The organism is Ferrimonas gelatinilytica (assembly GCF_039544205.1).
Lineage (GTDB): Bacteria > Pseudomonadota > Gammaproteobacteria > Enterobacterales > Shewanellaceae > Ferrimonas > Ferrimonas gelatinilytica.
Window position 1 is genome coordinate 1 of record NZ_BAABLF010000026.1, and the last position, 56,149, is coordinate 56,149.

General features: G+C 59.3%; 49 protein-coding genes and 1 pseudogene. 18 read left to right on the plus strand and 32 right to left on the minus strand.

What is annotated here, in order from left to right; genetic code table 11:
* Nucleotides 1-198: 198 nt before the first annotated feature.
* Nucleotides 199-465 carry a hypothetical protein gene (locus ABD997_RS12700; RefSeq protein WP_345317439.1) on the minus strand — a complete coding sequence of 89 codons (267 nt, stop codon included), beginning with the start codon at nucleotides 463-465 and terminating at the stop codon, nucleotides 199-201.
* Nucleotides 466-1,359: 894 nt separating this feature from the next.
* Here ABD997_RS12700 and ABD997_RS12705 point away from each other — a divergent pair.
* A complete protein-coding gene (locus ABD997_RS12705) occupies nucleotides 1,360-1,989 on the plus strand; it encodes a nuclease-related domain-containing protein (protein WP_345317440.1) in 630 nt (209 codons plus the stop codon).
* 7 nt (nucleotides 1,990-1,996) lie between these two features.
* Here ABD997_RS12705 and ABD997_RS12710 read toward each other — a convergent pair whose 3' ends face one another.
* The 4 genes from ABD997_RS12710 to ABD997_RS12725 form a co-directional block, all read right to left on the minus strand.
* On the minus strand, nucleotides 1,997-3,355 hold the full coding sequence (locus ABD997_RS12710; RefSeq protein ID WP_345317442.1) for a tyrosine-type recombinase/integrase: 1,359 nt from the start codon (nucleotides 3,353-3,355) through the stop codon (nucleotides 1,997-1,999).
* 154 nt (nucleotides 3,356-3,509) lie between these two features.
* Nucleotides 3,510-4,586, minus strand: a complete 1,077-nt coding sequence (locus tag ABD997_RS12715; protein WP_345317444.1) for a KTSC domain-containing protein — start codon at nucleotides 4,584-4,586, stop codon at nucleotides 3,510-3,512.
* On the minus strand, nucleotides 4,583-5,401 hold the full coding sequence (locus ABD997_RS12720) for a hypothetical protein (RefSeq protein WP_345317445.1): 819 nt from the start codon (nucleotides 5,399-5,401) through the stop codon (nucleotides 4,583-4,585). The genes ABD997_RS12715 and ABD997_RS12720 overlap by 4 nt, the downstream gene beginning before the upstream one ends.
* 475 nt (nucleotides 5,402-5,876) lie before the next feature.
* The gene (locus ABD997_RS12725) at nucleotides 5,877-6,614 is read right to left on the minus strand and encodes a hypothetical protein (protein WP_345317447.1); all 738 of its coding nucleotides are present in this window, start codon (nucleotides 6,612-6,614) and stop codon (nucleotides 5,877-5,879) included.
* Between the two features lie 316 nt (nucleotides 6,615-6,930).
* Between ABD997_RS12725 and ABD997_RS12730 the strand changes: the two are divergent.
* Nucleotides 6,931-7,152, plus strand: a pseudogene (locus ABD997_RS12730) (RNA-binding S4 domain-containing protein); the annotation flags it as partial.
* A 90-nt stretch (nucleotides 7,153-7,242) separates the two neighbouring features.
* A complete protein-coding gene (locus ABD997_RS12735) occupies nucleotides 7,243-7,587 on the plus strand; it encodes a ribonuclease E inhibitor RraB (protein ID WP_345317448.1) in 345 nt (114 codons plus the stop codon).
* Between the two features lie 69 nt (nucleotides 7,588-7,656).
* On the opposite strand, the gene ABD997_RS12740 is transcribed toward ABD997_RS12735, so the two are convergent.
* Complete coding sequence (locus ABD997_RS12740) at nucleotides 7,657-8,349, minus strand: hypothetical protein (protein WP_345317449.1); 693 nt, start codon at nucleotides 8,347-8,349, stop codon at nucleotides 7,657-7,659.
* Between the two features lie 290 nt (nucleotides 8,350-8,639).
* Between ABD997_RS12740 and ABD997_RS12745 the strand changes: the two genes are divergently transcribed.
* Complete coding sequence (locus ABD997_RS12745; protein WP_345317451.1) at nucleotides 8,640-9,296, plus strand: OmpA family lipoprotein; 657 nt, start codon at nucleotides 8,640-8,642, stop codon at nucleotides 9,294-9,296.
* 257 nt (nucleotides 9,297-9,553) lie between these two features.
* Here ABD997_RS12745 and ABD997_RS12750 read toward each other — a convergent pair whose 3' ends face one another.
* Both ABD997_RS12750 and ABD997_RS12755 read right to left on the minus strand, forming a co-directional pair.
* Complete coding sequence (locus ABD997_RS12750) at nucleotides 9,554-10,396, minus strand: hypothetical protein (RefSeq protein ID WP_345317452.1); 843 nt, start codon at nucleotides 10,394-10,396, stop codon at nucleotides 9,554-9,556.
* A gap of 138 nt (nucleotides 10,397-10,534) precedes the next feature.
* A complete protein-coding gene (locus ABD997_RS12755) occupies nucleotides 10,535-11,866 on the minus strand; it encodes a DEAD/DEAH box helicase (protein ID WP_345317453.1) in 1,332 nt (443 codons plus the stop codon).
* A gap of 301 nt (nucleotides 11,867-12,167) precedes the next feature.
* On the opposite strand from ABD997_RS12755, the gene ABD997_RS12760 reads away from it, so the two are divergent.
* The gene (locus ABD997_RS12760) at nucleotides 12,168-12,383 is read left to right on the plus strand and encodes a TIGR02922 family protein (protein ID WP_345317454.1); all 216 of its coding nucleotides are present in this window, start codon (nucleotides 12,168-12,170) and stop codon (nucleotides 12,381-12,383) included.
* Here ABD997_RS12760 and ABD997_RS12765 read toward each other — a convergent pair.
* Nucleotides 12,380-12,670 carry a glutaredoxin family protein gene (locus ABD997_RS12765; protein WP_345317456.1) on the minus strand — a complete coding sequence of 97 codons (291 nt, stop codon included), beginning with the start codon at nucleotides 12,668-12,670 and terminating at the stop codon, nucleotides 12,380-12,382. The genes ABD997_RS12760 and ABD997_RS12765 overlap by 4 nt on opposite strands.
* 229 nt (nucleotides 12,671-12,899) lie before the next feature.
* Between ABD997_RS12765 and ABD997_RS12770 the strand changes: the two genes are divergently transcribed.
* Nucleotides 12,900-13,796, plus strand: a complete 897-nt coding sequence (locus ABD997_RS12770) for a LysO family transporter (RefSeq protein ID WP_345317458.1) — start codon at nucleotides 12,900-12,902, stop codon at nucleotides 13,794-13,796.
* 79 nt (nucleotides 13,797-13,875) lie between these two features.
* Here the strand turns inward: ABD997_RS12770 and ABD997_RS12775 are convergent, their stop codons facing one another.
* The 3 genes from ABD997_RS12775 to zntR form a co-directional block, all read right to left on the minus strand.
* Entirely contained in the window at nucleotides 13,876-14,181 is a 306-nt protein-coding gene (locus ABD997_RS12775; protein ID WP_345317460.1) for a hypothetical protein, read from the minus strand.
* 266 nt (nucleotides 14,182-14,447) lie between these two features.
* Complete coding sequence (locus tag ABD997_RS12780) at nucleotides 14,448-15,632, minus strand: SO_0444 family Cu/Zn efflux transporter (protein WP_345317461.1); 1,185 nt, start codon at nucleotides 15,630-15,632, stop codon at nucleotides 14,448-14,450.
* A complete protein-coding gene (zntR, locus tag ABD997_RS12785; protein ID WP_345317462.1) occupies nucleotides 15,632-16,033 on the minus strand; it encodes a Zn(2+)-responsive transcriptional regulator in 402 nt (133 codons plus the stop codon). Before zntR ends, ABD997_RS12780 begins: the two co-directional genes overlap by 1 nt.
* Nucleotides 16,034-16,426: 393 nt before the next feature.
* Here zntR and purH point away from each other — a divergent pair, with 393 nt between their 5' ends.
* From purH to ABD997_RS12810, 5 genes are all read left to right on the plus strand, one after another.
* Entirely contained in the window at nucleotides 16,427-18,019 is a 1,593-nt protein-coding gene (gene purH / locus ABD997_RS12790; protein ID WP_345317463.1) for a bifunctional phosphoribosylaminoimidazolecarboxamide formyltransferase/IMP cyclohydrolase, read from the plus strand.
* Between the two features lie 224 nt (nucleotides 18,020-18,243).
* Nucleotides 18,244-19,527 carry a phosphoribosylamine--glycine ligase gene (gene purD / locus ABD997_RS12795; RefSeq protein ID WP_345317465.1) on the plus strand — a complete coding sequence of 428 codons (1,284 nt, stop codon included), beginning with the start codon at nucleotides 18,244-18,246 and terminating at the stop codon, nucleotides 19,525-19,527.
* Between the two features lie 209 nt (nucleotides 19,528-19,736).
* Nucleotides 19,737-20,477, plus strand: coding sequence for a hypothetical protein (locus ABD997_RS12800; protein ID WP_345317466.1), 741 nt, complete (start codon nucleotides 19,737-19,739; stop codon nucleotides 20,475-20,477).
* A 26-nt stretch (nucleotides 20,478-20,503) separates the two neighbouring features.
* Nucleotides 20,504-22,432, plus strand: coding sequence for a hypothetical protein (locus tag ABD997_RS12805; protein ID WP_345317467.1), 1,929 nt, complete (start codon nucleotides 20,504-20,506; stop codon nucleotides 22,430-22,432).
* A gap of 201 nt (nucleotides 22,433-22,633) precedes the next feature.
* A complete protein-coding gene (locus ABD997_RS12810) occupies nucleotides 22,634-23,008 on the plus strand; it encodes a glutaredoxin family protein (protein WP_345317469.1) in 375 nt (124 codons plus the stop codon).
* 156 nt (nucleotides 23,009-23,164) lie between these two features.
* Here the strand turns inward: ABD997_RS12810 and ABD997_RS12815 are convergent, their stop codons facing one another.
* The 3 genes from ABD997_RS12815 to ABD997_RS12825 form a co-directional block, all read right to left on the minus strand.
* The gene (locus tag ABD997_RS12815) at nucleotides 23,165-23,611 is read right to left on the minus strand and encodes a universal stress protein (RefSeq protein ID WP_345317471.1); all 447 of its coding nucleotides are present in this window, start codon (nucleotides 23,609-23,611) and stop codon (nucleotides 23,165-23,167) included.
* A gap of 167 nt (nucleotides 23,612-23,778) precedes the next feature.
* On the minus strand, nucleotides 23,779-24,390 hold the full coding sequence (locus ABD997_RS12820; RefSeq protein ID WP_345317473.1) for an HdeD family acid-resistance protein: 612 nt from the start codon (nucleotides 24,388-24,390) through the stop codon (nucleotides 23,779-23,781).
* 181 nt (nucleotides 24,391-24,571) lie between these two features.
* Nucleotides 24,572-24,946 carry a hypothetical protein gene (locus tag ABD997_RS12825; protein ID WP_345317474.1) on the minus strand — a complete coding sequence of 125 codons (375 nt, stop codon included), beginning with the start codon at nucleotides 24,944-24,946 and terminating at the stop codon, nucleotides 24,572-24,574.
* A gap of 276 nt (nucleotides 24,947-25,222) precedes the next feature.
* On the opposite strand from ABD997_RS12825, the gene ABD997_RS12830 reads away from it, so the two are divergent.
* Together ABD997_RS12830 and ABD997_RS12835 are read left to right on the plus strand one after the other, a co-directional pair.
* Nucleotides 25,223-25,465 carry a VF530 family protein gene (locus ABD997_RS12830; protein ID WP_425557072.1) on the plus strand — a complete coding sequence of 81 codons (243 nt, stop codon included), beginning with the start codon at nucleotides 25,223-25,225 and terminating at the stop codon, nucleotides 25,463-25,465.
* A 10-nt stretch (nucleotides 25,466-25,475) separates the two neighbouring features.
* A complete protein-coding gene (locus ABD997_RS12835) occupies nucleotides 25,476-25,721 on the plus strand; it encodes a DUF2960 family protein (protein ID WP_345317475.1) in 246 nt (81 codons plus the stop codon).
* Nucleotides 25,722-25,736: 15 nt separating this feature from the next.
* Here the strand turns inward: ABD997_RS12835 and ABD997_RS12840 are convergent, their stop codons facing one another.
* From ABD997_RS12840 to ABD997_RS12850, 3 genes are all read right to left on the minus strand, one after another.
* Nucleotides 25,737-25,907 carry a hypothetical protein gene (locus ABD997_RS12840; RefSeq protein WP_345317476.1) on the minus strand — a complete coding sequence of 57 codons (171 nt, stop codon included), beginning with the start codon at nucleotides 25,905-25,907 and terminating at the stop codon, nucleotides 25,737-25,739.
* A gap of 42 nt (nucleotides 25,908-25,949) precedes the next feature.
* Nucleotides 25,950-26,237, minus strand: coding sequence for a hypothetical protein (locus ABD997_RS12845; protein ID WP_345317477.1), 288 nt, complete (start codon nucleotides 26,235-26,237; stop codon nucleotides 25,950-25,952).
* Between the two features lie 112 nt (nucleotides 26,238-26,349).
* Entirely contained in the window at nucleotides 26,350-26,532 is a 183-nt protein-coding gene (locus tag ABD997_RS12850; RefSeq protein ID WP_345317478.1) for a DUF1289 domain-containing protein, read from the minus strand.
* A gap of 141 nt (nucleotides 26,533-26,673) precedes the next feature.
* On the opposite strand from ABD997_RS12850, the gene ABD997_RS12855 reads away from it, so the two are divergent.
* The gene (locus tag ABD997_RS12855) at nucleotides 26,674-27,219 is read left to right on the plus strand and encodes a DUF4136 domain-containing protein (RefSeq protein WP_345317479.1); all 546 of its coding nucleotides are present in this window, start codon (nucleotides 26,674-26,676) and stop codon (nucleotides 27,217-27,219) included.
* Here the strand turns inward: ABD997_RS12855 and ABD997_RS12860 are convergent.
* Both ABD997_RS12860 and ABD997_RS12865 read right to left on the minus strand, forming a co-directional pair.
* Nucleotides 27,216-27,743: a DUF2780 domain-containing protein gene (locus tag ABD997_RS12860; RefSeq protein WP_345317480.1), complete on the minus strand. Its 528-nt coding sequence runs from the start codon at nucleotides 27,741-27,743 to the stop codon at nucleotides 27,216-27,218. The genes ABD997_RS12855 and ABD997_RS12860 overlap by 4 nt on opposite strands.
* A 59-nt stretch (nucleotides 27,744-27,802) precedes the next feature.
* Nucleotides 27,803-30,130: a helicase-related protein gene (locus ABD997_RS12865; RefSeq protein WP_345317481.1), complete on the minus strand. Its 2,328-nt coding sequence runs from the start codon at nucleotides 30,128-30,130 to the stop codon at nucleotides 27,803-27,805.
* 156 nt (nucleotides 30,131-30,286) lie between these two features.
* Here ABD997_RS12865 and ABD997_RS12870 point away from each other — a divergent pair, with 156 nt between their 5' ends.
* Complete coding sequence (locus tag ABD997_RS12870; protein WP_345317482.1) at nucleotides 30,287-30,691, plus strand: YccF domain-containing protein; 405 nt, start codon at nucleotides 30,287-30,289, stop codon at nucleotides 30,689-30,691.
* Nucleotides 30,692-30,854: 163 nt separating this feature from the next.
* Here ABD997_RS12870 and ABD997_RS12875 read toward each other — a convergent pair whose 3' ends face one another.
* The gene (locus ABD997_RS12875) at nucleotides 30,855-33,158 is read right to left on the minus strand and encodes a YgiQ family radical SAM protein (protein ID WP_345317484.1); all 2,304 of its coding nucleotides are present in this window, start codon (nucleotides 33,156-33,158) and stop codon (nucleotides 30,855-30,857) included.
* A 223-nt stretch (nucleotides 33,159-33,381) separates the two neighbouring features.
* On the opposite strand from ABD997_RS12875, the gene ABD997_RS12880 reads away from it, so the two are divergent.
* Nucleotides 33,382-34,251, plus strand: coding sequence for a patatin-like phospholipase family protein (locus tag ABD997_RS12880; RefSeq protein ID WP_345317486.1), 870 nt, complete (start codon nucleotides 33,382-33,384; stop codon nucleotides 34,249-34,251).
* A complete protein-coding gene (locus ABD997_RS12885) occupies nucleotides 34,248-34,817 on the plus strand; it encodes a uracil-DNA glycosylase family protein (RefSeq protein ID WP_345317488.1) in 570 nt (189 codons plus the stop codon). Before ABD997_RS12880 ends, ABD997_RS12885 begins: the two co-directional genes overlap by 4 nt.
* A 117-nt stretch (nucleotides 34,818-34,934) precedes the next feature.
* Here ABD997_RS12885 and hemE read toward each other — a convergent pair whose 3' ends face one another.
* Nucleotides 34,935-35,999 carry a uroporphyrinogen decarboxylase gene (gene hemE, locus ABD997_RS12890; protein ID WP_345317490.1) on the minus strand — a complete coding sequence of 355 codons (1,065 nt, stop codon included), beginning with the start codon at nucleotides 35,997-35,999 and terminating at the stop codon, nucleotides 34,935-34,937.
* A gap of 394 nt (nucleotides 36,000-36,393) precedes the next feature.
* Here hemE and rsd point away from each other — a divergent pair, with 394 nt between their 5' ends.
* Nucleotides 36,394-36,876: a sigma D regulator gene (gene rsd, locus ABD997_RS12895; protein WP_345317491.1), complete on the plus strand. Its 483-nt coding sequence runs from the start codon at nucleotides 36,394-36,396 to the stop codon at nucleotides 36,874-36,876.
* Nucleotides 36,877-36,995: 119 nt separating this feature from the next.
* Here the strand turns inward: rsd and acnB are convergent, their stop codons facing one another.
* The 10 genes from acnB to ampD form a co-directional block, all read right to left on the minus strand.
* Nucleotides 36,996-39,590, minus strand: a complete 2,595-nt coding sequence (gene acnB / locus ABD997_RS12900) for a bifunctional aconitate hydratase 2/2-methylisocitrate dehydratase (protein WP_345317493.1) — start codon at nucleotides 39,588-39,590, stop codon at nucleotides 36,996-36,998.
* Nucleotides 39,591-39,961: 371 nt separating this feature from the next.
* Nucleotides 39,962-41,041, minus strand: coding sequence for a DUF4382 domain-containing protein (locus ABD997_RS12905; RefSeq protein WP_345317495.1), 1,080 nt, complete (start codon nucleotides 41,039-41,041; stop codon nucleotides 39,962-39,964).
* A 553-nt stretch (nucleotides 41,042-41,594) separates the two neighbouring features.
* Nucleotides 41,595-42,605 carry a DUF4382 domain-containing protein gene (locus ABD997_RS12910; protein ID WP_345317497.1) on the minus strand — a complete coding sequence of 337 codons (1,011 nt, stop codon included), beginning with the start codon at nucleotides 42,603-42,605 and terminating at the stop codon, nucleotides 41,595-41,597.
* A gap of 201 nt (nucleotides 42,606-42,806) precedes the next feature.
* Nucleotides 42,807-47,231, minus strand: a complete 4,425-nt coding sequence (locus ABD997_RS12915; protein WP_345317499.1) for an EAL domain-containing protein — start codon at nucleotides 47,229-47,231, stop codon at nucleotides 42,807-42,809.
* A gap of 122 nt (nucleotides 47,232-47,353) precedes the next feature.
* Entirely contained in the window at nucleotides 47,354-48,784 is a 1,431-nt protein-coding gene (gene lpdA / locus ABD997_RS12920; protein ID WP_345317501.1) for a dihydrolipoyl dehydrogenase, read from the minus strand.
* A 182-nt stretch (nucleotides 48,785-48,966) separates the two neighbouring features.
* Nucleotides 48,967-50,862, minus strand: coding sequence for a pyruvate dehydrogenase complex dihydrolipoyllysine-residue acetyltransferase (gene aceF, locus ABD997_RS12925; RefSeq protein WP_345317502.1), 1,896 nt, complete (start codon nucleotides 50,860-50,862; stop codon nucleotides 48,967-48,969).
* Between the two features lie 14 nt (nucleotides 50,863-50,876).
* Entirely contained in the window at nucleotides 50,877-53,543 is a 2,667-nt protein-coding gene (gene aceE / locus ABD997_RS12930) for a pyruvate dehydrogenase (acetyl-transferring), homodimeric type (RefSeq protein WP_345317503.1), read from the minus strand.
* A 55-nt stretch (nucleotides 53,544-53,598) separates the two neighbouring features.
* The gene (gene pdhR, locus ABD997_RS12935; protein ID WP_345317505.1) at nucleotides 53,599-54,357 is read right to left on the minus strand and encodes a pyruvate dehydrogenase complex transcriptional repressor PdhR; all 759 of its coding nucleotides are present in this window, start codon (nucleotides 54,355-54,357) and stop codon (nucleotides 53,599-53,601) included.
* Nucleotides 54,358-54,579: 222 nt separating this feature from the next.
* Nucleotides 54,580-55,437, minus strand: a complete 858-nt coding sequence (gene ampE, locus ABD997_RS12940) for a beta-lactamase regulator AmpE (RefSeq protein WP_345317507.1) — start codon at nucleotides 55,435-55,437, stop codon at nucleotides 54,580-54,582.
* 1 nt (nucleotide 55,438) lies between these two features.
* Entirely contained in the window at nucleotides 55,439-55,993 is a 555-nt protein-coding gene (gene ampD / locus ABD997_RS12945) for a 1,6-anhydro-N-acetylmuramyl-L-alanine amidase AmpD (RefSeq protein WP_345317509.1), read from the minus strand.
* Nucleotides 55,994-56,149 lie beyond the last annotated feature (156 nt).

A 56,149-nucleotide genomic window follows, 5' to 3' on the forward strand; every position in this document is an offset into this window, starting at 1 on the left:
CTCCCTGCTTGTCGATGCTGGCATGCCAATCCGGATAAATGAGGTGGTAAAACGGTGATAACCCGTCGTAGAAGTCTTGCACTTAACTTTCCAAATCTGCCTAACGCCCATTTAAGGGGCTGATAATTGTTTGCTAAAATGTGTAGCGAAGCGAAACCGAGCAAACTGTTAACAGTCCCGCTTTAAATTCTTGTTAGCTTACGACTGCTCATACTCTGAACGTTCTTCTTTCCAATCATCATCGTCTAAATTGAAAAGAACCTGTTTATTAAATAGTTGCATTGGCATCTGTGAAATTTGTATAACACTTTTACCACTTGCGATTTCTGAATCTATAAATCCATCTATAGCTTGATGAAATGCCCATGCAGAAACGCTAAGCCAATGCTCTTTTTCGTGATCGATTTTTTCCTCAACACTCCAATACAATTGATTTAATTGATCTGGATTGTTTTCGTCAATCACAAGCTCATTAGGCCAATACTTTTTTATATTTTCAAATAAAGTCGAACATTTCATATATATGTATTTAGTAAGCTAACAGTGTGTTTATTGCGCCTAGAGGCACCTTTGCGGGCGCAATAACTCCGGCGAAAGTCCGCTCAACGTACCAAGCGATCCCCATTCAATCAATCTCTTAGATGTCGTTTTCGACTGTCCTTTGGGTGAAACAGAGCGGTCATCCGGTGAAAGTTCGCCAACGCCACGAGTGACCGCTTTTGGCGCCATTCCGGACTTTCGAAGTGCAGCATTGTCATCACTACGCCGCGAGACTTGGTCGCTTTAGTAAGGGGCTAGAAACCTGAAGGCTTCCCACAGCACCCGAGTACATCCTTAGAAGTGCTCGATTTAGTCAGCAATCTGCTACATATATGCTACACGGGGTCATTTTTGAGAGGGAAAGTTAGCGACGACTACGGCGCTAACCATCAAAATATGCTGGCCCCTGACGGAGTTGAACCCGCGACTAAGCGATTATGAGCTTTAGGTGCTTGTATCTATCCACTCTCGCTCACCTGCTTAGCCAACTCCGCCATCAAAGCAATTTTCTGCTTCCCCGTTAGCCCCTCCAATCTGCTTTGCAAAAGCGTTTGGAGAAAGTCACCGCACCCAGTTTTGTCGCACCGGGGCAAGGCTGCAAGTAAGCTTAAGTGCTGGCTGTAACCACAAGATACAGATTCCCGAATCCAGTACGCCCCTCGAAACGCCAAACTTTGACATTCGCCTCAACGATTTGGAGTCACCATTGCCCCATTAACCAGGGAGGCGGCATAATCTCGCGCCACCGAACATGAAAGCCCTGATAGGGCGCAGCGGTATCTAGGTTTCAAACCCCAAATTGATTACGAAAGGCGAAGCATGAACTGGTTGTGGATTTTATGCGCAGTTTGCATTGGCTTTGCGGCTGGTAGCGTCAGACGTCGAGCAGTTGCTAGAGAGAACGTTGGCGAAGCTGCGGTCAGAAAACTGTTGCAGCAAAACCTCGATCCGAGAGAATTTCACATTCTCAATAATGTCACCCTTCCGTTTGAGGATGGAACAACCCAAATTGATCACATCGTTGTATCCACCCGGGGTATCTTTGTCATCGAAACCAAGCATTGGCATGGATGGATTTTTGCGTCTGAACAGTCGCGAAAATGGACCCAGGTGCATTATCGCTTGAAGCGCTCGATGCAAAACCCGGTACGACAGAACTTCAAACACCTAAAAGCGGTCATGCAGCTTCTCGACTTCCTGCCATATGATGCATTCACGCCCGTAGTTATATTTACTGGTGAAGCCGAATTTAAAACTGGGAGGCCAAAGGGCGTGTCCAGCCCTGAAGAGCTTCTTCATCACATGAAGAGCACTCCCCCTGCCGTTATGTCAGTCAATCGGATGGCTTTCTCTGTCGGTCGCTTGACCTGCGCACGATACAGTCTCACCGAGAAAACAGACATTGAGCACCAACTTTACCTTGATAGGAAGTTTGGTTCACTTGGCTGAGCCTGTTTCAACCTTCTGATAGGGAGCGACCCAGCTCTGCCATCAAAGCAATTTTCTGCTCCCTCGTCAGCCCCTCTAGCCCACTTTGCAAAGGCGTTTGGAGCGAGTCACGAGTCGTCGTCCCAACGATAGAGTCCGTCACCGCATCCAGTTCCTGTCGCACCTGGGCAAGCTGCAAGTGGGCGTAGGTGCTGGCGGTGATCCCGATATCACTATGACCAAGTAACTTACTCGCCGCTTGCAGGCTTCCGCCACGCATAACGTTCCAGCTGGCAATGGTTCGCCGCAGATCGTGGATGGTAACGTTATCGCTCCGGTTCTTACTGTACAGTCCTGCCCGTTTGGTGATGCGGCTCCAAAAGCCGCTCTCTCCCGATTTATCGACAATATGCCCAGAGCCGGTTCGCTGGCCAGGGAACACATAGGGCTGACCGGCTTCCGCCTCAGCGCTACGGCGCTTGAGGATGGCCATAGCCGTATCCACCAAGGGAACAGCGTGAGGCCGCTTAGCCTTCATCTTGGATGTGGGGATCAGCCAGATGGCGTTAGCATGATCGATCTCTCGCCACTCCATACTGAACACACAGCTTTTACGCTGGCCGGTCAGCAACAGCATCATCACCACATCCTGATAGATGGGTTCCTCCTGCTCCAATGAAGCGATAAGGGCGCGCATCTCATCCTGGTTCAAAATGCGCTCCCGCTTTATCGAGCTGAGCTTTTTGATCCGCCCAAAAGGATTCACCTCCTGCTCGGAGAACATCGACTTAATCAAGGTGAGGCACTTGTTGTGGACCGCCGGGGTGTGATCCTTAAGGAGCAGCTTCATCAGGTTCTGTGCGAAGGGCCGATCGATGTCATTGACTTGCAAGTGGCCGATGCGGTGCTTCAGGTGGGTTGCCCAATTGGACTGGGCATCCTTGAGCGACTTGGGCCGCCGCTCCCCCGCTTTGATCTTGAGCTCGAATTCGGCTTGGTAGATTTCGAACAGCTCCGTCACGGTCAGCGACAGGGCCGCTTGGCGTTGTGCCTCGGCGATCTCATCCCGCTTCCTCTGGTTGGGGTTCACCCCTTCCATCAGCTCCAGGGCCAGCTGCGTTGCCTTCCTTCGGGCGTTCTCGATAGAAATGTTGGGAAAGCGGCCAATGGTCACCTGAACATCTTTGCCATTTAACCGCCTGCGGTAGCGGTAAAACTTTGATCCCGAAGGCATCACCTCCAGAAGCAAACCTGCCACAGACTCACGGTTGCCCTGATCTTTGATACGAAAACGGGCTTTTCGTGGCGAAACTTGCTCCAAACTGCGCTTGGTGAAGGCGATTTCCTGCATTTTTTGACCGAGCCCGATAAATTTTGTGCCGCACATGTGCCGACCATGACACACAAAATGGTGAATTTCAAATCACTTCGGTTAAAGCAGATCTGGCATAAGTCGTTGATTTGTAAATCTTAGTTAAAAATCATCAATGTAGGTTAATGCATAAGATTCCTCCTCTTGGGGAGGCCACCCGAGCACGGGCTCAGTTCAGGCGCTCATATTCAAAGTCAGTTCTGATGTTGTAGTAGAAGTAACGGCCTTTGGACTCCGCTAAATGCAGGCCATCCACCACGGACTTGGGAACGGCATAGTATCGATAGATACTGCCACTGGTGAACTCCACGTCCAATATCTGACTGATCTCCGAGTATCCGAAGCTGTCCAGGGCGGAGGAAGAGACGGCGGTTTGATCATGCATCGGCCACGGGGTCATATTCAGCGCGATCTCGGTAATACGATGCGCGATCGCTTCCGATTGACCCGGTTGCGCCAGGTAGGAGTCATAGAATCCGTGGCCGCTCCAATCATCGAAATTGAAAGACGCCGAATATGTCGGAGGTAAAGCCCCCACCGTAGCCCTTACACCCAGCATGACAAGATCGGTGTTGTTGGTCACATTACCAAGCAACTCCGAGTGGTTATCTCCATCCCATCCCCCAACTCGATAAGAGGGAGTCGCAACCGCCATCTGGCCAAGCATGGGATATTGCGCCAAGGGCCAATACTCACCCAGGAGATATCCCGTCACCTTCTCGCTAAAAAGACCATCACCATAAAAATTACCTTGGGAGTGGGTGACAAGTACTGTTCTGGCACACTGGCTCAGTTGCCCAGACAGTCGACTGGTCATCGCACGATAATCAACATCATCCCCAAGTTGGTAATATTCAGAAACCACTTCGGCCCAAAGAAGAAAAAAGGGTTCGTCCTCGAAGGCCCCAACTCCATCACCATGAATAAAACGCCAGAACAGGTCTTTCCATGAGTACTTACCAGCAACCTCCAACTTCTGAAGGAATACTTGAGTCAGTTGTTCAACGGTACTTTCATCACGGTTACGATAACCAACAACGGGAGCATATTTGGGGATGTGACCTGACAGCATTCTGTTTTGAAGCTTATCGAGTGCTCGGCCATTAAAAAGGAAGTTGCTCGAGTCCGTAAACATCCCATTGATATAAACCAGCTGTAACTTATCAACACTTTCGTCACAGGAAAATTCAGCCAGAGTGTTAGCCGACACTATGCTCAACATAACAACTAGTATCATCTTGTTCATAACATCGACTCCAGTGATGCAATCGAAGATACTGCGAAGCCGCAAGGGTCTTCATCATTGAAGTTGGGGTAATATTCATCCCCGAGCAAATCAAGAAGTATATCTTGATGTCGCCTATCGGCCATGAATCTCTCAAGTGTATTTAAGTACTTGTGTTTAAAGCCTGTGTATTTTGGGTCTTCCTTTTTAATCTGATGTTTACATGAAATTAGATTAACCCTGACATCAAATAATGTACTTACCTTTTCCTTTGACCAAGATGCGGCAACAATTTCATTTGCCTCCAAAGTCAACTGGTAAGATCTACCTGCGTTTAAACCAACCTCTCGAGCTTGGCCGCTGTATGTCATGACAACAAAGACCTCGTAATCATCCCGAATACCGTTTTGATTACTGTCGACGCCCAGCAGGGTGGCATTGGCCGTGGCGTCATCGATCACAGGCAGCTCATAACCTATGGCAGGGTGTTCGAAGGCGACCCATTTCTGGGAGCCAGAGGGGTGATCCGGCGACTGTCGGGCCATCTGACGAGCAAGATAATGCGTGCCCTGATAGATAACGGTGTCACCCAGGGCATAGCGGCGATCCGCTTGCCACTGGGGAGCATCAACCAACTGGGCGCGCACCCAATGAGGATGCTGATGTGGGGCTTGAGCCTGATTGGGACGGCTCGCTACCCAGAGGTGAGACAGATGACGAACAACGACACCGGGCGGGTAACGGGTATCGCTATCCCACTGGGGGAAAGCATCGAAAGGTTGTGCCCACAGCACAGAGGGTGCCCAAAAGAGCACCGCAAAGAGGAGTTTTCTCATAACAATTCCTTTTGTTTTCGCAGGTCCAATACATCCATGTATTGGCGAAACCGAAATGGCCTCTTTCTAACCCTAGACCGAAAATCAGGGGTATCGATAGAGCTTGCAGCGCCGCACAGACCCCACCCCACTCCACTGATACGCCCGGGCTTTAGAGAAACCTTAAGAGTAACGACAGGCCGGACCACTTCGAGTTGAATGCGAAGCAACACTAAGAGTTAGGAAGCGGGTTTAAATAGCGTCAGCGATGAAATAAAAAGAATAAATTTTAAATATAAGGGTGGCGCCGTTTGATAGCGCAATATCTTTGATGGGATGAGTAACGGATTCCGAGTGGCTTGAGAAGACAAGCATGGTTGTGTTCACGTTAGATGCCTAACGTCAACTCTGCCGTATATTGACAACTCAAGACCTACTTGTCCCCACGCCCAACTCCGGTTGCAGGACGCAGGGACAGCGAAGGTTTTAGTTAAGTTTATTGCCCGGAGCGCAGACCCCAAGCAAACTCGCAGTGATAATCGAAGCAGGAGGCGATAGCTACGGCTTGTTTATCCCTGGACATCAACAAACCGATCTTGCCCGACCCGGCTTCCGCACTCATGATGTCGCCACTGAATACACCATGAAATTCTTCATGCCAGGCAAAACTAACCGTCACATTGATGGTGCCATTTCGCAGGGTGCCCTGACATAAGTAATTGTCATCGCATTCGACCGTGAAATTGTCTTCGATGATCTTCCCGTTTTCATCTCCGTAATAGTTTTTCCCACTCCAGGTTCCTTGCAAATCCTCTGCACTAAATGCCCCGATGGCTGCTTCACCACGTTGCAACAACATCAGTTCCAAATTGTATGGGTCGGCGATGACCATGTAGGATTCATCCAGATAGGCGCCAAAAACTTCCTCGCCATCAGATAAAGTAATATTTAAAAGGTCACCATTAGATTCAATCTGTGCGTTGATATCCAGAGATTCCCAGTAGGATAGGTCTTCGCTGTAATATTTAGCGGCGGTAATCGAATTTCCGCTCACCTCCAAGGACATAGGAACAAAAAAGTCCATATCCATCACTACATCAGTACCTGACCAGATTCCATCGAGCACACCTGTGTCAGGATCGGGAATACTCAGGTTGGGATCGGTGTCACTGCCCCCATCGCCACCACAAGCGGTAAGCGCCAGGGCACCAGCAAGCATAATCAGTTTTTTCATCATTTCCTCCTTGAGATGAACAACAGACTTATCAGAAACTCGCATCACTGCATCTCCATCAGACACAGGTTCCGATGAAGATGCAAGTAGCCTTAACCAAATGACTTTTGCTTTCCGCCTACCTAAAAACCAGGTTGCAAAAGATGCCGCCGTTTAAATAAATCCAATACATGCTCTTAAATACGCTGCCTTACCCAAGGAAAGCGCGTTAAACCGAGCATTGTGAAGACTGTGCTCCAATCCGCTCGCTGACTGGGCCAAGGGCTGGCAAAGCCGGTATAATGTGAGCCTATTCGGTCACTAAAACGAGGCAGGCATGGCCACCGAGATTCTCGAACTCCACCCCGGTGATGATTACATCGAGCTGTACAAGGTCCTGAAGCTGGAGGGCTGGGTGGGGTCTGGCAGCGATGCAAAATTGCTGATCGCCGAAGGTCAGGTGCTGGTCAACCACGAGGTGGAAACCCGCAAACGTCGTAAGCTGGTCGCCGGCGACAACGTCATCTTTGCCGACCAGTCGGTCATGATCACCGCCAGCACAAGGCCCGCGGCGCCCAAACCAGAGAAACCGGCAAAGCCCGCCAAGGCCAAAGGCCGCCCCAAGATCACCTTTTGAAGGATCCCATCAATGTCATTTCCAAATAACGCCAATGGCGAGTTGCTTGAGCTGATGCAGGGTGAGGGGATCGACCTCTCTCAACCCAACATGCTGGACTTCTACGTGCTGTTCGGCAGCGAAAAACAGGGGCAGTTGGCTGCCGATGCGGTGAAGCCCGCCTTTGCCCAAGCCGGCCTGTTCCTCAACTTCGATGAAGAAGCTCGGCAGTGGGAACTGCGCCTGCAGTGCGAGATGGTGCCGGAGTACGACGCCATCTGTGCCGTGGAAGCCAAACTCAGTGAGCTGTGTAAGCCTTTCAAGGGCAAGCTGGATGGCTGGGGCATGCTGGAGCCCGAGGACGAAGAGGAGGAGTGAGCCGCTCACTCGACAGGAAACGCCCCCGCCTGCCGGGGGCGTTTTGCCATCTGGCGGCCAGGCCGTAGGCTAAAAAAATCGGTATTGAAACAGCAGGGTGGGCCCCTGGTAGGAAAAGCGTAGATCGATGCCCGAGGCGGCGCGTTCATGGTCCACCGTCAGTCGGTAGTATTGCCAGGCGATGCCGATATCGAACCGATCCGTGATCGCCCGGTTCACCTGGGCACGAAGGTCAATCAGACGTCCCTTGTAATCATCCACCTTCAGTTGAAAGTACTGTGCCGAGAGAACGGCCTCCCAGCGGGGGGTGATCTGCCAATACCCCATCAAGCCCAGATCCGGCAGCGGCGCCGTCAATGTCTCCTCCGCTTCTCTGACGTTGGCAATATCCAGGTTGTCGGACACCAGCGACAGCTCCCCGGACATCTGCGCCTTGATGTCCATCACGTGCATGCCCAGTGTGCCGACAAGGAGCAGATCTTCGCTGCGCCACAGGCTGTAACCGTAAAACAGCTGGTAGATGTCGATATCCAGTCGTGATGACACCCGGGCGTCGCTCTGAGCGCGGTAGGTTTGCCCCTCCCAATCGAACTCGAATCCCCGTATCACCTCCCGGGTCGCCGCACTGCGATGCAGGGTCAAGGCGTTCAGGGCCAGCAGGTGATTGTCATTGAAGCGGTAGGACAGCTCCAACATGGGACTGAACCGGGACTTCTCAAGCCCCAAGTCACTCTCAAAATCGATGCGCCTGCCCCGGTTCAATGCGGGGATCCTGGCCCCAAAGCTTGAATCTACGGATGCCCAGAAACCGCCCACTCGAACACTGAGCCCCGGGTCCACACTTGCGGCAAGCACCGGAAACGCAAACAGAAAAAGCAGTGGTATGAACGCCTTCACCGGCCCGACTCATTACGGTATTGTATGCTCAACTGTAGATTCTTTGGCTGACCTTGCCGCACTGTTTTCAAACCGGCCCGTCCCAGTCAAGAGACTTACCGGGGGCAAACGGTCAGCAGATACCGTAACGCTTTATCCAATTGTGAGGGAAACACATGACCAAACGCCTGATCAGCACCGCCATCATCGCCCTGATGATGACCGGTTGCGCCACCACCGATCCCTATACCGGCGAACAGAAAACCTCCAACGCCACTTCAGGCGCCCTGATCGGTGCCGTGAGTGGTGCCCTGATCGGGGTTGCCAGCTCCTCCAAGAGCGATCGGGGCAAAGGGGCGCTGATCGGTGCCGCCTCCGGGGCTGCCGTGGGCGGTGGCATCGGCTACTACATGGACCAGCAGGAAGCCAAGCTGCGGGCGCAGTTAGCGGGTACCGGTGTTTCCGTCGTTCGTGATGGTGACAACATCCAGCTGATCATGCCCAACAGCCTGACCTTTGATGTCGGCAGCTCCAAGCTAAAACTGCCCGCCATCAACACCCTGCAGGGGGTTGCCATGGTGGTACAGGAGTTCGACCAAACCCAGCTGAACATCACCGGCCATACTGACAGCACCGGCAGTCGCGACCTCAACATGCGTCTGTCCCAGCAGCGGGCCGACTCCGTGGCTGCAGAGCTGCTGCGCCGCCAGGTTTCCTCCACGCGCCTCGCAACCCGTGGCATGGGTCCGGACTATCCCATCGCCTCCAACCAGAACACCGCAGGCCAGGCCCAGAACCGTCGTGTTGAGATTGTCCTGACGCCAATCCGTTAAGCGATCTCTGAAACGACAAACCGCGCCCAGGCGCGGTTTTTTTGTGGCCTTACCAACCCCAAGGCGAATAGCGCACACTGGGCTAAATGGCTGTTCCTAACGATGCTCCACGTTGGTGAAAGCTCAGGCTCCCTGGGCTTTGCTTCGACTCTTAGGAACTAGGGCCTAGAACCGAGTTCCTAAGAGCTTTGTGCTCTACTGCATCAGGTTGCCTTCGCGAATGGTAGGGTGTAGGTCGCACAGTTCGGAGCAGTGATTTAGCGATGAGTCCGCTTGTGTCGCCAAAGTCCGAGCAACACCAGGTAGAGCAGCGCCACCAGCATGGAGACGGCGGTGCCCGCAATAAGCCCCCACGTCGGGTAGGTCAGGGTGACGGTCAAGGTATAGAGGATAAGGCTGCCCATTCCGAAGGGAAAATGGCTTACCACCGCCGCAACCGGCCCGCTGCCGTGGTGCCACTGCAGTACCAGCATCAGGGCAAAGAGCACCAGCGGGAAACCCGCCAGGACACCCGCGGCAGCCGGCGTCAGACAGTGCGCCAGCGCCGTGATCATCACCACCAGCAGGGCGGCGACGACCGCCCGAATCCCCTGTTGCCGGCGACTGAGCCGGGCAGAACCAAAGCGGGACACAGGCTGACGCCTGAGGATCAGGCCAACTCCCAGGGCCAGTGCGGCGGCCACCATGGCTATCGGAAGAACCAGGGGCAGGCCCGGCACCTTGCCATGAGTGCCCCCCACCAGTGACACGCCAAGCAGTTGCAGCAGTTGCAACAGCAGGGCCGCAGCGGCGCCATAGCCGGCCAACGCCCCAATAAGCGGCCAGGGGGCTGATCCCTTGTTGTGCGGTACCAAAATGACAAAAAGGTACGCAAAAACCAGTGCCGCCATCAGGCCAAAGAGCGCGAAGAACGCCGCAGCAGCGGCATACTCCACCCCCTGTTCAATACCGTAAAAAAACAGCACCAGTGCCACGCCCAGCGGTGCACCGGAGAGGAGTCCCGCCCACTCCGGCCCCACCCGCTCGGCGATCCGGGCCAGCCCCAGCACCATGGACGCCGCCAGCAGCACTTTGATCATCAGCAGGGGGGTAATGGCCATTTACGCTCCTTCTCGGCTCCTTGACGCCATCACTGGCCAACGCCAGGTGGCCAACTCTGACCACCTTAACAAAATACACCGGATCAAAAACGCCCCCGGAAACCGGGGGCGCTATCCGTTGAGCGACAGGCTGAAGTTTTACTCCGCCTCACCATCGGGCTTGGGCTTTTTCTTCATTCTCATCGGGGCATCCCCCACCTCGGTCAGCTTGAAGGCAAACTTCTTCTTCACCTTCTTCGGACCCCGCTTATGGGCCTTTTCCTGGGGTTGACTGGCTTTGCTACTAGCACCGATCTTGGCGGCACGCTGCCTCAGGGTGAACCCCTTGAACTTGGCTTCCATCCCCGGAAGCGCCTCGAACGCCAGTGGCTGGTCCAGGAAGCTCTCAAGCTGCTTGAAGCTCGCCCAATCCTTGGGGCCCACCAGGGAGAAGGCATCCCCCTTGGCACCGGCCCGCCCGGTTCGACCGACCCGGTGGACATACTCCTCCGCATGCTTGGGCAGGTCGAAGTTGATGACATGGGAGACCCGAGCAATATCCAGGCCACGACTCGCCACGTCGGTGGTGATCAGTATTGGCGCCTTGCCCGCCGCGAACTCCTGCATGATCTGGTTACGGCCACTCTGGCTGAGCTCACCGGAGAGCGCCAGAGCGGAATAGCCCCATTCGGACACCAGCTGGGCCAGTCGATCGGTATCACTGCGGGTGGCGGTAAAGAGGATCAACTGGGTAAAGTCCTGCTTCTCCAGCAGCGCCTTGAGCTGGGCCTCTTTGTGTTCGAGATGGTCGGAGAACAGGAAGCGGTGATGGATGTCATCGTGGATCTTGGCCTCGGCGTCAATCCGGATCCGCGTCGGCGACTGCAGCAGCTCGGCCCCGAATTCGTTGACCTGGGCATGATCCAGGGTGGCGGAGAACATCAGGGTCTGGCGCTTGCGGTGATCCGCCGCCTTGTGGATCGCCTGCAACTGCTCGGCGAACCCCAGATCCAGCATACGATCCGCCTCATCCAGGATCAGCATCTCCAGACCGTGAAGGTGGAGGTGCCCGTGATCCAGATGGTCCGCCAGTCTGCCGGGGGTGGCGACAACAAAATGGGGGTCCCGAGCCAGCGCCTTGCTCTGCTGGTTGAAATCCTCTCCGCCCAGGATCAGCTCCGATTTGTAGCTGGTGTTGGCCACCACAAGGCGCAGTTGCCCATAGACCTGCTTGGCCAGCTCCCGGGTCGGGGCCAGGATCAGCACCCGGGGATCCCGCTTGGAGAGCGCCTTGTGCTTCATCAGGCGCTGCATCGCCGGCAGCAGGAAGGCCAGGGTTTTGCCGGAGCCGGTGCGCGAACTTGCCAACAGGTCTTTACCTGCAATGGCGGTGGGGATCGCCTTCTGCTGGATCTCGGTGGCCTGAGTAAAGCCCAGGTGTTCGACGGTGGCTAACAGGCGTCGATCTAACATCAGCTCGGAAAAGTGCAAGGAACGGCTCCGCTTAAGGTCAAAAGCGCAATTATAACCCGGGAGGCGGCAGAAACGGGTCAAAAAGCCAATTACCCGCATTGAACTCATCCGCAGCCATAGTTCCGCTGCTTTTCAGTGCCCCTCAACCTCTCCCAGGACACTAACTATCCATCTGATTCCAATATAGAATACCGACGCTTCCTGTCACCTTGATAGGGAAGATGCGCCTACTGTATAAAGGGGCCTGATTGATCGGACGCTTTGCTTGGTGAACCCCAAGGATGGGGCGGCGAGCAGATAAAGACTAAGGAAGGTAAAGATGCAGACCAAGGATGTGAGCGTACTTTATTACGACATGAACTCGCTGGTGCTGAAAAAGGCCCTGTTGAGCGATCTTAAGAAGGGCCCCTCCGGCCGCGTCATTCTGCCGTCGGACTTTCGTCAAGGTAAGGCGATCATCGCGGTGCTCGGCGGCGACGTCGAGGTGCTCAACCTGGTTGGCGAACGCGCCGAGCAGGGGCAGGAGGACGGTTAATCCTCACTCTCCCCCTCGGCCAGTGAGCGCGCGATCCAGGCAGGGTCAAACCCTCTGAGCACCTGGCCCTCAACCAGTAACAGCGGAACGCCATGCCCCCCGAACTGGGCAAACTGTTGTGCTGCTGCCCCATCCTTCTCGATATCCAGCTCTACGAAGGGGATCCCATTGCTCTTCAGATGGCTCCGGGTGCGATCACACACCCCGCACCAGCTGGCGCTGTAAAAGAGCAGCGGGCTGTCGTAGCGCTGGTGGAGCGATTGCGCCAGACGTGCCCCCGCCCCCAACTAGAAGAGGGCATAAGCGATCGCTGCCGCCGCCAGGCTCAACGCCAACAGAACCCCAAGCCAGGTTGGGATCCGGCCTCGCTGGCCGTGAAGATTCATCATCAAATTGCCTCGCAACGGCCTCGGCCGTGGTCAGAAACGGTGGCGTCCATTGGCGCCATCGATTGTTGAGGATAATACCCCATATTGTTAACCTTGCCGCCCTCCCTGACAGCAACTGGACAACGATGTGGAATCCCTGATTATCCTTACTCCCCTGGCACTTGGCTACCTTATCCCTCTGCGCCATGCCGCCACGTTAAGGATGATCGATCGGGCCCTTACCGCCATCGTCTACCTGATCCTGGCGCTGATGGGGATGGGCCTGGCGGGACAGGAGAACCTCGCGACCGAGATGACCCAGGTCGCGCAACTGTGCGCCCTGCTGATCGGCCTGACTTTGGTGGCCAACCTGGCCCTGCTGCCCTGGGTGGACAAACGCTGGCCGTTGGCGCTCTGTGATAAACGCCAACATATCCGCACTCGTACCATGATGCTGGAATCGCTCAAGCTGGCGGGGGTCGTCAGCGGCGGCTTCCTGCTCGGCCTGGTCGTGCAGCTCCCTGCAGATTGGATCAGCAGCGGCAGCAACGCCATCTTGATGGCCCTGCTGCTATTGATCGGCATCCAGATGCGGGCCAGCAACATGACCCTGCGCCAGATCCTGCTCAACCCCCGCGGCCTGGCGATCGCCGCCGTGGTGCTGATCACCAGCCTGCTGGCCGGTGCCGTAACGGCGCTGCTGATGGGCCTGCCCCTTTACCAGGGTCTGGCCCTGGCTTCCGGGGTCGGCTGGTATTCGCTCTCCGGCATCCTGATCGGGGCCAAGCTTGGGCCGACCCTGGGTTCAGTGGCATTCCTGGTGGATCTGGCGCGGGAGCTGATTGCCATCGTACTGATCCCGATCCTGATGCGCCGTACCCCGGCGACCGCCATCGGCTACGGCGGTGCCACTGCAATGGATTTCACCCTGCCAGTGATCCAGAAAAGCGGCGGTCCCCAGACCGTGCCCGTTGCCATCGTATCCGGCTTCCTGCTCTCTCTCGCCGGGCCGATCCTGATCCCCTTTTTCCTCTCCTTCGGCTAACGCCCCCTGTCTCCGATAGGGGGACTGGTGCGGCGCCCCGATATGACCCGAGGCGCCGCTAAAAAAGAGGACGAGTGGGTTAATCCCCCGTCTGGGTTTCCGTTAGCTCCCCATGTTGCCGTTCACAGTGCCAGCCCCAGCTTCTCTGCTGTGCAACAAAGGCTTCGGCCTGCTGCTCGCAATAGCCCTCACTGTTCTGCGCCTGCCACAGGGTCGTCATGCCTTCCCTGTTGCTGTAACGCACTTCGCAGGGCAACGGCGTCCCTTCGGGGTAGACCACCGCAATCTCCCGCACCGCCCCATCATGGGTACAGTGGTAGGATAACTGCTCTGCCGCCTGAGCCGAACTGATCAGCAGCAGCCCCATCAACACCCCTGTTTTCATATCACTCTCCTTTCTGTTGCCCAGATATAAAAAGGCGGCCACAGGGCCGCCCAACTCACGCTTATTCCTGTGTTGTCGCCACAGGGGGGATACCGAACGCCACTAAGTAACTGTTCTGAATTGTGCTAAATCCTACCTTTCGCGAAGACAATCTAGTGCAATCGAGCACCAAGCTCTTAGGAACTAGGCCCTAGTTCCTAAGAGCCGGATCAAAGCCCGAGGCAGCTGGGCTTACACGAAAGTGGAGTCTATTTGGGATCAGCTATTTAGGCCGTTCCGGTCACCCCCGATTGATTACCACCGGAGCGAAGCAGCAGCGCCCGCACCATCAGGATCATCAGCAGCACTCCGCTGAAGTAAACCACCCCATCCGGCAGCAATCGATGCTCATGGCCCACCATCGGCATCACCGAGAAACCAAACTCGGCTACTGCCCAGTCAACGGCAAAGCCAGCCAGCATCGCCGTACCTATCACGCCGCCAAGGTAGGCCCAGAGGGCCCGTTTGCCCAGTTCATTGCGCACCACACCGAGTGTGGCGATGTTGGTGGCCGGCCCCGCCATCATAAACACCAGTACCGCACCGGGGGAAACCCCCGCCAGCAGGAAGCCAGCAGCGATGGGGGTGGAAGCGGAAGCACAGATGTACATCGGCACCGACACCAGCACCATCAGGGTCATCGCCAAGATGCCACTGCCCCACTGAGCCAGGAAGGAGGCGGGGACCAGGGTATTAACGAGGGCGGCAAAGAACAGACCCACAAGCAGCCACTTGGTGGTGTCCCGCACAAGATCATTGGCGGCAAAGCTAACCCCTTCACGCAGTTTCTGCCCCACAGCCTGGGAGTTGGAGGTTTTTGGCTGGGGTTTTTCCTTGGCACAACAAGCACTCACCTTCGGCTGAGGCTCGGCTTTGCTGGCACAGCAGCTGGGCTTGGCGCTCTTGGGATCGACCTGCTGGACAGGCTTCACCTTTGCTGCGGCGCTACCACAGCAGCTTTTTCCCGCCTCGCCAGCGTTCTCTGAGGGCTTGTCCGTGTGCTCGTCATCCCGCCCCACCAGCAAGCCCGCCACGATGGCGGAACTGATGGCCGTGATGGGACGGACCACCGCCATAAAGGGCCCCAACAACACATAGGAGAGGGAAACCGAATCGACCCCGGTCTCCGGGGTGGCGACCAGGAAGGCGGTTGTGGCACTTTTCGAGGCACCACTTCGGCGCAGCCCCACCGCTGCCGGGATCACCCCACAGGAGCACAGCGGAAGTGGCGCTCCCAGCACAGCGGCTTTAAACGTTGGCCAAAAGCCCTCACCACCCAACTGACGTTGCATCCACACCATGGGGATAAAGACCTTGATCAGGCCGGCAATAAGCAGCCCCAGCAACAACCAGGGAGCCGAATCCAGGAACAGCTCCACGAAATTGCCACCCAGCGTCATCAGGGTATTCATTACTGCACCTCCAGTGCATCCAAAATTGAACAGTGTTCCGCACTTTCCGGCCCGCCGCAGCACGCATCGGCTAATCCTTGCAGCGAATCACGGAATTGGCCCAGTTGCGCCAGCTTGGCGTCGATCTGGGTGACTTTGGCCTCCACCAGAGCTTTGACATCCTGACAGGCCCACTGGCTGCGGTTGGCCTCGATGGTAAGCAGTTCACCGATCTCTGCCAGGGTAAACCCGACCGCTTTCGCTTTCAGAATGAAACGCAGCTTCTGGGCATCCGCTTCGCTGTAAAGGCGATAGCCCGACTCGGAGCGGGCCGTGGGGGCCAACAAACCGTGTTTTTCGTAGTAACGCAGCGTATCAGGATTAAGTCGATAGGCCTTCGCCAGGGCACCAATGCGGTACATGGGGAACACTCCAAGATTGATCGGATTGATTATCTGTCGTTGAGTATAAAGCTTGGAGTTAAATCCAATGTCAAAGCTTGTCCCAAGAAGGCGCAGCCCGGTGAGACTGTTCTGTAATATGAACAGTCCATCAAGCCAAGCAACGCTGACCCGAATGCATTTTTTGCGTAGAATACGCGCGCAACAGCAGGGACCCGATTCATCAGCCGCCAGCGTGGTGAACAGAGTGAGGGGTTTTCGCCAAGCCCATGATCACCGCCGGAGTGATCCGTTCAAAGCAGCCGGCTTGGCGAAACGTCTTCAATACGCCCTTGGTTCACGAGTCGAGCGCGGATCCGTCAATCAGATCCGGCATCGTGACGTCGTGAGCCTCACAGAAAGGATCTGTACCCTATGAATGCACCCCGCCCGATCCGTCGTGCCCTGCTTAGCGTCTCCGACAAGAGTGGCATCCTCGAATTTGCCCGCGCCCTCAGCGAGCGTGGCGTCGAACTGCTCTCCACCGGCGGCACTGCGCGTCTTCTCGCCGACGCTGGCCTGCCCGTCACTGAAGTTTCCGATTACACCGGCTTCCCTGAGATGATGGACGGACGGGTGAAAACCCTGCATCCCAAGGTCCACGGCGGGATCCTCGGTCGTCGCGATCAGGACGAGGCGGTCATGGAGCGTCACGGCATCCAGCCCATCGACATGGTGGTCGTGAACCTCTACCCCTTCGCCCAAACCGTGGCCAAAGCCGACTGCACCCTGGAGGACGCCGTAGAGAACATCGATATCGGTGGCCCCACCATGGTGCGCTCAGCCGCCAAGAACCACAAAGATGTCACCATCGTGGTTAACGCCTCGGATTACGACCGTGTGATTGCCGAGATGGACGCCAACGACGGCTCCCTGACGCTGGAAACCCGCTTCGACCTGGCCATCGCCGCCTTCGAGCACACCGCCGCCTACGACGGCATGATCGCCAACCACTTCGGCACCCTGCTGCCCGCTTACGGCTCGGAGGAGACAGTCGAGGGTCAATCCGCCTTCCCCCGCACCTTCAACCAGCAGTTCATCAAGAAGCAGGAGATGCGTTACGGCGAGAACAGCCACCAGCGCGCCGCCTTCTATGTTGAGAAGAACATTCAGGAAGCGTCCGTAGCCACCGCCACCCAACTCCAGGGTAAGGCACTCTCCTACAACAACATCGCCGACACCGATGCGGCGCTGGAGTGCGTGAAGGAGTTCGACGTTCCCGCCTGTGTCATCGTCAAACATGCCAACCCCTGCGGCGTCGCCCTGGGCAACGGCATCCTGGAAGCCTACGACCGTGCCTTCAAGACTGACCCCACCTCCGCCTTCGGCGGCATCATCGCCTTCAACCGTGAACTGGATGGCGACACCGCCAAGGCGATCGTCGAGCGCCAGTTTGTCGAGGTGATCATCGCCCCGAGCATCAGCGAGGCGGCACGTACCGTGGTGGCAGAGAAGAAGAATGTGCGCCTGCTGGCCTGCGGCCAATGGGAGACAAAAACCACCGAATTCGACACCAAGCGAGTCAACGGCGGTCTGCTGGTACAGGACCGCGATCAGGGCATGGTGAGCCTGGATGATGTGAAGGTGGTGTCCAAGCGCCAGCCCACCGAGGCCCAACTGCAGGACCTGATGTTCTGCTGGAAGGTGGCCAAGTACGTCAAGTCCAACGCCATCGTCTACGCCAAGGATGGGATGACCGTGGGGGTCGGTGCGGGCCAGATGAGCCGGGTCTACTCCGCCAAGATCGCCGGCATCAAGGCCGCCGACGAAGGGTTGACTGTCCCGGGCTCCGTCATGGCCTCCGACGCCTTCTTCCCCTTCCGTGACGGCATCGATGCCGCCGCCGAAGCGGGGATCAGCTGCGTTATCCAGCCCGGTGGCTCCATGCGGGACCAGGAGGTGATCGATGCTGCGGATGAGCATGACATGGTGATGGTGTTCACCGGGATGCGCCACTTCAAGCATTAAAACGCTTACTGAACGGGCGATTGGCGTTGTCAAAGCGAAGCTCAAACTTCTCATTTGCATAAGCAAACTCCGGGTTTTCGCTTCGCTTTATCCTAGCCACTCATCCCGTTCAGCTGCGCTCCCCCATGAGGCGCGCCCGATCATATTTGCAAGCGCGATTGGCCCGGCCAGTCGTTCTGCCTAGGAACTAGAACCTAGGAACCAGCCACCTTAAAGGATGGAACATGAAAGTATTAGTCATCGGCTCTGGCGGCCGTGAACATGCCCTGGCCTGGAAGGCCGCTCAGAATCCTGACGTAGAGATGGTCTTCGTGGCGCCGGGCAATGCCGGTACCGCCACCGAGCCCAAGCTGAAAAATGTCGCCGTGTCCGGCAATGCCGACTTGGTGGCCTTCGCCCGGGAACATGGCGTGGCACTGACCATCGTCGGGCCGGAGCAGCCCCTGGTGGACGGGGTGGTGGATGCGTTCGAAGCCGCCGGCCTGACCATCTTCGGCCCCAGCGCCGCCGCTGCCCAACTGGAGGGGTCCAAGGCGTTCACCAAGGACTTCCTGGCCCGCCACCAGATCCCCACCGCCGCCTACCAGAACTTCACCGAGATCGAACCCGCCCTGGCTTACCTGGGGGAGATGGGTGCCCCGATCGTGGTCAAGGCCGATGGCCTGGCTGCCGGAAAAGGAGTCATCGTCGCCATGACCCTGGAGGAGGCGGAAGCCGCGGTCCGGGATATGCTGGCCGGCAACGCCTTTGGCGATGCCGGACACCGCGTGGTGATCGAGGAGTTCCTCGACGGTGAGGAAGCCTCCTTCATCGTCATGGTTGATGGCGATCATATCCTGCCGATGGCGACCTCCCAGGATCACAAGCGCGTCGGCGACGGTGACACCGGCCCCAATACCGGGGGGATGGGCGCCTACTCACCCGCCCCAGTGGTGACCGCCGAGATCCACGATCGCATCATGGCGGAGGTGATCCGCCCCACCGTGGACGGCATGAAAGCGGAAGGCCACCCCTACAAGGGCTTCCTCTACGCCGGCCTGATGATCGACGCCGAAGGCACCCCCAAGGTGATCGAGTACAACTGCCGTTTCGGAGATCCGGAAACTCAGCCGATCATGCTGCGGATGCAATCCGATCTGGTAGAGCTGTGCCTGGCCGCCTGTCACGGCAAGCTGGACCAGCACATCGCCCGGTTCGACCCCCGCGCTGCCGTGGGCGTCGTCCTCGCCTCTGGCGGTTACCCCGCCAACTACGCCAAGGGTTTTGCCATCTCCGGCCTGCGCACGGACTACGCCGAGGGCGAGAAGGTGTTCCATGCCGGCACCAGCGAGCAGAACGGTTCCATCGTCAATACCGGTGGCCGGGTGCTGTGCGCCACGGCACTGGGCAACAGTGTCACCGAGGCACAGCAACGGGCCTACCAGCTGGCGGATGAGATCCACTGGGAGGGGATGTTCACCCGCCGTGACATCGCCTACCGTGCCATCGCCCGGGAGCAGCAGGGGTAAAACCCCCAGCCCTCAACGCCAGTCTGGCCCACCTCAAACTGGCGTTGAGGGCGCTCTTGCTTAAACATCCAGCAATAGTGAAAATCTCTTCATCCCGGCATTAGCTGCAGATGCTAAATGTTTATTTTTTCTAAAGAAATTGCGTTACAATTGACGATTTGAAACCGGATTCATGCCGTGTGGATGGCGCTCGGCGTAGTAGGATTACCATGGAACAGACACATCACCTCTCCCTGCCGATCGGCGGACGAAGCTACCCCATTGAGCTGCAAACCATCACCGGCCGCTACGCCGGCGGTCAGATCAAACAGGGCAACGACTACTACCGCGAAACCCTCTTTCTTGAACAAGCCGATGGCAAAGCGATCAAGATCTACTCCGAGTTCAATAACGAGATCCCCTCGGGTAGCGCCATCACTTTGATTCGCGCCGTCGACAAGCGCAAAGAGGTACTCTACTCGTTCGCCCTCTACATCCACGCCACCGATGACGTGAAGTGGTTGGATAAATCCGATAAGAGCGTGGCGATCCGCCGCCTGCTTACCCTCACCAAGGGCCAAGGCCGCCGCTACTACCTGCGCAACCTCTGGGCGCTGCTGGCCACCGCCTTGCTGGGCTGGCTCGGCCTGTGGCTGGGCGAAGCCGTGGCTGACGGCCATCTGCTCGGCGCCCTCGCCGATGTACCTTATGTCCTGACCTCCCCGGGCGACCTGCTGAGCCATGGCCGGATGAGCTTCATTCATGGCCTGATGGGCGCGGCGGCGGGCTTTATTGGTGCCCGCCTGGTGTGTAAGTGGCCGCTGGATCTGCTGTTCAGCAAAGCCAACGACCAATTGGTGGATGCCTTGATGGAACTGCGGCCCAAGCTGGATCAGGCCAATCTGATGCAGCAGTCAGGCCTTTCTGGTCAGGCTGACGACGGCTACCGCGACATGTTTGAGACCGCATAACGAACTCTCACGACTAGGAAACTAAAATGGCATACGAACACGGGTCGTTAGACCTGGGGATCCGCAACCCTTTCAGATTTGAGGGCACCTTGCGCACCTTGCGCGGCTGCATTGTCGTTGTACTGGGTCTGCTGGCGCTGCTCAAGGTAGCTGACGCCGTTAACGTCTCCCCCCTCGCTGGCTGGATCACCACAGGTATCGGCTTCACCTTGCTGGCCCAGGGTCTGTGGACCGCCGGCAGCGGGCTGATGCAAGTGCTGCGCTTCTTTGTCGGCCGCTCGGTACCGACCTCCCTGGCCTACAACCAGGCTAAGTCGGAGAGCGACAGCGCCGCGCGGGAGCAGCAGGATCTGGCCTACGATGCGGATCAACTGGAACAGATGGTGGTGGGTCGCAAAAACGTCACCTTTGCCGAGCCCCAGGGTCTGATCGCCCGATTGGCACACACCCTGTTTCCCAAGCTCACCTTTGTGCCCTATCCCATCCGAAACCTGGCTCAACGCCTGGCCGGCGCCCTGAGCCAAACCCTGGTCGGGTTGGTCTGTTTCGCCCTGGCCGCGTTCACCACCAGCACAGGGCTGGCTGGCAACATTGGCCCCCTGATGATGCCGGTGTTCACCACGTTGCTGCTGATCTACCTTGCGGCAGTCTGGTTCCGTGCCGGCGCGCCCATCGGTCGAGCAGTAGCCCGCGCCCTGCCCAGCGCCGGCGTCGGCGGTTTGTCCAAAATCCTTGCGGTCTCCATCGCCGGTCCTGTGATGATCGGCTACGGCATCAATCGCTTGCTGCAAATGGAGCCGAAGCTGGGTCAACTGGTCGCCGACTTTAACAGCCCGCTTGATCAGGCCAGCAACGACACGCTCGAAATGCACCAGGTGTGGGACGCCTTCACGACCAGTTACAGCAATGGGCTGTGGCTGGGCCTGCTTAGTGTATTGGCTCTGCTCAGTTGCGCCGCGCTGATGCTGCTGATCGCCCAGCGCAGCAAACAGGCTACCCCGGTCACCGAAGTGGCCGAACTGCGAGACAACTGGCAGGAGTCGGTTCACCCAAGGGAGATCTTCATCAACATTGACTCCATGGTGATGGCCAACCGACGCCATAAAGAGGTCCCCAATCGGGTTTATCGGGCCTTGCAACCGAAACTGCGCGAACAGGCCGACGGTAAAGGCTCCTTCTATGGGGAGATGATCCAGGAAACCCAGCCGGTGGTGAAACCCCAACCCCTTGAGGGCCTGGCCAATCCGGTGCGTATCGCCGCCACCCTGGTAGGACAACTGCTGTTACTGCTGGCCGCTTTGACCCTGTTCCTGGCGGTTACCCCCATCAATCAGGTCATCGCCCTGTTTCAAGCTCCGCTTACCAACGGCAGCGAAGCGCAGGTGCTTGCCTTTTTGACGACGCTGGCCGAACACATCGGTGAACTCGCGACCCTGGGAATGGCCCTGCTGCTGCTGACCGCCTTTGGCCGGCTTCTGGCCAACCACGCGCATCTATTCTGGGGGGAGATCCAGTTCGAGTCCCTGCTGGTCTACTTCAAGTGCGAAGGCACCTTTACCGAGTCGCGGATCTCCACCGGCACCAGTGTCTACGATTCCACCCAATCGGAAAACACTGTGGTGCGCAGTTCCATGACGCCTTGGGTAGTGGTGACGCGCATCGTCAGCTCCACCTTTGCCGGGATCGGCCCGCGCAACCTGGAGTACCCTCGCCACATCCTGGAGATGCGTGCGGATAAGCGGGAACTGAACGGCATCGTTGATGATCTGCGCACCTTCTTGCGGGAGCGCGAGACCATCGCCAGCATCAGCAACGAGAAGGACCTGGCCGCTGCCTCGAAGATCTACCAGATCAACGAACAAACACGCGCCGCTTCCACCGGAGCCGATGCCGGTCAAACGGCCCGCCTGAGCCAAGCTGCAGACAACAAACTGGAGCATCAGGAACCGGCCTGAGCATTGACCCTAAACAGAGAAAAGCCGCGCTCCTCTGAGCGCGGCTTTTTCACTTTATGCTTGCGACTCGAAGCGGCCCTCCGGCGACTTAGGCCCCGACGTTCGTTATTCGGCTGGCACGGTTCCCTTTGCCGCTAGCGGCTCGGTGCCACAAATGCTACCCTGCGCCCACTTTTGGCCAGATTGAGAGGGAGTTCACCCATGTTTATCATCCGCTGGATCCTGGGTCGCCTGGTATTGCTGATCAATGCCCTGACCGCCCCTAAGCCCCCGAAGCGTGCCCCCGAGCAGCAGGCCGAGCTGGACAAGGCCATGGCCCCCTATCGCATCTACCAATATGAAGCCTGCCCCTTCTGCGTCAAGGTGCGCCGGGCACTGCGTCGCAATGGTCTGAATATTGAGCTGCGGGACGCCAAGAGAGAGCCGTACCGCAGCGAGCTGCAATCCGGTGGCGGCCGACTGATGGTGCCGTGCCTACGCATCGAAGATGGGAGCGAAGTTCGCTGGATGTACGAGTCCGGCGACATCATTGCTTACCTGGAGCAGCAGCACCTGTCGGCCAAGGTAAACGGCTAAGCGCCGTTAGCCGAGACCAAAGGAAAGAGCTTACAAAAACGGCCCCGATTGGGGCCGTTTCTATCTCTCAGTCTGTCTTTGTCCTGGGATGCCTTAGCAGCGGACACCTTCGCTTAGAGTCCATGCTTCGAGTCCGTGCTTCGAGGCAGTACAGCTTCAGTCAGACAGGGGCACGATAAGGACATCACAAGCACATTTGTGCATCAGGCGGGCCGCATCGCTGCTGAGGCGATGCCAGAATGAGTGGTGGTGACCCACCACCACCAGATCATATCCCTTGTCCTCAACCAGCTGAGCCACCTCGTCGCTAATGGCACCGAACTTCACCAGGCGCTCCTTGAAGGGGTGATCGACATCGCTTAGCAGGGCATCGAAGTTGGCACTGGTCTCTTCGCCCATATCGCTGATCAGTCCGTGGTAGTCATACCAGTAGATGGGCTGGAACTTGGGATGGGGCTCACTGGGATCGATCAGTTCGTTGCCCACATGGACCACGGAAAGCTCGGCCTCAAACGCCTTAGCCAATTGAATCGCCCGATTCAATACCGCCTTGCTGCTCTCCTCCACATCCACCGCCACCAGGATCTCTTTGTACTGACTCATGGCTTCCCCCTATTCCCGTTAACCTTCACTCACTTAGCCTAGCTCCTCAGACGGGTAAATGGACAGCACCGGCAAAGAGAATCTGCGCGCAAGCCGCTATCCCCGCCGGTGCCACTGGCAATGCCCGCTAGCGTGCAACCCATGCTCTGTCGCGCTCGGAATCAGCGTCAATTCCGTCCCTCGTCCTCGTCCCGCACCTCTTTGGCCTCGGCAAAACGCTGCTCCTCGGCCATGGCATTGAGCTGGGACTCCGCCTTGGCCGCCACGCCCCCGGCGACGTAGAGCATGATCCCCACCAGCAGCAGTTTGATCCCGATCAGGATCCCCACCACGTAACGGCTCGACTCCGGCCACTGCAAAAGGATGATCAGTGCCAGTCCCAGGGTGATCACCCCGTTGAGCAGGGCGAGGCGCCCCTGCGAAGGATCCCGGGTCTGGCGTCCCAACATCAAGGTGCCCAGCCCATCGAGGAAAAAGTAGAGTCCAAGAAACAGGGTCGTGATGGCCAGGCCAACGCCGGGATTTAGCCAGAGATAGAGGCCACCCAGCAGGGTCACCACCCCGAGCAGCGCCCGCATACCGAAGCCGCTCACATGGCGGTACTGGAAGGCAACGCTGAGTTGGGCGATACCGGCAAAGGTCAGGATCAACGCCAGTAGCCACTCCAGGGCCAGGCCGGTAAGCCAGGGCATGGCGATGGCGATCACCCCCAGGGCCATAAAGATGAAACCCGCCTTGCGCCCCAGGCGGGCGCCGGCGGAGAAAAGTGTCAGTGCCATAAATACTCCTCGGTTGAGCAGGAGAGCAACGCGCAGAGGGCTAACGTTGCGATGACCCTGCCGGACTCCCAAAAAAAGTGTGCCTGAGTCGACGAAGGACTCAGGCACACTGTAGTCAACCTGGTACCAAAGGGATCTTTGGTGGCCCGTGGCCATGGCGCAAGCAATCACCGCGGCTGGATCACCCCAGCAGGGTACTGAGCTGCGTATCCAGGTCCGAAGCGAGCGTCAGGCGGTAGCCCTCCTGTGGGTCTTCCAGCAGCAACTGCCACACCGTGCGCTCCTGTGAGGGGCGGGCAACCGCACCATTCGCGAACCCGCCGGGGATGCCGGGCGCCTTTGCCGTTGCGGCGGCCAGGTAGGAGATACGATAGCCGGAGAGATGCACCGCCAGTGGCTCAACCCGTCGAACACAGAGCCGGTTTCTCGGCCCCAGAGTCAACGGGGGAGTGGTCGCCACAGCCTCATCCTGAGGGGAACGCGGTGGTGATACTGATGGGGTATAAAGCGTCATGGTATCCTCCTTGGCGACGGGATAAAGCCAGCCGATGGACATGTTGTCTCCCCCACATTGTGGTTGATCTGCCCAAATCTGCCGGCGGCGATTGATGGTACTTATGGCAGCATCGACAAGCGTTCTACCTGACGGCTCTTTCCCTCTGGACGCAGCCTCACCTACCAAGTTAGTCAAGCCCAACTAGACTTCGGCTAACAAGCCCAAACTCCTGTCACGTCAACGGCAGTGAGCGTCACGCAGGTTGGATACTGGGATGTTTTTGACCCTGCCGGGAGAAACGGGGACAATGCGCGTTTTCAACCGCCAGGCCAGAGAATGACCCAAGCCAACGACCCCCTGCACGGGGTGAAACTGCAAGATATGCTCGAGAGTCTGCACGACACCTACGGCTGGGAAACCTTGGGGCAGTTGATCCCTATCCGCTGCTTCCAGTTCGATCCCAGCATCAAGTCCAGCCTCAAGTTTCTGCGTCGGACCCCCTGGGCCCGCGAGAAAGTGGAAAAGCTTTACCTGATGACGCTGGACGCTCCGCTGACCTGGCCCTACACCCCGATTTAATGGAGCTCCCGTGGCACTCAAACTGAAATACAGCTACCAAGGCGAAACCAAGATCATTGGCTACGCCAACGACAAGCACCACAGCATGTTCGAAGCAGCGGCCATCGCCGAAGGGCTCGATATCCGTCGCTACCAGATGCTAGAGCAACAGGTTCAAGCCAGTACCCGCGACAAGCAGGCACACCGAGATTTCCGCGACAATTTCTTTCGCGATCTTGGCTTCGACGATGTCCAGGTAATCCGAGACGAGGAGTGACACCCGCGGCTCCCGTTAATGCGCCGCCAGATCCGATTTGCGGCGTTTACGGGGCTTACGCTTGCGGGCATGGTTAGCAATGGGGACTAACGGCACCTTAGGCGCTTTACGCCGCCATGGGATGAGGAAAAACAGCACCCCCAGCAACGCCAGAATCGATAAGATCGTCACCACCACTGCCTGCATAGCTCGCTCCTCTGTCCCTTGTCATTCGATATCGCCAGCGTTCTACAGATCCCGCATCAGGGCGCCAAACTCGTCGCGGGCGATCTCTACCATCCATTTTAGTCGCTGGGCATCGCAATCCCGAAGTTGCAGTTGCCACCCGGGCCGACTTTTGCACACCAGCAGCGTACCCTGCTCATTGGGACGAAACTGCAGACTATTGAACTCCGCCATGTAGCAGCGCTGCCCATCACTGCAATCGACCTCCAACAGGCCCGCCGGGTCGACACAAAACTCCGCTTTGGGATGGCCCGGCTCCATCAACTGAAACGATTTTCGTTGCACAATCATACCGCCTCCCAATCCCCCTCAGGGGAGTGGCTCACTTGCTGGGGTAAGTGTGGCTCAGCGGCGACGCCTCTCCCGGGCAGTAATCAAGAATGTGCCCTTTGGCTGATCCAGATCAATCCGGGTTGGACCCCGCAGCGGTTCGGCGACGCTCAGCCAGTTTCGCCCACACAGCCTGACGCTGGGACGCATCCAGGCGCGACCAGCTGGCTATCTCTTCGAGGGTACGATAGCACCCCAGGCATCGCTTCAACTCGTCCAACTGGCACCACCCCACACAGGGGGATCCTTGATCCATTCGAGGCTCCTGGCTCATTGTGCTGACACCCTCCGCCGGCGCAGAAACCCTTAAGGATGGGCTGTCCGGCCACGCCATCTTTGGCAAAATCTTGAGGGTCTGTCAGGCTAGGAAAAGGAACAGTGTAAAGGGATAGGAAAAATGCAGCGAATGAAATGGTTACCCACTTTGGTCATGCTCTGGCTGTTGGCCGGATGCAGCCAGAGCACGCCGGGCAGTATCGACTACAGCAGCAACATCGACTTCAGCCAGATCCAATCCTATCGTCTGGCGGAGCCGGAAGAGGGCCAGGATCCTCTGATGGCCAAGAGGATCGCCGATGCCATCCGAACCCACCTGGACCAGCGCGGATGGCAGTACCAGGAGGGCGCCGCGGCTGCGGTCAGCCTTTACTACCGCAGCCGTTTCGAAGAGCGGGCCAAGCGGGGTGGCCTCAGTATCGGGATCGGCGGCGGCCGGATGGGCAGCAACAGCAGCATCGGCGGCGGTGTTACCGTCCCGGTGGGAGAAGATACCGAGCAGGTGCTGATCCTGCAGCTCGACATGGTCAAAGAGGGTCAGCTCGTCTGGCGGGGAACAGACACCCTGAGTGACACGGGTCGCTACTCTCCGAGTCGCTGGGACAGTGAGATCCCAGCGGTGGTCAACGGACTGCTGGCCCAGTTTCCCCCGGTGAAAGCGCCCTAGACGGAGGGCGCCCAGAGTTGGGTCAGGGTATCGACCAACTCCGCCCCCCCCTGTTGCTGCAAGTAGTCCAAAATCACAGGGACGAAGCTGCTGATACTGGTGACATCCAGCCCCAGGTTGTCAAAAGCCCCCATCACGTTGGCCATTGAGGGGCCTTTGTCGTCACCGAGCAGATCCTCAAGCGTGCCCAGGGTGCCGCCGTCGAACTGGCTGAGATCCACCTTACCGGCCAAAGCGCCGGCCTGGGGGATCAATGAGGTTAACTGGCCCCACTCCTCGCCACTGAGGGAGGCCTGCGCCAACGCCAGTAAGGCGCCCGCACCGCCACTGGCCTGCTGATCACTCACGCCGAGTCGAGAGGTCAGGGTGTCCACCAGGCTGTCTTGACCACTTCCCTGTGTAGCCTTTGAACTGACAGCCTCATCCCCCTCCATGACTGCCGACGACCTCTCCTCCGCCTGGACGGGGCCAATCAGAGCGCCAAGTACCGACATGACACAAAGCAACTTCCACTTTATCTTCATAGGTTTTCCTTAGGTTGATATGGGCAAAGAGCCCTAAGTGCAGAGACAGTTATACAACATTAACGCACATCCACCACCCGGCTGGCCCGTCGGTAGCGCACCTTCCAGCCCTGCCAGGCGGGCAGTTCCCAACGCTTGGGGTCCGCCTTGCGAACGCCGCTGTGATAGGTGACTTCCACCAGCTTTCTGTTGGGCAAATAGGTGACATCCAGCTTGAGCTCTGCCAGCACAAGGTGATGGGGGTAGCGCGCATCAAACTCCTCCCGCTCCCAGTCGGGGACCCCTTCAAACTTGAGATCGTCCGGCTCCAGCAGGTCCAGATCCTCTCTGCCCTCGACGCCCAGTGCCTGCAACCGCTGCAACAACCAGGCTTCGACCTCGGGCACCTCGCCCTCCCCCTGCCCCATTGCCCGGTAGAGCTTCCACGCCTGCAGATCGGCCTTTAACTGCAATCCGGCGGGTGAGAGCAACCGGCCCGCCAGGATCTCACCCACCCAGTAGGCCAACCCCTGCTTCCCCTCCGGTTCCGCCTCCCGACGCCCGATGACCCGCCCGGCATAGACCCGCTCCAGCACCACCGCATCCCGGGCCTCGGCCCGCTGCTCGGCAATTCGCTCCTCGCCCAGCTCCGCCTCCACCAACTGTTTCAGGCGCAGGGGGGAGAGACAGGTGCCCAGGTTGACCGTCTGGCGCACCCCACGTCCCGGCAGACTGAACTGATCCAGTACCAGTGCTGCTTCCGCCTCCTCGGCGAAGCGACTGTCACGGCTCGGCTGCAGTTCTGACCAGCCGTTGCCCAGTGCCTCCCGACGCTTCTGGCGCCGGACGAAAGCCAGCTCCGGCATCGCCAGAAGCATCGCCTGCTGCCACTGGGCATAGGGCAGGTGGGAGCTGGCATCCAGCTGTGGCAGGGCCAGGGCCGCCCGGATCTGACTGGCCATCTGACGGGCTTCCCGACGCAGCGCCGGGTCGATCCCCAGCGCCTCCGGTGGTGCACTGCGTACCAGCTTCACCAGGGTCAGGGCGTCACAGGGAACCGGTTGCCAATCCTGCAACGCCTTCAGTGCCTCTTCCGACTTGGGCGCCTGCCACAACCGCCCGCCTACCGAGAGTGCCGCCGACAGGTCCACCATCGCCTCGGTGCAGGGCTTATCCGGCATGGCGGTGATGAGATGGGCAAACTGGGTATCGATCGGCAGGGGAAACAGGCGCTGGCCGTGTTCCGTTACCCTGCCCTCGGGGTCCAGCGCGGCCATCGCCTGCAATCTTTCCTGTGCCAGCCCCAGGGATTTGGCCGGTAGCGGATCCACGAACGCCAGTCGGGACAGGACCTCCCCGGCACAGGCTGCCGCCAGCATCGGCTCTACCAGCTCCTCCCGCTGCAGCTCCGGCGGAGTCAGGGACTCCAGGGGGGCATGTTGACCCCACAAGCGCAGGCAAGATCCCGGCGCGACCCGACCGGCACGGCCAGCCCGCTGCGCCGCCGAAGCGGCGGAGATCCGCGACAACGCCAGCACGGTTCGGCCGTTACGCTGATGGGTGCGCCGCTCCAAGCCGCTGTCGATCACCAGGGTGACACCGGGAATGGTCAGGGAGGTCTCCGCGACATTGGTGGCCAGGATCACCCGTTGTTGATGCCCGGTCGACAACGCCTGCCGCTGGGTCGCCCTGGGTACCGAGGCGTGCAGAGGGATCACCTGGGCCGGGATCCGACCATTGAGCGCCTGCTCCGCCTCGCGGATCTCCCGGCGCCCCGGCAGGAACACCAGGACATCCCCGGTGGTCTCGGGCAGCCTCTCCTGCAGGGCAGAGACAAGGCGAGGGATGAGATCCCGCTCCGAGGGCAGGCTGCGACTGTCGGCGGCTCGATGACTCACCGACACATCGAATCGGCGCCCCTGTGCGTACAGTCGCTCACCCTCAAGGTACTCTGCCAGGCGGGCGCCATCGACGGTGGCGGAGGTCAGCACCAGGCGGTGAGTCGCCCGCTTTTTCAGCAGGGCCAACAGCAGGTCCGTATCCCAGCGCCGCTCGTGAAACTCATCGATGATCACCGTGGTAAAGGCCGCCAGCCCCGCCTCCGAAAGCCAGCGCAGGGCGATGCCCGGGGTGACAAAGGCGATGCGGGTCTTTGCCGTCACCGTGGACTCAAACCGGATGGCGTAACCCACGTCATCCCGCCCTTGCCCCACGTACTCCGCCAGTGCGGTACAGGCGATACGGCGCGGCTCCACCACCAGCACCGGGCCCTGCTCGGCCGCCCAAACCGGCAACCGGGTGGATTTACCCGACCCGGTGTCCGCCTCCACCACCAGGTGACGCTGCTGCAACCGGCGCAGGAATTCCGCTTTGAGGGAGTCGATGGGGAGCACGGGAGAGGTGGACATAACAGGCTCAAGTTCAGACAGGGTGTGAGCGATCTTATCGATTGAAACAACGCTGGCAAGTCGGGGCCTGGGCACGGGGGAGATTGGCGCACCCAGGATGGCTCAGTTACCATGGGAGTTTCACTGTTAACAACTCAAGGGAGCCTGTCCAAACCTATGGATCTGCTGCGTCTGCTGTTGAATATTTTGTGGTTGCTCACCGGGGGGCTGATGATGGCCCTGGGGTGGGCGCTGTTCGGGCTGGTGATGGCGATCAGCATCATCGGCTTACCCTTTGCCCGCAGCTGCTTCGTCATTGCCCAGCTGAGCCTGATGCCCTTTGGTAAGGATATCGCCAGCCGTCAGCTGGTGCGGGGGGAGGCCGATCTCGGCACGGGCCCCATGGGCGTGCTGGGCAACGTGATCTGGTTCCTGGTCGCGGGGATCTGGCTCTGCCTGGGACACCTGTTCTGCGCCATCGCCCTGCTGCTGACCATCATCGGGATCCCCTTCGCCATCCAGCACGTGAAGCTGGCAATGCTGACCGTCGCCCCCATTGGTCAGACGGTGATAGACAGCTGAGCGGTCATAAGGAATAAGTCGTTGCCGGGCCAACAACCCAGTGACAGAAAAAGGGGCAGCGCCGATTAGCGCTGCCCCTTTTTCTCTGTCGGCCGCTTTGCCCTAGCGCGAACTTCCTCGCAGGTGCATGGCTCGGCGCCTCGATTCATCCACTCCGAGGGTATCAGCCTTTCGGTGAACGTCTCTTTGTCGGTCGGCCACCGGGTTTCGCCGCCGCCGAATCGCTGCGCTTCTTTCCGCTGGATGCGCCGCCGGAAGGCTTGCCGGCACCGGGCTTGCCCCCCTTGCGCCGTGCGGGCTTGGCGTCGCCGCCGCGCCCCTCATCTCGGGCAAACTGGGACAGGCCGGTGTGCTTGCTCAGCGCCGGTTGCGCCCGGCCCCTGCCGGCGCCCTGTCCCCGACCTTTGCGCTCACCCGCCCCGGCGGGTGGGACCAGGCAATTAGCGCTGGTACCGATCAAGCGACTGAGCCCCATGTTGCTCAGCGCCTCACGGATCAACGGCCAGTTGGCGGGGTCGTGATACCGCAGCAGCGCCTTATGCAGCCGCCGCTGTCGCCCCCCTTTGGCAACCGGCACATCTTCGGACTTGTGGGTCACCTTGTGCAGGGAGTTCTTCTGGGTGTGCCACACCGCGGTGGCGTTGGCCAGCGGCGAGGGATAAAAGTTCTGCACCTGATCGAGCTTGAAGTTGTTCTGCTTCAGCCACTGGGCCAGGTGCACCATGTCCTCATCCGTGGTGCCCGGGTGGGCGGAGATAAAATAGGGGATCAGGTACTGCTCCTTGCCCGCCTCTTTCGAGTACTTGTCGAACAGCTGCTTGAAGCGGTGATAGCTGCCCATCCCCGGCTTCATCATGATCGACAGGGGCCCCTCTTCGGTATGCTCCGGAGCGATCTTCAGGTAGCCACCGACATGGTGCTGGGCCAGCTCCCGGACGTAACGAGGGTCCTCCACCGCCAGGTCATAGCGCACTCCGGAGGCGATCAAAATTTTCTTGATCCCCGGGATCTTTCGCGCCGCCTGGTAGAGCTCGATGGTGGGGGTATGGTCGGTGTCCATATGGCCACAGATATCGGGGTAGATGCAGGAGAGACGGCGGCAAGTGGCCTCTGCCTTGGGGCTTTTGCAGCGCAGGTGGTACATGTTGGCGGTGGGCCCGCCCAGATCGGAGATCACTCCGGTAAAGCCCGGCACCTTCTCCTTGATCTCCTCGATCTCATTGAGAATGGACTCCTGGCTGCGACTCTGGATGATCCGCCCCTCGTGTTCGGTGATAGAACAGAAGGAGCAGCCGCCGAAGCACCCCCGCATGATATTGATGGAGGTCTTGATCATGTCGTAGGCGGGGATCTTCTTTCCCTGGTACTTGGGGTGCGGCACCCGGGCGTAGGGCAGTCCAAACACCCCGTCCATCTCCTCGGTGGAGAGGGGGATCGCCGGCGGGTTAAGCCAGATAAAGCGATCACCGTGGCGCTGCATCAGGGCTCGGGCGCAGCCCGGGTTGGTTTCCATATGGAAGATGCGCGAGGTGTGGGCATAAAGCACCTTATCGGCCCGCACCTGGTCATAGGCAGGCAGCAGGATGTACTGCTTCTCCCAGGGCTTGGGCTTACGTCCCGCCCCGGCCGGCTTCACCTCCACCACCTGCGGCTTTTGGTTGACCGGCGCATCCTCGAACTTGCTGCCCAGCTCGCAGCCCATGTCATCGGCGCCGTAGGGATTGGGGATGGGATCGATCTTGCCCGGGGTATCCAGGGTGGTGGAGTCCAGGCCCGACCACTGGGGCAACGCCTCTTTGGTCAAAAACGCGGTGCCGCGGATATCCCGGATGTGGTCAATCGACTCGCCATTGGCCAGCCGATGGGCCACCTCCACAAGGGGGCGCTCGGCGTTGCCGAAGATCAGCATGTCCGCTTTGGCATCGAACAGCACAGAGCGGCGCACCTTGTCGGACCAGTAATCGTAGTGGGCGATACGACGCAGGCTGGCCTCGATACCACCGATGATCACAGGAACCGACTTGTACGCCTCTTTGCAGCGCTGGGTGTAGGCCAGGGTGGCGCGGTCCGGACGCTTGCCGTGAAGGTTATCCGGGGTGTAGGCGTCATCGTGACGCAGACGGCGATCGGCGGTGTAGTGGTTGATCATCGAGTCCATGTTGCCGGCGGTAACGCCGAAAAACAGGTTCGGCTGCCCCAGCGCCATGAAGGCCTCTTTGGAGTGCCAGTCCGGCTGGTCGATGATGCCGACCCGAAACCCCTGCGCCTCCAGCATGCGGCCGATGATCGCCATGCCGAAGCTGGGGTGATCCACGTACGCGTCCCCGGTCACCAGGATGATGTCACAGCTGTCCCAGCCCAGCTTTGCCATCTCCTTGCGGCTGGTAGGCAAAAACGGCGCGGCGCCGAAGCACTCGGCCCAGAACTTGGGGTAGTCGAACAGCTGGGTTTCCGGGGTCTGGATCATCTTACTTCCTCAATCGCCCCCCGGGGAGACAGGCCCGGGGGCGCGGATTGTAGCAGTTTGGCCCCGCCGTCGCGATGTTTAAAATTCACACAATCTCATTGGGGTTTTGCGACTTCGGCCCTCACCGATAGAGTCGCGGCCGAGGATAGGCGTAGAATAAGCAGTCCATGTGTGAACCCTCAAAGCCAGGTTGCACTCATCCCATTTTCCTAAAGGAGAGAGCATGTCCGAATCCATCGGCCCCAACGCCCTGATTGTCGAGGGTGGTGCCATGCGCGGCGTCTTCTCCTGCGGGGTGCTGGATCAGTTTCTGGCCGAGTCATTCTCCCCCTTCGACAGCTTCTGGGGGGTCTCCGCCGGTGCCAGCAACCTGGCCGCCTACCTGGCCCGGATGCCCGGCCGAAACCTTAAGGTATACACCGACTACAGCTGTCGCCGGGCGTTCCTGACCCCCGGACGCTTCCTGCTGGGGCGGGACCTGATGGATCTTGACTGGATGTGGCGAGTGACGCTCGAAGAGCTGGGGCTCGACAAGGAGGCGTTACGGGCGGAGTCGCGCCCCTTCTTCCTTGGCGTCACCCGCCGGGACAGCGGCGAAGCGGAGTACCACACGCCGGATCCGGACGACCTGGCCGACACCATGAAAGCCAGCAGCGCCCTGCCCCTGCTCTATCGCAATGGCGTCCCCTTGAACGGGCAGCGCTACGTCGATGGCGGGGTGGCGGACGCCCTGCCGGTTGCCGAAGCGATTCGCCGTGGCGCCAGACGGGTGATGGTGTTGCGCAGCCGCCCCGCCTCCTACCGGAAGGCCCCGACCCGGGCGCCTCGCCTGCTAAGTCGCCTGCTGCGGGACACGCCGGCGCTGATCCCCCCGATGCTCTCCCGGGCCGAACGCTACAACGCCGCCCTGGACCTGATCCGCCAGCCGCCAAAAGGTGTCCAGATCCTTGAGGTCTGCCCGCCGGAGCACTTTAGGCTGAAAAGATTGACTCGGGATCCGGCCCCACTGCACCAGGGTTATCAACTGGGCCAGGAGGCGGCACAGGACGCCATCCAGCGCTGGCAAGAGTCAGAGGTCGTCATTACCCCATGAAGCCGACCGGTTCGCTGTCGCCATCCCAGTGCCGGCTCTGCGCCGATGTGCTGGAGCCCCGGCCGGTGGTGCAACTGGGTAGGGAAGCACGCCTGTTGATCATCGGCCAGGCCCCCGGCCTCAAGGTGCACCACAGCGGCATCCCCTGGAACGATGCCAGTGGCCGCCGACTGCGACAGTGGCTGGGGATGACGCCGGAGCGCTTCTATGACCCTGAGGCAGTGGCCATCGTCCCCATGGGGCTCTGTTATCCCGGTCGGGGCAGAAGCGGTGACAATCCGCCGGACAGACGCTGTGCGCCCCACTGGCACGCCCGCTTGCTGGCCCAACTGCCCCATATCGAGCTGACCCTGCTGGTCGGCCAGTACGCCCAGCGCTACTACCTGCCGGGTTTCAGTACCCTGACCGAAAGCGTGCGCAACTGGCGTGCGCTTGCTCCGGCTCAGTTTCCCCTGCCCCACCCCTCACCACGCAACACCCTGTGGTTGAAACGCCACCCCTGGTTTGAAACCGAGCTGGTGCCCGAGTTGCAGGGCAGGATCCGGGCCATGGGCCTGGCCGACTGACCCGGCATCGCTGGCGGGATGCCCAGTACCGAGCACAGGAGTCAAACCTTCGCCAGCCACAAAAAAGCCGTCCCCGCCAAATGGCGGGGACGGCTTGAGGAGCGGACAACCGCAGCCTTACTGGTGGTAAGGCTTGGAGAGTCGGTGCACGGCGTTGATGAAGGCACCCGCATGCTCCGGATCCGCATGCTGGTGGATCCCGTGACCCAGGTTGAACACATGCCCTTCGCCATGGCCGAACTCCGCCAGGATCCGGCTGACCTCCTCCTCGATACGAGGCACCGGCGCGTACAGCATGGAGGGGTCCATGTTGCCCTGCAGGGCCACCTTGTCGCCCACCCGCTCACGGGCAGACTTCATGTCCACGGTCCAATCCAGCCCTACCGCATCGCAGCCGGTGGCAGCGATCTGCTCCAGCCACTGGCCGCCGCCCTTGGTAAAGAGCACCACGGGAACCTGGCGGCCATCGTGATGACGGATCAGGTTTTCCACGATCTTGTGCATGTAGCGCAGGGAGAACTCGCGGTAGGCCGGGCCGGACAGGGCGCCGCCCCAGGTATCGAAGATCTGCACCGCCTGGGCACCGGCCTTGATCTGGGCGTTGAGGTAGAGGATCACCGAGTCAGCCAGCTTATCGAGCAGCAGGTGCAGGGTTGCAGGCTCGGCAAAGGCCATCTTCTTGATCTTAGCGAAATCTTTGGAACTGCCACCCTCAACCATGTAGGTCGCCAGGGTCCAGGGACTGCCGGAGAAGCCGATCAGCGGCACTTCACCCTTGAGTTCGCGACGAATGGTGCGTACCGCATCCATCACGTAGCCCAGTTCCTGTTCCGGATCCGGTACCGGCAGTGCCTCGATGGCCGCCTTACTGTCCGCCAGGGTCTGGAAACGCGGGCCTTCGCCGGCTTCAAAGTAGAGCCCAAGCCCCATCGCATCGGGAATGGTAAGAATGTCAGAAAACAGGATGGCGGCATCCAGCGGGAAGCGGCGCAGGGGCTGCAAAGTCACTTCGCAGGCCAACTCCGGATTCTTACACAGGCTCATAAAATCGCCGGCCTCGGCACGAGTGGCCCGATACTCCGGCAGGTAGCGACCGGCCTGGCGCATCATCCACACCGGGGTCACATCAACCGGCTGGCGCAACAAAGCCCGTAAGTAACGATCGTTCTTCAGTTCTGACATTCTGTTTATCCCTAACGCACACTCTGCAACATTTGTGGCGCCATTGTAGCACCGCCGTAGTGGATTTATACGAGTCCAACGTGAAGCAGACCACAGATCTCACCAAAGGACTATTTGATAAGCAGATTCTGTGGGGCTTGCACCCCAGGATCCCCTCTGATATAAAAATTCCGCGCTAGCAAACCAGAAGAAGTTCGTTCCAACGAGCCCAACAGTGCAATTTCAAGCCCCGTCCCTCATGGCGGGGTTTTCTTTTTCTCCCGCCAAACCCAGTGGGGTCGCCGCACCACAACCGGTCGGGCCAGTTGGTCAAAAAAAAACCATTGATCGATGCCCGTTCGCCGGCTTAAATTGAAGAACTAAAGAAGCGGTTAGCTTGCAAGAGGACGCTGCTATGCTGACAAAACTCGAAAGTGCAGTAAACGCGTGGGGTGGTTCCAATCCATTGGTTGACCAGTGGTTGGGCAGCCGAAAGGAACTGCTCATCAACTATTGTCAGCTCGCCGGGCTGCCTCCCTACAACAAAGATATCGCCGCCCTTCCCACCGAATCCGACATCAAGCAGTTCTGCAACCAACTGGTCGACTATGTCTCCGCCGGCCACTTCGAGATCTATGACCAGATCGCCTCCGCCTGCGAAAGAAATGGCCCCCGCTCCAAGGCGCTGGCGGAAGCGGTGCTGCCCAAGATCAGCACCAGCACCGACGTAGCCCTGGACTTCAATGACAAGTACACCAATGGGGTGGATGAAGAGGCGTTGATGCAGCTGGACCAGGAGCTCTCATCCCTGGGCCAGGCGATGGAGGAGCGCTTCGAGTTTGAAGATAAACTGCTGGAGTCTCTCTACAGCAACCACAGTGAAGCGGCCGCCAGTTAGCTGCAACCGATGACCCAGATGAAAAAACGCCCCGCAGATCGCGGGGCGTTCTCTTTTCCTTAAGCGGATAACGCCGAACTAACCGGAAGCGGCCGACGCAAGCCGGCCGCAGGGGACGATCAGGCCGGCTGCTGCAGGATCACCTCGCCCGCGGGCTTGGTGTACTGCTCCATCTTGTGGAAGTTGAGGTAGCGGTAGGTATCTGCGGCCTGGGCGTTGATCGCGTCCGCGTACTCCAGGTACTCCGCCACCGAGGGCAGCTTACCGAGGATGGAGGTAACCGCCGCCAGCTCGGCCGAAGCCAGGTAAACATTGGCACCGGTTCCCAGACGGTTGGGGAAGTTACGGGTGGAGGTGGAGACGACGGAAGCGCCATCGGCTACCCGGGCCTGGTTCCCCATACAGAGGGAGCAACCCGGCAGTTCGGTGCGGGCACCGACACGTCCGTAGATGCCGTAATAGCCCTCTTCCACCAGCTGGTGCTGGTCCATCTTGGTCGGCGGGGAGACCCACAGACGGGTCGGCAGTGCCCCCTTGTGCTTATCCAGCAGCTTACCGGCGGCACGGAAGTGACCGATGTTGGTCATGCAGGAACCGATAAAGACCTCGTCGATCTTGTCGCCAGCCACTTCAGACAGCAAGCGGGCATCGTCAGGATCGTTCGGTGCACAGAGGATCGGCTCCTTGATCTCGTTCATATCGATCTCGATCACTTCGCAGTACTCGGCATCGGCGTCGGCCTGCATCAGCTCAGGGTTGGCCAGCCAGGCTTCCATCGCCTGGATGCGGCGCTCGATGGTACGACGATCGCCGTAGCCTTCGGAGATCATCCACTTGAGCATGACGACGTTGGACTGCAGGTACTCGGAGACGGAGTCTTCCGACATCTTGATGGTACAACCGGCAGCGGAACGCTCGGCAGAGGCATCGGAGAGCTCGAACGCCTGCTCAACGGTCAGCTCCTCGAGACCTTCGATCTCCAGGACGCGGCCGGAGAAGATGTTCTTCTTACCCTTCTTCTCCACCGTCAGAAGGCCCTTCTGAATGGCGTAGTAGGGGATGGCATGAACCAGGTCACGCAGGGTAATCCCCGGCTGCATCTTGCCCTTGAAGCGCACCAGTACCGACTCAGGCATATCCAGCGGCATCACACCGGTCGCGGCGGCGAAAGCCACCAGGCCGGAGCCGGCAGGGAAGGAGATCCCCAGCGGGAAGCGGGTGTGGGAGTCACCCCCAGTACCCACGGTGTCCGGCAGCAGCATGCGGTTGAGCCAGGAGTGGATGATGCCGTCACCCGGACGCAGGGAGACACCGCCGCGGTTCATGATGAAATCCGGCAGGGTCGCGTGGGTATTCACATCCACCGGCTTGGGGTAAGCCGCTGTGTGGCAGAAAGACTGCATGGTGAGGTCGGCAGAGAAGCCCAGGCAAGCCAGATCTTTCAGTTCGTCACGGGTCATGGGACCTGTGGTGTCCTGGGAGCCCACGGTCGTCATCTTCGGCTCGCAGTACTGACCGGGACGCACGCCCGCCACGCCGCAGGCCTTGCCGACCATCTTCTGCGCCAGGGTGTACCCCTTGCCGCTGTCCACCACATCCTGGGGACGACGGAACACGTCGGAGGGCTCCAGACCCAGGGCTTCACGGGCCTTGTCGGTGAGACCACGGCCGATGATCAGCGGGATACGGCCACCGGCACGCACCTCATCGAGCAACACGTCGGTTTTGAGGGAGAACTCGGAGATCACCTCTCCAGCTTCGTTCTTCACCACGCCCTCATAGGGGTAGACGGTGATCACGTCTCCCATGGACATATTATCCACCGGCATCTCGATGGGCAGGGCGCCGGCATCTTCCATGGTGTTGAAGAAGATGGGGGCGATCTTGCCGCCGAAGCAGAAGCCACCGCCACGCTTGTTCGGCACGCCGGGCAGGTCATCGCCCATGAACCACAGCACGGAGTTGGTGGCGGATTTACGGGAGGAGCCGGTTCCGACCACGTCGCCCACGTAGACCAGCGGGTGGCCCTTCTCTTTCAGCGACTCGATGGTGCTGATGGGGCCAACGGTACCCGGGTCATCCGGGGTGATCCCATCCCGGGGAGATTTGAGCATCGCCAGGGCGTGCAGCGGGATATCAGGACGAGACCAGGCATCCGGGGCTGGCGAGAGGTCATCGGTGTTGGTTTCACCGGGGACCTTGAATACGGTCAGGGTGATAGACTCCGCAAGCTTCGGCTTGCTGGTGAACCACTCGGCATCGGCCCAGGACTGGACCACCTGCTTAGCATGGGCGTTACCGCCCTCCGCCAGCTCGACCACGTCGTGGAAGGCGTCAAACATCAGCAGGGTATGGGACAGGGCCTTGACCGCGATGGGCGCCAGGGAGTCCGAGCCCAGTAGGCGGATAAGGGGTTCGATGTTGTAACCGCCCTGCATGGTCCCCAGCAGTTCGGCTGCCCGCTCAGGGGTGATCAAGGGGCTTTGGGTTTCACCTGTGGTGATCGCCGCCAGGAAGCTGGCTTTGACGTAGGCCGCCTCGTCGACACCGGGCGGAATGCGATTTTCCAGCAGGTCAACCAGGGTTTCCTCTTCGCCAGCGGGGGGATTTTTCAGCAGCTCAACCAGCTCACTGGCTTGCTGGGCATCGAGGGGCTTGGGAACGATTCCCTGTGCAGCACGTTCTGCAACGTGTTCACGATAGGCTTCTAACACGATTCACTTCCTTCTCTTCCTGGCAGTCTCACAACAAGCTGCACATCCTGTGAACAGATGTGGCATCGGATCATGCATTACAGGAGAAATCGCGTGGACCGCGTAAACCCTCGCAAAGGCCAGAGCATCCGGCTCCGGACACAGCGCCCCGGCAAGGTCTGACATCCTTCAATTTCCCTGGAAAGCAGTGACGATCTATCTGTGATCTGAACCACATCCTTCGGGGGTGGGGGCAGTATAGCGATCTTGCACACAGTTTTAAATCGACTTGAGAGCTGGAGCAGGTCCGCGGAGACAGGTATAAAAAAACGGACGCCTAAGCGTCCGTTTCTGAATCTCAATCGAAGCGAAAGCTCGCCACGCAGAGAGAGTTACAGGATGGGATCCAGATCCTGTTCAGTCGTCTCGCCGACCACCACGGTCACCGGCACGTAGTGCTGGTAGATGAGAAAACCCTGCTCAGCGGTTTCATGGGTTTCCGGCAGATCCGCATTGGCGGTACAGGTGTAACCGATGGAGTATTCACCTTCGCCTATAAAACCAAACTCGTAGCGGTAGATCAGCTCATCGGTCTGGTTCTCAACCTGGACGATGTTGGCCACCGCGACCGGCTCAACCAACTCGCTGCCCTCGGGGAAACCCGCCTCACCGACAATATCCCCCATGGTGCTGCGATCACGCTCATTGGCGTACAGGTAAGCCGCGTGAGCGAAGGTATCGGCGCCGACCAGAGAGACCATGTCCGCTTCGCAGGCATCACGCTGTGTTAGTGCCAACTCACCACTGATGTTGCCGACGCCGGCGATGTTGATCAGCTGTACGGCGTTAGGTTTGATGAACATCCAGTCCTGACCCTTTGGATCGGTCAGCGCCTTGCGCAGATCGAACTCGACGACAAAGGCATTTTGACCCGTGTTGATGGTCACCATTTGGTCGCCCTTGTCGAAGGACATGCGACCTTGACCGTCGGTATCCGGCTTGTAGCCGTGGCAGGCGCCCTTGCTGTTCACTTTCAGCGGAACGACGATCCCATCGGTTTTCTCAACGAACGAGGACTCTTCACTGCCGTTAGGCAGACCATCTTTTGCATATAGGCACATGCGATAGTCGCCCACTTCCAGTTCACCCTCTGAAACAATCACCTCCATGGCGCTGCCCTGGAACTCCAGCAGATCGATTTGCTGGGGCTGACCGTCGTTGCCCAACTCAATATGGATAGGGTCTCCACCGTTCTGCCCATCTTGGGGGATCAAGATGACATCATTAAAGGCCAGCACCACACGCTTTGCGTCATCCACCGGTGCATCGGAAACACCCAGGCTAAAGGTCCCCATCTGCGGCTCCGGACTCGGGCCGGGGCCGGGGTTCGGGCTGGAGCTGTTATCACTGCCACACCCACTCAGCGCTAGCACAACGCCGGCGGCCAGCACGCTCTTGATAGATTTCATCATTACGACTCCTGAATGAAACGTCCGTAAAACATTGAGCAGCATCATCAACTGTCTAGTCACTAAGAATAGAGCCTTTTCCTCTACCCAAGGAGATAGCCCCAGCAAGAGCGGTCACTTCGGCGCCCCGATGACTCGGCATCTGAAGCGGACTTTCTTTGCCGCCGATGAGTCCATAACATCGCCAGCGGGAGGGCTTGCAGCGGCTCACTGAGTGGCTTACTGGCGTACTCGGCATGGTGAGAGCTGGCAATGAAGCCCTGTACAGCATATGCCATAAGCTGTTCACCACAGGCTTTTCACGCAATGCACTAACCTCTGTCCTCGCCCTCTCAGAACAAGATGTAGATCCTGTAAACAGAGTTAGCATCGGATCATCCCATATTAGGAGAGAACCTGGACCGAGTAAGCCCGTGCAAAGGCCAGATAATCCGGTTGGGCGGCAGCAGAGCAATCTTACGCAAAGCTTTGGGTCGACTTGGGAGATGAGGTGGACCGGCAGGGACTGGCATAAAAAAACGGACGCCGAAGCGTCCGTTTTGCCCATGAATGGGGCTTACTGTACCGCGAAGTTCACCTCGGTAACCTCTTCGAGGTTCACGGTTACATCCGCGGCATCGGCGAAGAAGAAGAAACCACCCTCTTCCGCCATGTCGTTCATATCCGGATCGTCATTCTGAGCCACACAGGTGTAACCCAGGCTGTAGTTGCCGGCCACCACGAAGCCCATCTCGTAGTTACCCTCTTCGTCAACCCGCGCAGCGGTGAAGGGGGCAGACTCAGTGTCCAGGTAACCGTCAGTAGTACGGAAGTCCGCCATGCTCACGGTACCCTCGTCACCGGCAACGCTGGCGCCGGCTGGGAACAGGTAAACGGCGCCACGATTGTTGACATCGGCACCGCCAGCCTCGATCTCACAATCGGCAAACAGCTCGGCTGTAACGTTGCCCTTGATGGCACCGACGTCAGAAACGTTCTCAATGGTGACGACGTCGGTCGGCTTCAGTGTCCAGTAATCTTTGTTGCCTTTGGGGCCCTGCAGCTTGGCCAGGTTGAACTCGGCAACGAAGGCATTGTTACCCACGGCGATATCGAACTTCTTGTTGAGGAAGATGCGCCCCTCCTCCTTCACGTTCTCAGCATCAAAGTCGGTATCTGCAACGCCACAGCTGCCTTGAGAGGTGGACACCAAGCCCTTGGTCACCTCTTCGGCGATGACGAAAGAGGTGTTTGCGGATCCGGTCACATCGTTCTTCATGTAGATGCACATCTGGTAGGGGCCAACAGGCACTTCCTGCCCCGCCACCAACTGTTCAACCTGCTGGCCCTGGAACTCCAGCAGGTTAACCTGCTTCAGTTCACCCTCTTCGGTGACATCGTAAACAAAGGTCTGCTCGCCCTTGAGGACGACGCGGTCAAAGCCAATGGTTACGTTGGTGGCCAGGGCCGGGCTGTCGGAAACGCCCAGGGTGAAGGTACCGGTTTCCGGGCTGGAGCTATCGCTGCCACAGCCACTCAGGGCCAGCACAACGCTGGCGGCCAAAACGCTCTTTACAGATTTCATCATTACGACTCCTAAAGAGAAAAAATATCCCAAAATTGCGCAGCATCTTGGACTGCATTTTTTACGAAGACAAGCATATGACGGCATTTTGCGATTGATGCCCCTTCACAACTTGTCATCCTGACACTCGAAAATATCGACTCCCGAGGCCAAAATGCTTGCCGCCATCGAGTCTGTAAAGAATAGACACGGACGGCACTTTTTCTAGTCACTCCAGGCGCTTGCCAGCGCCTCCCGGGCTGGCGTTACGGGCGAGTGCAGCCACTGGTAACAGGCTTCGGCACTCATAGGTCGCGCCAGAAGAAATCCCTGAACCCGCTGACAGCCCTGCTCTTTGAGGAAAGCCAACTGCGCGTTGTTTTCCACCCCCTCGGCGACCACCGTCATGCCCAGGTTCTGACCCAGTCCGATGATGGTACGAACAATGGCAGCATGAGTCTCATCCTCGGTCATCACCTTGGTAAAGGAGCGATCAATCTTCAGGTGATCCACCTCCAGCTGGCTCAGGTAGGCCAGGCTGGAGTAACCGGTACCAAAATCGTCGATGGCCACCTGCACACCCAGCCGCCGCAACGCCTGCAGTTGGCGACGGGCAAGGCCCATTTGGCGCATCAGCACCCGCTCGGTGATCTCCAGGCAGAGTTGGCGCGGCGCCAATCCGGTCCGACGCAGCACCCCGTCGATGAAACTGACCAGGTCAGACTGGTGAAAATGGGCCGCCGACACATTGACAGAGAGCACCACCTCACGGCCCAGGCTCCAGCGGGAAAACTCTTCACAGGCCCGCTGCAGCGCCCAACGATCCAGCGTGATAATAAAGCCATTGGACTCCGCCAGGTCGATAAAGCGGTCGATGGGCGTGGACTCCGTGCCCGGCTCAAAACAGCGCAGCAGGGCTTCAAACCCGACCACCTTTCGACTCCCGGTATCTGCGATAGGCTGGTAGTACATCTCTAACCGGTTCTGCTGCATCGCCTGACGTAACTGGTAGTCCATCTGAAGCAGGTTGCCCGCCTCGTCACTCTGTCTGCTGACATAGAAGCAGTACTGTCCCCGGCCCTTCTCCTTCGCTCTGTACATGGCCAGATCGGCGTGCTTGATCAGGGTTTCCGGCTGCTTTGCATCCCCCGGCCAACAGGCTATCCCGACACTGGTGGAGAGGTAGAAGACATGCCCGTTGACCTCGAAAGGTTGTGACAGGCTGTCCAGGATCCGCTGCGCCAGCGCCACCAGTTCCGCCCGCTGCTCGTAACAGGAGACCAGAACCAGGAACTCGTCTCCCCCGAATCGGCACAGGCCCCGGCGCGTGCCCTGAAGCGCCTGAAGCCGCCTGGCCGCCTCCACCAGCAGGGAGTCACCGGCGCCGTGGCCATAGGTGTCATTGATCTGCTTGAAGCGATCCAGGTCGAGGAACATCAGCGCTGCCGTTTGGCCCAGCAGCCGGTTGTGTTCCAGCACCTCCCCAAGGTGACGACTGAAGTGGGTGCGGTTGGCTAACCCGGTAAGAGGATCAAAATTGGCCAGACGGGCCAGGTCTCGCTCCGCTCGCTTGCGCTCAGAGATATCGGCGAACATCAGGACGCTGTACCTCTGCCCCTCGGTGATCATGGTGCTGATATTCAAAAACAGCGACAGCGTCTCCCCCTCGGCACTGCGAAGCAGAATCTCACCCTGCCAGGGCGTATCCCTCTGCTGCAGCTCTGACGGCGTAATCTTGGACTTACTGTCCCAAAACTGCTCAAAGGGGACGCCAATCAGGGCGGAGGCCGTCGTTTGTAGCAGGCTGACCGCCGCCGGGTTACATACCTGAACCTGCCAGTCGGGATCCAGGATCAGCGCCCCCTCCGCCGCATGCTCGAACGCCTGGGCAAAGAGCGAATGCTCCTGCTCGATCTGGCGGCTGTGGGTGATGTCTTTGTAGAGTCCCGCCATGGTCAAGGCTTTGCCACTGCTTGGATCCCGGCTGACCGCCTGCCCGAAGGCCCAGATCCAGCGCCACTGACCACTGAAGTCCGCCTGCCGGTACCTTGCCTCGTAGCGATCGCTCTCGCCGTTGATGTGGGACAGCCAGGCCCTGCGCACCGCTTGATGGTCAGCCGGGTGGATCTGCAGATGCCCGAGGGCAAGCTCGGCCTCCTCCGCATCCGGGCCAAACAGACGCTGGCCATCCCGGGCCAGCAGCCGGTTGTCGCTGCTGCGCCAATGCCAGGTATTGGCACCACTGGCAGCCAACGCCAGCTCCAGTTCACGCTGACTTTGGTCCAAGGCTTCCAGGGCCGCTCGACTGGTGGCTTCCCGACGCTGCCAGCGGCGGACAATGGCCCAAAGCAGCAAGAGCAGCAACACGCTGCCGCCCCAGCGCACGCTCGCCAGCTGCCACCAATAGGCTTCTACCGTGAACTGAACCTGGGTCGACAGGGGATCTTTGAGTCCCTGGCGTGTGCCAAACAGCTCCAGACCATAGTGACCGGGCGGCAGGCGGCTGAAGATCAAGTTGCCGTGATGGGGTAGCGGGAGTCGCTCTCCTCTGTGGCCCTCACGGCTGAGGCGGTACTCGAACGCTTTCGGCGTGGGGTCCAGCAGCCGGTTGCTGGCGAACTGCAACGAGACCATGTGGTAGTCCGCTCGCACCGGGATATTACCCGCCTCTGGCTGAAGGATAAGCTCACGCTCTCCTCCGTCGTAGTGGACTGTCACCGATTCAATCAAGGCCTGCTCGGTGCTTTTGGTCGCGGTAAATTGGTCAGGCGCCAGCAGCACCGCACCCCGCACGCTGCCGATGAACACACCGAGTCCCGGTGCATTAAACAGCGCTCCTTCATTGAAACGGCTCACCGCCAGCCCATCAAACTGGTCCAGTCCGATGGTGACATTTCGACGAAGATCGATCCGGTAGAGGTAGCGATCACAGCCCAACAGCAACTGCTGTTGCTGCCAGAGGGTACCAAAGTTGGGGTTATCGCACTGCAGGCCCCAGTGCTTGCCCAGCTCCGTCATCTCACCGGAACGGTCACTGTACTGCCAGAGGCCCCGGCCAAAGCTGCCAAACAGCACCTGGTCTTCGGAGATAGGCAGGATCATGCTGATGGTGTGTTGCCGTGACGCCTCCGGCAGACCGGCCAGTATCGAATGGAACTGCCCCTGGCGGTCCCAATAGCCCAGGAGGTCCTCCCCGCCGATCCAGAGCCTTCCCTGCCTGTCGCGCTGTACGTTTCGGGCACCCAGTACCGGTTGCCCCTCCATCTCGAGCCGCGTTAACCGATCACCGTTCGGCTGCCACAGGTAGGTGAAGGTATCGGTCAGCAGCCAGATCCCATCCCCGTCGGACACCATGGCGTAAACGATGCGCTTGTCAAAATCGGCCAGCCCACCGGGATTCAGTGGCTCTGCCCTGTGGGTTCTCCGGTCGATCTGGTAGAGGCCACGGGTCGTCCCCACCAGTAGGGTATGGGTGCCCTGCGGCAGTAGGGACCAGGCTTCCCCGGTCTGGGTCAGGCCCGGCAGGGAGATCTGACCGTGGCGGCCACTCTTGGGATGAAACCACTGAACCCCGCCGGTAGTGGCCATATACCGTTCATCCTCGTCGGCGTAGAGGTGCCAGACCGTCTCACTGCCCATCTGTGGCCAAAGACTCTGCTGGTACAGTTCGCGAACAAAGGGGGCCAGTGGGCGAAAACCCAGGACCCCCTCATTGCGGCTACCCAGCCAGATCCGCTGGCGGCTGTCCACCAGCATCTGGTCCGCCGAGGCAGTGCGGAACCGGCCTCCCCATGGGGTAGACTGCAGTTGGGGCTCCCTGTCGCCGCTGTGCCAACGCCACAACTTGCCGCGACCGAGCAGCCAAAGGGCTCCAGTTGGGTCTCGCTGGATATCCCACACCTCCTCCTCCAGGATCGGTGAGGCGGTCAGCTTCTGCGTTGCCAGGTCCAGTTGAAACAGGCCACGGCTGCTGGCGATCCAGAGTCCCCCGCTGTCCGATGCCTGCATCCGGTAAAGGGTGCCCGTTGCCGAATCCCAATGTGACTCGACCAGGGCACCAGTGGTGATATTGACCTTCCACAGTTGGTACTGACCCAGCACCCAGAGATCCCCATCGGGATCCCACCAGACCTGGCGCCAGCGCCCTTCGTTCGGGAGGAGACCCACCTGTGTTAAAGAGGAGAGATCCGAGGCCAGTCGATAGAGCCGGCCATCTTCGGTAGCAAACCAGACGTCGCCGTCCGCACTCTGATAAAAATCGCGGGTGTCCGCCCCAGCGCCCAGCTCAGGAAAGCGCTGGGCCAACGGCACCATCCGGTTTTCGTCGACATGGTAAATCACCAGACTGGTACTGGTGCTGATCAGTAAGCGTTGCCCGGAAAGGGGCAGGAGTGCCTGGATCAGGGAGTTATCCAGCAGGCGTTGACCGTTCTGCCGGTCAACCCGCCGGCTGATGCGATCCCCAAGGCGGTAGAGCCCATCCTCCGTGCCCACCCAAAGCAGGCCACTGCCATCCTCGGCCAGTGACCATACTGTCTGATTTTCGAGTCCCTCCTGGACACCAAAGAGGCGATAGGCAGACGCCTCGACCGACAGACTCAGCAGGAGGGCCCATAGCCCGACCCAGGCGCCCCAAAACCGTTTCGTCACAACAATCCATTGTTTTGTCAGTGTTAGGAGGTAACTTACGTCAAAAATCGATCCGTTTCACCCAACAAAAAAGGCGACCCCGAGGGTCGCCTTTCTAACAACACGCGCTCCCTAGGCCGGGATCACTTCTTCTTCTTGGCCTTGGGGTTGGGCAGATCCGTGATGCTGCCCTCGTACACCTCCGCCGCCAAGCCAACGGACTCGTGCAGGGTGGGGTGAGCGTGGATGGTCAGCGCCAGATCTTCCGCATCACAACCCATCTCGATAGCCAGACCGATCTCGCCCAGCAGCTCGCCGGCGTTGGTTCCGACAACCGCACCGCCGATCACCCGGTGGCTCTCCTTGTCGAAGATCAGCTTGGTCATGCCATCGGCACAGTCGGAAGCGATGGCACGGCCGCTGGCCGCCCAGGGGAAGGTGGCAGTCTCGTAGTTAATGCCCTGCGCCTTGGCTTCCTTCTCGGTCAGGCCCACCCAGGCCACTTCCGGATCGGTGTAAGCGATGGAGGGGATTACCTTGGGATCGAAGTAGTGCTTCATGCCCGCAATCACCTCGGCGGCCACGTGCCCTTCATGCACACCTTTGTGTGCCAGCATCGGCTGACCAACGATATCACCGATGGCGTAGATATGAGGTACGTTGGTACGCAGCTGCTTATCCACGTTGATAAAGCCGCGCTCATCGACATTCACGCCGGCGTTTTCTGCCGCAACCAACTTGCCGTTTGGCGCACGACCGATGGCCACCAGGACGGCATCATACCGCTGCGGTTCTGCCGGGGCTTTCTTGCCCTCCATGGAGACGTAGATCCCGTCCTCCTTGGCGTCCACGGCAGTCACCTTGGTTTCCAGCATGAACTTGAACTTCTTGCCCATCTTTTTGGTGAAGGGGCGGATCACATCCTTATCGGCGGCGGGGATAACCTGGTCCAGCATCTCCACCACTTCGACGTCACTGCCCAGAGCGTGGTAAACGGTGCCCATCTCCAGGCCGATGATCCCCCCCCCCATGATCAGCAGACGCTTAGGGATCTCACGCAGTTCCAGCGCATCGGTGGAGTCCCAGATGCGGGGATCTTCATGGGGAATAAACGGCAGTTCGATGGGGCGAGAGCCTGCGGCAATGATGGCGTTGTCGAACTTGACGGTGGTGACCTTACCATCGGCGTCGGTGACGTCGATGCTGTTGGCGCTGGCAAACTGGCCCTTGCCGTTGACGACCTTGACCTTGCGCATCTTGGCCATGCCCCCGAGCCCACCGGTTAACTGGCCGATCACGCCCTCTTTGTAGTCGCGGATCTTATCCAGGTCGATGGTCGGCTCACCGAAGCTGACCCCATGTTTCGACACCATCTTGGCTTCGTCGATCACCTTGGCCATGTGCAGCAGGGCCTTGGAGGGGATGCACCCAACATTCAGACAAACCCCACCCAGGGTGCTGTAACGTTCGATGATGACGGTGTCCAGGCCCAGATCAGCGGCGCGAAACGCTGCGGAGTAGCCTGCCGGTCCGGCGCCGAGTACGACGACCTGAGTCTTGATCTCGTTGCTCATGTTATTCCTCTGATTATTCTGCATTCCTTTCGGGGCATCGGCATTGTACGCCCCCCTTGCCAGGAACAGAAGGCGGATCACAAAGAATCCCCTTCAGGTGACATTAGCTATGTAATTCAAGTAACTAGCCCCAGCCTGATCACATTGTCATCGTCGGCTGGGGCGGTGTTGTCAGCCAGGCCTTACAGGGTCAGCTTACGGATGTCGCTCAGGTATCCCGCCAGGGTACTGCTGAAGCGCGCGCCATCGGCCCCGTCGATCACCCGGTGATCGTAAGAGAGTGAGAGCGGGAGCATCAGACGAGGAATGAACTCCTTGCCATTCCAGACCGGCTTCATCTCCGACTTGGAGACCCCCAGGATAGCCACCTCCGGCGCATTGACGATGGGGGTAAAGGCGGTGCCGCCGATGCCACCCAGGCTGGAGATGGTGAAACAGCCACCCTGCATGTCGCCGGCGGTCAGCTTGCCGCCTCGTGCCTTCTTGGAGATCGCCATCAGCTCTTCGGAGAGCTCGTAGATCCCCTTCTTGTTCACATCGCGAACTACGGGAACCACCAGGCCATTGGGGGTATCCACCGCCACGCCGATGTTGATGTACTTCTTCAGCACGACGCTCTGGCCATCCTCGGAGAGGGAGCTGTTGAACTGGGGCAGGTCCGCCAGGGTTTTGGCCACCGCTTTGAGGATGAACACCAGTGGGGTGATCTTAAAGCCCAGCTCCTGCTTGGCCACCACGACGTTCTGCTCCTTCCGGAAGGCTTCGACGTCGGTGATGTCCGCCTCGTCGAACTGGGTCACGTGGGGGATCATCGCCCAGTTACGGGCCAGGTTGGCACCGGAGATCTTCTTGATCTTGGAGAGCGGCTTAACCTCCACTTCGCCAAACTTGGCGAAGTCCACCTTGGGCCAGGGGATCAGGTCCAGCCCACCGCCATTTTTCCCTGCCGGGGCAACGGCACCGGACTGTACCTGGGCCAGGGCACCCTTCACGTAGCTCTGCACATCCTCTTTGAGGATCCGCTGCTTACGGCCGGTTCCCTTCACCTTGGAGAGATCCACCCCAAACTCGCGGGCCAGACGGCGGATCACCGGTGTGGCATAGGCGTAAGCGCTGTTCTCAATAAAGCCGGTGCCCGCTTCGGTGTGCGCCACCTGCTCGGAGGCTACCGGAGCCGGGTGCGGCATCTTGCCCTCGGGCTTAGCAGCCTCTTCTGATGCGGCAGGCGCGGGAGCGGCAGGTGCTTCACCGGCCACTTCGAAGGTCATGATGGCGCTGCCCGTCGTCACCTTGTCGCCAGCGGCGATATCGATGGACTTCACCACGCCGGCGAAAGGCGCTGGCACCTCCATAGAGGCCTTGTCGCCCTCTACGGTGATCAGCGACTGCTCCTCGGTCACGGTGTCGCCCACCGCCACCAGGACCTCGGTCACTTCCACCTCGTCACCACCGATGTCCGGTACGGACACGGTTTCCACAGAAGCCGCAGAGGGCTGCTCGGCGGGAGCGGGCTTAGCCGGCGCCTCGGCGGTGGCACCACCGGAGACCTCGAAGGTCATGATGGCGCTGCCCGTCGTCACCTTGTCGCCCGCGGCGATATCGATGGACTTCACCACGCCGGCGAAGGGGGCAGGCACTTCCATGGAGGCCTTGTCGCCCTCCACGGTGATCAGCGACTGCTCCTCGGTCACGGTGTCGCCCACCGCCACCAGGATTTCGGTCACCTCCACTTCGTCACCGCCGATGTCCGGTACGGTCACGGTTTCCACGGAAGCCGCCGAGGTTGTAGAAGTGTCTTCTTCAGCCTGGGGGGCGCTCTCGCTTTGCTTATCGCTCTGTGCGCCCTCTTCGGCGTCAAACACCATGATCAGGGAGCCGGTGGAGACGCTGTCCCCAACGGAAACCTTGATCTCCTTGACGATGCCGGCCTCACTGGCGGGAACCTCCATGGAGGCCTTGTCGCCCTCCACGGTGATCAGGGACTGTTCCTGCTCGATCTTGTCGCCAACGGCCACCAGGATCTCGGTCACTTCAACTTCATCGGCACCGATGTCCGGTACATGGATTTCAATAGACATAGTCAGGCAGCCCCTCATGCGTAAAGCGGATTGATCTTATCGGCGTCGATATTGAACTTGGCGATGGCATCGGCCACGACGCTGCTGTCCAGCTCGCCCCGTTGTGCCAGTTCATGCAGTGCCGCCACCACAACGTAGTGGGCGTTTACTTCAAAGTGACGACGCAGGTTGGCACGGCTGTCTGAGCGACCAAAGCCGTCGGTGCCCAGCACCTTGTAGCTGACCGCAGGTACAAAGGCCCGGGCCTGTTCGGCGTAGTTCTTCATGTAATCGGTGGCGGCGATGGCCGGTGCTTCGCCCAGTACCTGAGTCAGGTAGGGGACGCGAGGGGCCTCTGTCGGGTGCAGCATGTTCCAGCGCGCCACGTCCTGACCATCCCGGGTCAGCTCGTTGAAAGAGGTTACGGAGTAGATATCGGAGCCGATGCCGTACTCTTTCGCCAGGATCTCGGCCGCCTCGCGCACCTGCATCATGATGGTACCGGAGGAGAGCAGCTGAACCTTGCCCTTGCTGCCGGCGTGGCTTTCCAGCTTGTAGATCCCCTTGCGGATCCCCTCCTCTGCCCCTTCCGGCATCGCCGGCTGGGCATAGTTCTCGTTCATCAGGGTCAGGTAGTAGAAGATGTTCTCCTGCTCCGGGCCGTACATGCGCTCAATACCATGCTGCAGGATCACCGCCACTTCGTACGCGAAGGTGGGGTCGTAGCTGATGCAGTTAGGCACGGTGTTGGCCAGCACATGGCTGTGGCCATCCTCGTGCTGCAAGCCTTCGCCGTTGAGGGTGGTCCGGCCGGCGGTGGCGCCCAGCAGGAAACCGCGGGCCTGCTGATCCCCCGCCATCCACGCCATGTCGCCCACACGTTGGAAGCCGAACATGGAGTAGTAGATATAGAAGGGGATCATCGGCAGATCGTTAGTGCTGTAGGAGGTCGCCGCAGCCACCCAGGAGCTCATCGCCCCCAGTTCGTTGATCCCCTCCTGCAGTACCTGCCCACTGGTGGACTCCTTGTAGTAGGAGACCACGTCGCGATCCTGCGGGGTGTAGTGCTGCCCCTTGGGGTTGTAGATCCCGATCTGGCGGAACAGCCCCTCCATGCCGAAGGTACGCGCTTCGTCGGCGATGATGGGGACCACGTTTTTACCGATACCTTTATCCTTGAGCAGGATGTTAAGGGCACGGACGAACGCCATGGTGGTGGAGATCTCCCGCTTCTGGGCTTCCAGCAGCCCCTGGAAGCTGGAGAGTACCGGCAGCGTCAGCGGCTGGGTAAAGTTGGGCAGGCGCTGAGGCGTGTAGCCGTGCAGGGCTTCGCGACGGGCATGCAGGTAGCGATGCTCCGGGCTGCCCTCCTCGAGCTTGAGGTAGGGAAGATCTTTGATCTGGTCGTCGCTGACCAGCTCCTGCAGGCCGAGGCGATCACGCAGCTGGTGTACATGGGTCAGGTCCATCTTCTTGACCTGGTGGGCGATGTTCTTGCCCTCCGCGGCTTCGCCCATGCCGTAGCCTTTGACGGTCTTGGCCAGGATCACCGTGGGCTTGCCCTTGGTGTTCTTAGCGTTCATGTAGGCGGCGTAGAGCTTGGAGGGGGAGTGACCACCCCGCTGCAGGGCGAAGATCTCTTCGTCGGTCATGTCCGCGACCAGGGCAGCGGTTTCCGGGTAGCGACCGAAGAAGTTCGCACGAACGTAGGCGCCGTCTTTGGCCTTGTAGGTCTGGTAGTCGCCGTCCACGGTTTCGTTCATCAGCTGCAGCAGCTTGCCGGAGGTATCCTTGGCCAACAGCTTGTCCCAGCCGTTGCCCCAAACCACCTTAACCACGTTCCAGCCGGCACCCTTAAACAGTCCCTCCAGCTCCTGGATGATCTTACCGTTACCCATCACCGGGCCGTCCAGGCGCTGCAGGTTGCAGTTGATCAGGAAACAGAGGTTATCCAGGCCTTCACGGGCGGCGAAGGTGATGGCACCGCGGGATTCCGGCTCGTCCATCTCGCCGTCACCCAGGTAGGCGTAGACACGCTGCTCACTGGTATCCTTGAGGCCGCGGCCGTTGAGGTACTTGAGGAAACGGGCCTGGTAGATGGCGCTGATAGGGCCCAGTCCCATGGAGACGGTGGGGAACTGCCAGAAGGTGGGCATCAGCTTGGGGTGCGGATAGGAGGAGATCCCCTCGCCATCCACCTCCTGGCGGAAGTTGTCCAGCTGCTGTTCGGTCAGGCGTCCCTCCAGGAAGGCACGGGCGTAGATACCGGGGGAGATGTGGCCCTGGTAGTAGACCAGGTCACCGCCATCCTTCTCATTGGGGGCGCGGAACAGGTGGTTGAAACCCACCTCGTAGAACGCCGCGGCGGACTGGTAGGAGGCCATGTGGCCGCCCAGATCCAGATCCTTTTTCGATGCCCGCAGGACGATCATGATGGCGTTCCAGCGGATGATGGAGCGGATCCGGCGCTCCAGGCTCAGGTCACCCGGGTAGGCAGGCTCATTCGCCGGAGCGATGGTATTGAGGTAGTTGGTGTTGATCCCGGTAGGGAGATCGACGCCATCGAGGCGAGCTTTTTCAATCAGTTGCTCAAGCAGAAACTGGGCACGTTCGACGCCATCTTCCTGCATCACCGCAGTCAGGGCCTCAAGCCACTCTTGAGTTTCCTGTTTATCGACGTCGTGACCAAAGGTGTTTGACATGACATTTTTCCTAAATAGTGCTGCCGCCTCGAAAGCGACGATTGGCGCGCTTCGATCAGCTCAGATCGCTGCGCATTCTTCGTAAACTGCGGCGCTGGCGGCTGTCTTCGCGACGCACCTCCAGCGTAACTTCTTCGATGTAAGCCAGGTGGTCATTGGAGGCCTTGCGGGCCGCCTCAGGCTGACGCTGCAAAATGGCATTAACCAGGGCTTCCCGATGGGTATTGGCCACTTCCGAGGACCCCTCCCGACGGTAGAGCAGTTCCAGGTTTTCCGCGACGTTGCGCTGCAGCAAGGGCGCCAGGCTGAGAACCAGGTGCAGCATCGCCACGTTGTGGGAGGCTTCCGCCACCGAACAGTAAAAGTCGACGATCGCCTTGGCTTCCTCTTCGGTGTTGCCCTGGGCCTGCTTGATGGCGTCCACCTTGCGCCGCATCTGGGCATGATCCGCATCCGTGCCGCGCTCGGCGGCGTAAAACGCCATCATCCCCTCCGTCGCATGACGAAACTCAAGCAGGTCGTACTGGGATTCCGGGTTGTTGGCCAACAGTTCCACCAGGGGATCCGACAGGCTGTTCCAGAGCTGCTGTTTGACGTAGGTTCCGCCACCTTGGCGGCGGGTCAGGACACCTTTGGCTTCCAGCTTCTGGATCGCTTCACGCAGGGAGGGACGGGAAACTTCAAACTGAACCGCCAACTCCCGCTCGGGTGGGAGTTTCTGTCCCGGCTTCAGGCTGCCTTCAAGAACCATCTTCTCCAGTTCTTTGACAATGACGTCGGACAGTTTCGGCTGACTAATTCGTTGGTAGGCCATGAGGCAAGCTCTCGAATGTTAACGATTTGTGTTAATTGGTATGACCATTAAAACCTGCGACGGAATGTAGCAGAGCGCACACAACAGGATCAACCATTTTGAGCGCCATCACACTTCAGCAAAGTGTTTGATGGCGCTCAAACGGCATGACTGCGTAGGGGCAAGAGGATTGGTCAGACCAATGCAAAGGGACGGGTAATATAAGAGAGAGAAACCGAAAATTCAGTGCACAATGCCCAAAATGGTCAACACAGAGACCACCACCAGCAGCAGGACCAGGTTGCGCTTGGCCAATTTCAACAGCGCCACCGTGGGTTGAACGCTGATCGGGGCGTCCTCCTCCCCCGGCTCAGGCGTCTCCTCCGCCGCCAGCGCCACCTCGGTGATCAGTTGTCGGGCGGGACAGAGAGGATCGAACAGCCGGGGCAAAAGTACTGCCATCGCCTTGCTGAAGTGGCCGGAGAGGGCAAAGCCCAGTGCCACCAATCGGGCCGGCACCCAGTCCAGCAGGTGCATCAGGGGGACGACCAAGGGACGGCGGATCTGCTCGCGGGCAAAATGATCGTGGTAGCCCCGGACGGTGGAGTAGAAGAGCGCCGCCGCCGGACCGAAGGCAACGAAGTAGAGTGCCACCGCAGCGTAATAGCGGTAGTTCAGCCAGGCGGCAACCTGCCCCATCTGCACACCAAGGGTTTGCGGCGAGTCCGCCGCCTCGCTGGCCGCGTGATCCAGCGTTTCCAGGGTGTGATAGCAGGCCTGGCTGTCGTTGCGATTGGCTGCCATCAGGTAGTGGCGGAAGCGATCCCGCAGCGCACGGTGACCAAACACCAGCAGGCCCACCACGATCCAGAGCAGCAGGTGGGGCAAACCGAAAAGCGTCCCCGTGAGCCACTTTGCCAGCAGGGCCACCACCACCGCCGGCAGTAACAACACGAACAGCATCTTTAGCGGATTCTTCAGGGCCCTGTCATCAAACATCCAGCGCCGATAGCTGGCCATGAAACGCTCAAACTGCAGTCGTTTCCCCAGCAACTGGGTGCGTTCCATTAGCAACACGAAAAGCAAGGTGAACAGGGCCATTCTAAAGCTCCAGCTGACGAAAGAATCTGTCCCAGTCAAAGGCCGGACCGGGATCGGTTTTACGTCCTGGGGCGATGTCGCAGTGTCCCAGGATCCGCGTACGAGTGATCTGAGGATACGCTCTCATCAGGGCCCGAGTCACGCCAATAAGTGACTGATATTGAATATCTTCATAGGGGGTATGGTCACACCCCTCCAGCTCGATACCGATGGAGAAGTCGTTCCAGTTGCGGCGCCCGCCGTACTCGCTGCGCCCCGCATGCCAGGCGCGCCGGTCAAAAGGAACGAACTGGACCAGGCGACCGTCCCTGCGGATCAGAAGATGGGCAGAGACCTCAAGCCCCTCTACCTGTTTGAGCACCGGAAAGTCCGGCTGCACACAGCCAAGAAACAGCTGGCCGATATAGGGCGCGCCAAACAGGCCCGGCGGCAGAGTGATGTTGTGGATCACCAGCGCATCGATCGCCATCCCCTCGGGGCGCGCCCCCTGGAAAGGGGAGAAGCAGTGGTGCGCTCCCGTCAGCCAGCGCCCCTGGGGTTCCAGTTCAAATGTCATCCGTTGTCCTTTGATCAAAACGTTCCTAGTTCCTAGTTCCTAGTTCCTAGTTCCTAGTTGTAGACTTCCAACACGTTGTTCACACCAAGTCGGCTGACTGGTGGTTTTCTATCCAAGCTCCCGTGGGGTCTGACGTGGTTATACCATGACAGGTAA

What these genes read in the sequence shown, in the direction of transcription:
- ABD997_RS12705 (WP_345317440.1), top strand. Translation starts at nt 1,360, where the DNA reads ATGAACTGGTTGTGGATTTTATGCGCAGTTTGCATTGGCTTTGCGGCT.
- ABD997_RS12710 (WP_345317442.1), bottom strand. Translation starts at nt 3,355, where the DNA reads ATGTGCGGCACAAAATTTATCGGGCTCGGTCAAAAAATGCAGGAAATC.
- ABD997_RS12715 (WP_345317444.1), bottom strand. Translation starts at nt 4,586, where the DNA reads ATGAACAAGATGATACTAGTTGTTATGTTGAGCATAGTGTCGGCTAAC.
- ABD997_RS12720 (WP_345317445.1), bottom strand. Translation starts at nt 5,401, where the DNA reads ATGAGAAAACTCCTCTTTGCGGTGCTCTTTTGGGCACCCTCTGTGCTG.
- ABD997_RS12725 (WP_345317447.1), bottom strand. Translation starts at nt 6,614, where the DNA reads ATGAAAAAACTGATTATGCTTGCTGGTGCCCTGGCGCTTACCGCTTGT.
- ABD997_RS12735 (WP_345317448.1), top strand. Translation starts at nt 7,243, where the DNA reads ATGTCATTTCCAAATAACGCCAATGGCGAGTTGCTTGAGCTGATGCAG.
- ABD997_RS12745 (WP_345317451.1), top strand. Translation starts at nt 8,640, where the DNA reads ATGACCAAACGCCTGATCAGCACCGCCATCATCGCCCTGATGATGACC.
- ABD997_RS12750 (WP_345317452.1), bottom strand. Translation starts at nt 10,396, where the DNA reads ATGGCCATTACCCCCCTGCTGATGATCAAAGTGCTGCTGGCGGCGTCC.
- ABD997_RS12760 (WP_345317454.1), top strand. Translation starts at nt 12,168, where the DNA reads ATGCAGACCAAGGATGTGAGCGTACTTTATTACGACATGAACTCGCTG.
- ABD997_RS12775 (WP_345317460.1), bottom strand. Translation starts at nt 14,181, where the DNA reads ATGAAAACAGGGGTGTTGATGGGGCTGCTGCTGATCAGTTCGGCTCAG.
- ABD997_RS12780 (WP_345317461.1), bottom strand. Translation starts at nt 15,632, where the DNA reads ATGAATACCCTGATGACGCTGGGTGGCAATTTCGTGGAGCTGTTCCTG.
- zntR (WP_345317462.1), bottom strand. Translation starts at nt 16,033, where the DNA reads ATGTACCGCATTGGTGCCCTGGCGAAGGCCTATCGACTTAATCCTGAT.
- purH (WP_345317463.1), top strand. Translation starts at nt 16,427, where the DNA reads ATGAATGCACCCCGCCCGATCCGTCGTGCCCTGCTTAGCGTCTCCGAC.
- purD (WP_345317465.1), top strand. Translation starts at nt 18,244, where the DNA reads ATGAAAGTATTAGTCATCGGCTCTGGCGGCCGTGAACATGCCCTGGCC.
- ABD997_RS12800 (WP_345317466.1), top strand. Translation starts at nt 19,737, where the DNA reads ATGGAACAGACACATCACCTCTCCCTGCCGATCGGCGGACGAAGCTAC.
- ABD997_RS12805 (WP_345317467.1), top strand. Translation starts at nt 20,504, where the DNA reads ATGGCATACGAACACGGGTCGTTAGACCTGGGGATCCGCAACCCTTTC.
- ABD997_RS12810 (WP_345317469.1), top strand. Translation starts at nt 22,634, where the DNA reads ATGTTTATCATCCGCTGGATCCTGGGTCGCCTGGTATTGCTGATCAAT.
- ABD997_RS12815 (WP_345317471.1), bottom strand. Translation starts at nt 23,611, where the DNA reads ATGAGTCAGTACAAAGAGATCCTGGTGGCGGTGGATGTGGAGGAGAGC.
- ABD997_RS12820 (WP_345317473.1), bottom strand. Translation starts at nt 24,390, where the DNA reads ATGGCACTGACACTTTTCTCCGCCGGCGCCCGCCTGGGGCGCAAGGCG.
- ABD997_RS12825 (WP_345317474.1), bottom strand. Translation starts at nt 24,946, where the DNA reads ATGTCCATCGGCTGGCTTTATCCCGTCGCCAAGGAGGATACCATGACG.
- ABD997_RS12830 (WP_425557072.1), top strand. Translation starts at nt 25,223, where the DNA reads ATGACCCAAGCCAACGACCCCCTGCACGGGGTGAAACTGCAAGATATG.
- ABD997_RS12840 (WP_345317476.1), bottom strand. Translation starts at nt 25,907, where the DNA reads ATGCAGGCAGTGGTGGTGACGATCTTATCGATTCTGGCGTTGCTGGGG.
- ABD997_RS12845 (WP_345317477.1), bottom strand. Translation starts at nt 26,237, where the DNA reads ATGATTGTGCAACGAAAATCGTTTCAGTTGATGGAGCCGGGCCATCCC.
- ABD997_RS12850 (WP_345317478.1), bottom strand. Translation starts at nt 26,532, where the DNA reads ATGGATCAAGGATCCCCCTGTGTGGGGTGGTGCCAGTTGGACGAGTTG.
- ABD997_RS12855 (WP_345317479.1), top strand. Translation starts at nt 26,674, where the DNA reads ATGCAGCGAATGAAATGGTTACCCACTTTGGTCATGCTCTGGCTGTTG.
- ABD997_RS12860 (WP_345317480.1), bottom strand. Translation starts at nt 27,743, where the DNA reads ATGAAGATAAAGTGGAAGTTGCTTTGTGTCATGTCGGTACTTGGCGCT.
- ABD997_RS12865 (WP_345317481.1), bottom strand. Translation starts at nt 30,130, where the DNA reads ATGTCCACCTCTCCCGTGCTCCCCATCGACTCCCTCAAAGCGGAATTC.
- ABD997_RS12870 (WP_345317482.1), top strand. Translation starts at nt 30,287, where the DNA reads ATGGATCTGCTGCGTCTGCTGTTGAATATTTTGTGGTTGCTCACCGGG.
- ABD997_RS12875 (WP_345317484.1), bottom strand. Translation starts at nt 33,158, where the DNA reads ATGATCCAGACCCCGGAAACCCAGCTGTTCGACTACCCCAAGTTCTGG.
- ABD997_RS12880 (WP_345317486.1), top strand. Translation starts at nt 33,382, where the DNA reads ATGTCCGAATCCATCGGCCCCAACGCCCTGATTGTCGAGGGTGGTGCC.
- ABD997_RS12885 (WP_345317488.1), top strand. Translation starts at nt 34,248, where the DNA reads ATGAAGCCGACCGGTTCGCTGTCGCCATCCCAGTGCCGGCTCTGCGCC.
- hemE (WP_345317490.1), bottom strand. Translation starts at nt 35,999, where the DNA reads ATGTCAGAACTGAAGAACGATCGTTACTTACGGGCTTTGTTGCGCCAG.
- rsd (WP_345317491.1), top strand. Translation starts at nt 36,394, where the DNA reads ATGCTGACAAAACTCGAAAGTGCAGTAAACGCGTGGGGTGGTTCCAAT.
- ABD997_RS12905 (WP_345317495.1), bottom strand. Translation starts at nt 41,041, where the DNA reads ATGATGAAATCTATCAAGAGCGTGCTGGCCGCCGGCGTTGTGCTAGCG.
- ABD997_RS12910 (WP_345317497.1), bottom strand. Translation starts at nt 42,605, where the DNA reads ATGATGAAATCTGTAAAGAGCGTTTTGGCCGCCAGCGTTGTGCTGGCC.
- lpdA (WP_345317501.1), bottom strand. Translation starts at nt 48,784, where the DNA reads ATGAGCAACGAGATCAAGACTCAGGTCGTCGTACTCGGCGCCGGACCG.
- aceF (WP_345317502.1), bottom strand. Translation starts at nt 50,862, where the DNA reads ATGTCTATTGAAATCCATGTACCGGACATCGGTGCCGATGAAGTTGAA.
- aceE (WP_345317503.1), bottom strand. Translation starts at nt 53,543, where the DNA reads ATGTCAAACACCTTTGGTCACGACGTCGATAAACAGGAAACTCAAGAG.
- pdhR (WP_345317505.1), bottom strand. Translation starts at nt 54,357, where the DNA reads ATGGCCTACCAACGAATTAGTCAGCCGAAACTGTCCGACGTCATTGTC.
- ampE (WP_345317507.1), bottom strand. Translation starts at nt 55,437, where the DNA reads ATGGCCCTGTTCACCTTGCTTTTCGTGTTGCTAATGGAACGCACCCAG.
- ampD (WP_345317509.1), bottom strand. Translation starts at nt 55,993, where the DNA reads ATGACATTTGAACTGGAACCCCAGGGGCGCTGGCTGACGGGAGCGCAC.